Here is a 41,742-nt window from a genome sequence, read left to right as displayed (position 1 = left end):
TGTGATGGGATTTGGGTCACCCTTTGCAAAAAGGTGGGTGGGGGGGGGGGTGGGGGGGGAGATGTTGGTGCCCCCCCCCTTCCGAAAAAAAGGGCCCGGGTCCGGGGGTCCCCCCCCCCCCCCCCCGGCGCCGGTATGGAGGCGTGACCGGTCGGCGTGGTCGGCCGGTCGGCCGGTCGCCGTCAGTTCAGCGCCGCCCGCAGCTCCGCGAGCGAGGTGAACAGATGCCCGCGCATCCCCAGGGCCTCGGCCGCGCGGACATTGGCCGCCCGGTCGTCGACGAACAGGATGCGCTCGGGCGCCAGGCCGAACGCCGCACTGCACCACGTGTAGGCGCCGGGCTCCGGCTTGGCGTGTCCGATCCGGCACGAGAAGGCCAGGACCGAGAAGCGCCGCAGCCACTCCTGCCTTTCCTCGTAATGCGCCGCCAATTCCTCCGGGATGTTCGACAGCAGGCCGATGGTGGTGCCGTGGTCCGCCAGACCCGCGACGAAATCCACCATCGCGTCGTCGACCCGGCTCCAGCTCGCCACATCGGCGGCGATGAGTTCCGCGACGCGCTCCTCGTCGAAACGCGCCCCAAGCGCCTCGGCGACCTGCCGCCAATACTGCGGGCCGTTCCGGTCGCCCCGGTCGTAAGGCTGCCGCAGATTCCAGTAGTTCTCCCAGAAGGCGGCACCGGAAACACCGGCCGTCCGCTCCAGCCGGGCGCGGGCGGCGGGGGACTGCTGCCGGGCGATCACGCCGAACATGTCGAAGAGCACCGCGGTCATGCCATCACCTCACAGGAAGCCGTTTCCCGCCGGTGCGGACCGCTGCGCCCGGACGGCCGCACCAGCCCGTACTCACACAAGGTGCGTGTGAGTACACACGCGACATGGGCGTAAGTCGACCGCCAGCCCCGTGACGGGCCGGGTAGCCCAACGGGGAAAAGGGCAAGAACTCGCAGCGGATGTGTTGATGTGCTACATCAACGGCATGAATGTCTCCGAACGCCACCGGTTCATCCTGGCCCTGCTGGCCGAGCGCAACCGCGCCTCCGTGGCCGAACTCGCCCGCTCCGCCAAGACGTCGGAGATGACCATCCGCCGGGACCTGGAACTGCTGGAGTCCCGGGGCGCCCTGCGCCGGGTGCACGGCGGCGCGGTCACCGCCCTGCTCAGCGGGGTGGAGCCGCCGTACGCAGTGCGGTCCATGGTCGGCGGCGAGACCAAGGCGAAGCTGGCCGACGTGGTCGTACGGATGCTCAACGACGGCGAGACCGTCGCCCTGGACACCGGCACCACCGCCGTGGCCATCGCCCACGCCATGGCCGGCCGCAGGCTGACCGTCACTCCACTGTCCCTCCACGCGACCATGCCGCTCGCCGAACACGAGGGCATCCGCCTGCTGCTGCCCGGCGGGCAGGTGCGGCCGGGGGAGCTGTCCTTCTACGGAGAGACGGCGCTGCGCACCTTCGAGGACCTGCGCTACGACACCTTCATCCTGGGCTGCTGCGGGGTGGACGCGGCCAACGGCGCCACCGCGTACAGCCTGGACGACGTGCACGTGAAGCGGGTCGCCGTGCGGGCGGCGCGGCGCATCATCCTGGTGGCCACCGCGGAGAAGCTGGGGCGGGTGGCGCTCGGCAGGATCTGCTCGGTCGAACAGCTCGACGTGGTGGTGACCGACGCGGTCCAGGGCACCCCGGTCGTCGAGGAGATGCGCGCCGCGGGCGTGAACATCGTGCACGTATGAGGCACCGCCCGACGAGCCATCCGCCCGACCGCCCGGCTCGCGAACTAAAGCACTCAATGCCCTTACGCACACACCCGGTGTGCGTTATGTTCATCCCTGATGAGTGAATCGACTGCCTCCACCATCGGGTCGCCGCCGTCGCGGCGCTTGCGTACGGCGCGTGCCGGTACCTTCGTGGCCTTCGCGCTCAACGGTTTCGTCATGGGGATGTGGATCGTGCACATCCCCGCCATCGAGCACCAAGTCGGCATCACGCATGCCGTACTGGGCTGGCTGCTGCTCTTCCTGGGCGGCGGCGCGTTCGCGGGCATGCAGGTCTGCGGAGCACTGGCCGACCGCTTCGGCAGCCGCGCCATCGTGCTGGCCGGCGGCGCCCTGTGCAGCGCCACGGTCGTGCTGCCCGGCCTGGCGGACTCGCCGTGGACCCTGGCGGCAGCCCTCCTGGCTCTCGGCTTCGGCAACGGCTGCCTGGACGTCAGTATGAACACACAGGCTGTTCAGGTCGAGCGTGGTTATGGCCGTCCGGTGATGTCGGCCTTCCACGCGGTGTTCTCGGTCGGCGGTGTCCTCGCCGCACTGATCGGTGCCCGCACCCTCAGCTGGGACTGGCGGCCCTCCGTCACCCTCGCGGGCGTGGCGGCGGCCGGCGTCCTGGTCACCCTCGCGCTGGTGCCGGCACTGCTGCCCCCGGAAAGCCCCTCACCGGCCACGACCGGCCCGAAGACAACGGACTCCGGCACGCCGGCGGCGCCGGGCCCGGCCGAGGCATCGGTCCTCAAGCGCCGTACCCCCTCCCAGGTCTGGGCGCTGGGCGTGCTCGCCTTCATGCTCATGCTGTGCGAGGGCGTCGCGAACGACTGGAGTGTGCTGCACCTCAAGGACGTCCTCGACGCTCCCGCCGCGACCGCGGCCCTGGCGTACGGCGGTTTCTCCACCGCCATGACCGTGGGCCGGTTCGTCACCGACCGGGTGGTGGCCCGCTTCGGCCGGGTCTTCGTCGTACGGTACGGAGCAGCCCTCGCGGCCTTCGGCCTGGCCCTCGCCGCGCTCTCCCCCTGGGTACCCCTGGCCCTCCTCGGCTGGACCCTTTTCGGCATCGGCCTGTCCGGGTGCATTCCGCAGTTCTTCACCGCGGCGGGAAATGTGGATCCGGCGGCGTCCGGAGCGAACGTGTCGCGCGTCGCCGGCATGGGCTATGTGGGAATGCTGGCGGGCCCCGCCGTCATCGGGCCGCTCACCCACCTCGTCCCGCTGAACGTGGCCTTCTTCCTGCCCGTAGCCTTCTGCGTGGCGGCGGTCTGTGCCGCCGGAATTCTCCGCCCGGCCCGCAGCAGGTCCACCACTCCCGAACCGGCGCGGGCCGACGTATGAACCACTCCCGCACGGTAGCGGCCGACGAGACCCAAAGCCTCGCCCATTACCTGGACAAGCGGCGAATACATCCTCGCCCGCAGGCCACCACCACGGAAGAACTTCTGCAATCCCTGGCCGACGGCCTGCACACCGCAGGTGCCCTCAGCGACATCCGGTCCTTCGTCCGCGCGGTACGCCTGCGCATGGCCCGGGGCCCCAACGGCTTCCACGGCATCGCCCTGCTGACCGCCCGGAGCCGGACGGTCAGCGCCCCGGCGGCCGCCTTCGCACGGGTCCCGGCAGAACTCGGCTGGCGCGGCGCCGACGGCCACCCGGTCCGCGACGTCTTCCTCCTCGCGGCACCGCACCACCTCAGGAACACCGACTGCCTACAGGCCTACGCGGTCCTCGCCCGCCACACCGCCCACCCCGGCTTCCGCCGCCTGCTGGCGGCGGCCCGCACCAGCGACGACCTGTACGACCTCTTCCGGCTCATCCGCTGAACAGCCCCAGCGCGCAAAACCGTTGGCCCGGCCCTGACAGCAGCCGCCGAGGCAGCGGCCGGTCAACAGACGCCATCGCCCCCTCCCGGGCCCGCATATCAACGAGCCGGGAGCGGCGATGGCAAGCGCCGTGCGGATATCCGCAGTCAGACCATCGCAGTCAGACATCCACGGTCAGACGTACGTGGCTCAGATATCCCGAAAGATCTCGATCTGCGCCCCAATAGAGTTCAGCCGCTCCGCCAGGTCCTCGTACCCCCGGTTGATGACATAGACGTTGCGCAGTACCGACGTGCCTTCGGCCGCCATCATCGCGAGCAGGATGACCACCGCGGGGCGCAGGGCCGGGGGGCACATCATCTCTGCCGCGCGCCAGCGGGTCGGGCCGTCGATCAGTACGCGGTGCGGGTCGAGGAGTTTGACCTGGGCGCCGAGGCGGTTGAGGTCGGTCAGGTAGATGGCGCGGTTGTCGTAGACCCAGTCGTGGATCAGGGTCTGGCCCTGGGCGCTGGCCGCGATGGCGGCGAAGAACGGGACGTTGTCGATGTTCAGGCCGGGGAACGGCATGGGGTGGATCTTGTCCAGGGGGGCCTGGAGCTTGGACGGGCGGACCGTCAGGTCGATGAGGCGGGTGCGGCCGTTGTCGGCGGGGTACTCCGCGCTGCGCTCGTGGTTGAGGCCCATCTCTTCCAGGACGGCGAGTTCGATTTCCAGGAACTCGACCGGGACGCGGCGGATGGTCAGCTCCGACTCGGTGACCACGGCGGCGGCGAGCAGGCTCATCGCCTCGACCGGGTCCTCGGAGGGCGCGTAGTCCACGTCGCGGTCGATGTGCGCGACGCCGTGCACGGTCAGCGTGGTGGTGCCGACGCCTTCGACCCGTACGCCCAGTTCCTCCAGGAAGAAGCAGAGGTCCTGGACCATGTAGTTGGAGGACGCGTTGCGGATGACCGTGACGCCGTCGTGCCGGGCGGCGGCCAGCAGGGCGTTCTCCGTGACGGTGTCGCCGCGTTCGGTCAGGACGATGGCGCGCTTGGGGGAGATGTCGCGGTCCACGTCGGCGTGGTACGTGCCCTCCGTGGCGGTGATCTCCAGGCCGAAGTGGCGCAGTGCCGTCATGTGCGGCGTGATCGTCCGTGTGCCGAGGTCGCAGCCGCCCGCGTACGGGATCTTGAAGTGGTCCATGCGGTGCAGCAGCGGACCGAGGAACATGATGACGCTGCGGGTGCGGCGGGCCGCCTCCGTGTCCATGGCGTCCAGGTCCAGTTCGGCCGGCGGCACGATCTCCAGGTCGTTGCCGTCGTTGATCCAGCGGGTGCGGACGCCGATGCTGCCCAGCACCTCCAGGATCCGGTAGACCTCCTCGATACGGGCCACCCGGCGCAGCGTGGTGCGGCCCGCGTTGAGGAGCGTGGCGCACAGCAGCGCCACGCACGCGTTCTTGCTCGTCTTGACGTCGATGCTTCCGGACAGCCGCCGGCCGCCGACGACGCGAAGGTGCATGGGTCCCGCGTACCCGAGCGAGACGATTTCACTGTCCAGGGCCTCGCCGATCCTCGCGATCATCTCAAGGCTGATGTTCTGGTTACCGCGTTCGATGCGGTTGACCGCGCTTTGGCTGGTACCGAGAGCCTCCGCGAGCTGCGTCTGGGTCCAGCCCCGATGCTGCCGCGCGTCGCGGATGAGCCTGCCGATACGTACGAGGTAGTCGTCTGCCATGAGGAAGACGGTATCTCACATATGAGATCTGTGCTTAATCGAGATTGTTCGCATAGAATGCGAACAAGTAGCGAGGGGGTGCTCATGAACGCCATGCAGACCGGGGCCGCCGCCGGGCGGGCCGCGTTCCGTCCCTGGCGGGCGCTGGTCGCCGTACTGCCGTTCCTGCTCGTCGTCGTGACGACGGCGCTGATTTTCTGGGCGTTGCGGGACCGGATCCCCGATCCGATGGCCGTGCACTTCGTCGCCGACGGCGGCAGCGACGACTTCGCCACCCCGGCCGGCTTCCTCACGCTGTGCCTGGGACTGCCGGTCATCCTGGGTGCCGTCATCGGTGTACTGGTGCTGCGCGACGACCTGGCGGGCGCGCTGCGCTGGGTGATCGGCTTCGGATACGGCCTGTCGGTCGTGTCCGGCTATCTGAGTGTGGCGACCCTGCTGATCAACGCGGACGCCGGGGACGCGGCGGCGGTCCGGTTCCCGCCGTGGAACATGGCCGTGATGCTCGGCGCGGCGGTCCTCGCCGGGGCGGTGGGCTGGCTGTGCGCGGGCCGCGACCGGGTGCGGGCGGACGCGGTGGACGGACCGCCGTCGGCGGCGCCGCTGCCCCTTGCGGCGGGCGAGGCCGCCGGCTGGTCGCGCACCGTGGGCTCACCCGCGCTGCTCGTCCTCGGGCCCGGTCTGTTCGCCGCCGCCGTGCTCTTCGGCGCCGCGGCGATCTGGGCCGGCGCCGCGGGCATGGCCTTCGCCGGCCTGACCTGCGTCGTGTTCGCGGGTGTACGGGTCACTGTCGACCGCCACGGCCTGACCGTCGCCTCGCCCCTCGTCCCGCGCCCCCGTATGCGCATCCCGCTCACCCGCATGGCGGAGGCGGGGACCCAGCAGATCAGCCCGATGGCCGACTTCGGCGGCTGGGGGTACCGCGTCCGGTCCGGCCGCAGCGGCATCGTGCTGCGCAGCGGCGAGGCGCTGGCGCTGCGGCTGACGAACGGCCGGGTGTTCGTGGTGACCGTTGACGACGCGGCCACCGCTGCCGCGCTGCTCAGTACGCTCATCGAACGGTCCCGCGCCGCGGCGGGCCCGGCGGCCGACGCCGCCTTTGACCCCGGCCAAGGAGCGTGACGTGCTCTTCCGTGTCGACCATGCTTCCCCGGTCCCGCTCGGCGACCAGATCGCGGCCTCGGTCCGCGGAGCCCTCGCCGAAGGCACCGTACGCGCCGGTGAGCGGCTGCCCGCGGCCCGGGCGGTCGCCGAGTCGCTGGGGGTCAACGTCCATACGGTGCTGCGCGGTTACCAGCGTCTGAAGGAGGAGGGCCTCATCGAACTCCGCCGGGGGCGCGGCGCCGTGGTGTCCGGCGACGCGTCCGCGGGCCGGGTCCGCCTCACCGAACGCGTCGGCCAGCTGGTGGCGGAGGCCCGCACCCTGGGTCTGACCGATGACGAGGTCGTGGCCATGGTCCGCACCGGGCTGACGACGGGCTGAGGTCCCGGTCCCGCCTCGAACCCCGGTCCCGGCCCGAACCCGACCCCCGGTTCCGGCTCGGACGCCGGCCGCACCTCACCCCCGTAGGAATTCCGACACCGCCTCGGTCTGCCCCAGGATCGCGTGCCCGACCCCGGGCAGCAGCCGTACGGTCGCGTCCGGGACGTTCGCCCGTACGCGCCGGGCGGTGTCCGCCGAGTCGAAGAAGGCGTCGTCGGTGCCCGCGATCACCAGTACGGGCACGTCCAGGCGGCGCAGCGCGTCGTCCGAGAGCAGCGGCAGGCGTTCCGTGCGCGGCTTGAACTGGGTGAATGTCAGGACGATCTGGTCGAGTACCGGTGCCGCCTCCGGTGCGGTCAGGCCCGTGGCGCTCCGCGCCGACCGGCGGATTCCCCGGCGGCCGAACAGGCGCAGGAGCAGGGTCCTGAAGAGCAGCCCCACGCGCTGCTTGCCCAGGCCGCCGGGGCACAGCAGCGCCAGGCGGGTGACCCGGTCCGGGCGGCGGGAGGCGTAGTCGAGGGCTGTCCAGCCGCCGAGGGAGGTGCCGACGAGCGGGGCGGACGCGATGCCCAGCGCGTCCAGTACGTCGTCGAGCCATCGCGCGTACGCGTCCGAGGCCAGGGGCGGGCGTGACGGCGCGCTGCGGCCCGGTTCGCCGATGATGTCCACCGCGTACGTACGGAAGTGCTGTGACCAGGCGGCGATGTCGCCCTGCCACATGGCCGCGTTCGTGCCCGAGCCGTGCAGCAGGATCACGGGCGGAGCGTCCTCGGGCCCGGAAGCGATGACGAAGGTCTCGCCTTCGCGGGGCGGCAGCCGTAAATGCTCGGCGGGAACCGGCCAGTTGGCCAGTGCTTCCTGGTAGCGCCGCTGGAGCTCCCGCTCGCCGGCCGCGGACTTGTAGATCGTACTCATGAGGCGAGTACCCCCTCGATGTAGTCGAACAGACGGGCGGTGTCGCCGAGGCCGCCGAGAATGACGACCTTCATCCGGGCCCGCTCCGGGTCGTACGCCGTCTCGATCCGCAGCGGCCGGTCGCCGGGGCCGCGGTGGGCGGCCGAGCTGGTCAGCAGTGTGGAAAGGCGGTCGGCGGTCCGGGCGTCGACCGCGTCGATCTCCACGATGCTCGACACCTCGCTGTGCCGCTGCCCGCCGGCCGGGCCCTCGGAGCCGGCGGGGGCCGGGCGGCCGGTGAAGGCTTCCAGGTCGTCGTGGGCGATCCGGTACTGCTTTCCGATGCGGACGGCGGCGAGCCGTCCGTCCCGTACGTAGTTGCGGACGGTGCGGACGTGCAGGCCCAGGCGCTCGGCGACTTGTTCCACGGAGTAGAGGCGATCGTTCACGAACGCACCCTAAACTTCCCTATGTGAGGGTGCAATAGGGAAGTTTAGGGAGTTATGCGTGGTGGTGGGCGGAGGAAGGTCTTTGTGGAGGGCCCCGGCCCCCTACCGCGCCCCGCCCCGGCTCCGGATCAGCAGCCACAGGAAGTACGGCGTCCCGATGACCGCCGTGAGCAGCCCTGCTCCGAGCTGGGCCGGGGCGATCACCGTCCGGCCCACCACGTCCGCCGTACCCACCAGCGCCGCACCCAGCAGCGCGGCCACCGGCACCACCCGTACATGCCGACGGCCCACCAGGGCGCGGGCCGCGTGCGGGGCGACCAGGCCGACGAAGGCGATTCAACCCACGACTCGTAGCCCACCAGGGAGTGCGACGTCGCCGCCCAGTACTCGCCCGTGAAGTTCTTCTGCCCCTTGAACGCAGTGAACTTCCGAGCTGGCGAGGCATGTTCAAAAGGTTCGTCCCAATGCCGGGCCAGTGGACCGAACCGCTCGGAGCCGTCGGACCCGACGAAACCGACCTGGATATCCGAGAGCCACTCCCAGGCCGGTACGGCTTCCGCCGGCTCACCCACGAGCACCTCCCCGCCTCCATCACCCCGGCAGTGCGAGAGTGGAGCATCCTGCGGATCATCGTGGCCCAGAACCGGATCGCGTCACGCGAACGGGTGACATCCCGTCTCAAACAATCTGGTCGATGCAGCCCCGCACGGGTGGGTCAGCGGCACAGCGTCTGCTGGGCCAGGGCCAGCGTGACCTTGATGTCGTCGCTCCACGAGCAGACCTCCAGCCACGACAGATACCCCGCCTCGGCAAAGACCAGGACTTCGCCGGGGCAATCGCCGTTCCCCGTGTAGATCTGTGCCTCGGCCGCTACCACTGTGCTCGCCCCGGAGGGCGCCGGCCGGACCGCCGCTGTGTCGAGCTCGAAATAGGCGGTGCCACATCCACAGGTACAGCGCTCTCGAACCCGGAGGTGGGGTACCTGATTGCGGAGCGCCAGGTGAACGGGATCGTCGCTGCTGAGAAGGACGTCGAGAACGTCAGCCACGTCGGGGGGAAGGGCCTCTGCCATACCAGCACCGTATCCGACCCAGCCCGCCCTGCCGGACCAGATCAATTGAGACGCCAAGCGAATCGAACCAGGTCATTTGAGACCGGGACCAGGCCCACCAAGACGGGACAGTTCGGGCTGGATGCCCATCGGCTGCCGACGGCGTTGACCTGTCGCAGTGAAGGTTGAGCGATTCTCGGCGAAGGTTGAGTGAGCGTATTCAGCGTTGCCGCTCCAGGGTGAGGACGGCTTTGCTGATGACGGTCATCTGGTTGGGGCTGATGCGGGATCTGCGGAAGATCTGCGTCGAACGAAGGACCCGCCCCCACCGGGCAGGCGGTGGGGGCGGGCCCTTCGTTCGACGCGACCGTGAGGTCAGGCGCGCACCATCCACCAGGCGCCGATGCCGTTGCAGCCGCCCGCCATGAAGTTGATGCTGCGGTAGCCGGGTGGGATCGGGGAGCCGGAGCAGGTCCAGATGCCGTTGCGGACGAGCTGGTGGTACCAGGCGCCGACGCCGTTGCAGCCGGTGCGGTTGTAGCCCGTGATGACGTAGCCGGGCGGGATGGGCGAGCCCCCGCAGGTCCAGCGGCCGTCACGGGCGAGCTCGTGGTACCAGCCGCCGACGCCGTTGCAACCGATGCGGTTGTAGTTGGTGATCACATAGCCGGTCACGATCGGCGAGCCGCCGCAGGTCCAGATACCGTCGCGCACGGGCTCCTGGTACCAGGCGCCGGCGCCGTTGCAGCCGCCGCGGCTGTAGTTGGTGATGACGTACCCGTCCGGGACGGGCGCCCCGGAGCAGGACCAGCCGCCGGCCTTCGCCGCCCCGGTGGTCGCGGCGGTGGCCGTGCCGGTGGCGGCGCCGGTGAGGGCGGCCGCGATCAGTGCGACGGTGCCCACGACGGCGGCGAGGCGGCTCCGGACGGCAGCCAGCGTCTTACCGCTCCACAGGTGACCGAAATATCTGTCCAATTCACACCAGCCCTATCGACATGATCACTTCAGGTCTGTTGACGGTCAAGAACACCGGATGGCGCAATAAAAGTCACCCCGTACGGTCGCGATTGTGAGAAGCGCATCACTGTGCGTAAATGCCAAACCTGGGCTGGCCGGGCTGGTATGAGGGGGCGTCAGGTTCCGAATGTTCCTGCGGCACTCGTACGGGTGAACGGGGTCGGTGGACCGTCCGTAGGACCGTTCGGCATGCCGGACTGTGGTGACATCGATCGAGGGGATCGCCATGAGCGCACTCACTGAGCGTTTTCAGCGTGGCTACTGATCGGGGGAGGCCGATGAGGTCGAGGTGAGGGACGCAACGCACAAGGCTCCGGTGCCGTTGAAGGAGGTTTTCGAAGTCTCAACCCACCAGCACAGGAGCCCTGTTGGTTCCCTATTCTGCCGCACTCGACCTCCCGCACGCCCTGGTCGAGTGGGTCACGATGCTCATCGTCACCCGAGAGGGTGGCCAACGGTGCAAACTCCCGCCGCACCGGCGTGCGCTCGTCGCTCTGGTGTACCTACGCCACCACGACACCCTCTCCCGGATCGCCGCCGGCTTCGGGATATCCGTCGGCACCGCCCACGCCTACGTCACCGCCGTCACCGGCCTGCTCAAGACGCTTCGCGAGCACGATCCGGAGTTCGTCCTGCTGGACGGGACTCTCGCCGAGTTCCCCCATCGTCTCCCCAGACAGCCAGCCCTAAATGATCACTCAACCTTCGGTGGGAAAACCTAGGGGTCGCCAACCTTCGATGACAACGCCCAACCTTCGCTGCGAGAGATCAGGCGGGCGCGCATGACCGCGCGGCGGGGATGTACTAGAGTTATCTCGACATCGAGATATCTGCCGGGAGGCGTACCGCTGCCGCGCTAGTAAGGCTTGCCTAACTTAGCCTTACCTTAGCTGATCGGCAAGGATCTGTGACGGCAGGATTGCGGTGGTACGCGCGAATCATGCATTGAAGGAGACTGTCGTGTCGGCGAACAGCTTCGACGCCCGCAGCACGCTGCAGGTGGGCGACGAGTCGTACGAGATCTTCAGGCTGGACAAGGTCGAGGGCTCCGCCCGCCTTCCCTACAGCCTGAAGGTGCTGCTGGAGAACCTGCTCCGCACTGAGGACGGCGCGAACATCACCGCCGACCACATCCGTGCGCTGGGCGGCTGGGACTCCCAGGCGCAGCCCAGCCAGGAGATCCAGTTCACGCCGGCCCGCGTGATCATGCAGGACTTCACCGGCGTGCCCTGCGTCGTGGACCTCGCGACGATGCGTGAGGCGGTCAAGGAGCTGGGCGGCGACCCGGCGAAGATCAACCCGCTGGCCCCGGCCGAGCTGGTCATCGACCACTCCGTCATCGCCGACAAGTTCGGCACCGCCAACGCCTTCCAGCAGAACGTGGAGCTGGAGTACGGCCGCAACAAGGAGCGCTACCAGTTCCTGCGCTGGGGCCAGACCGCCTTCGACGAATTCAAGGTCGTCCCGCCCGGCACCGGCATCGTCCACCAGGTCAACATCGAGCACCTGGCCCGTACGGTCATGATCCGCAACGGCCAGGCGTACCCCGACACCCTCGTCGGCACCGACTCGCACACCACCATGGTCAACGGCCTGGGCGTGCTGGGCTGGGGCGTCGGCGGCATCGAGGCCGAGGCCGCGATGCTGGGCCAGCCGGTCTCCATGCTCATCCCGCGCGTCGTCGGCTTCAAGCTGACCGGTGAGCTCAAGCCCGGCACCACCGCCACCGACCTGGTGCTGACCATCACCGAGATGCTGCGCAAGCACGGTGTCGTCGGCAAGTTCGTCGAGTTCTACGGCGAGGGCGTCGCCGCCACCTCGCTGGCCAACCGCGCCACCATCGGCAACATGTCGCCGGAGTTCGGCTCCACCGCCGCGATCTTCCCGATCGACGACGAGACGCTGAACTACCTGAAGCTGACCGGCCGCTCCGAGCAGCAGGTCGCCCTGGTCGAGGCGTACGCCAAGGAGCAGGGCCTGTGGCTGGACCCGGCCGCCGAGCCGGACTTCTCCGAGAAGCTGGAGCTGGACCTGTCGACGGTCGTCCCGTCGATCGCCGGCCCGAAGCGCCCGCAGGACCGCATCGTCCTGGCCGAGGCCGCCCAGCAGTTCGCCCAGGACGTACGCAACTACGTCAGCGAGGCGGACCTCGACGAGGCGGGCAAGGAGTCCTTCCCGGCCTCCGACGCCCCGGCGGTCTCCAACGGCGTGGCCAGCAAGCCGACCCAGGTCACGGCCGCCGACGGTTCGGTGTACGAGATCGACCACGGCGCCGTCACCGTCGCCGCGATCACCTCCTGCACCAACACCTCGAACCCCTACGTCATGGTCGCCGCCGCACTGGTGGCCAAGAAGGCGGTCGAGAAGGGCCTGTCCCGCAAGCCCTGGGTCAAGACCACCCTCGCCCCCGGTTCGAAGGTCGTCACGGACTACTTCGACAAGGCGAACCTGACGCCCTACCTGGACAAGATGGGCTTCAACCTCGTCGGTTACGGCTGCACCACCTGCATCGGCAACTCCGGTCCGCTGGACGAGGAGATCTCGAAGGCGATCAACGAGGCCGACCTCGCGGTCACCTCGGTGCTCTCCGGCAACCGCAACTTCGAGGGCCGGATCAACCCCGACGTCAAGATGAACTACCTGGCGTCCCCGCCGCTGGTCGTCGCGTACGCCATCGCCGGCTCCATGAAGGTGGACATCACCACCGAGGCGCTCGGCACCGACCAGGACGGCAACCCGGTCTACCTGAAGGACATCTGGCCCTCCGAGGCCGAGGTCAACGACGTCGTGGCCAACGCCATCGGCGAGGACATGTTCTCCAAGTCGTACGAGGACGTCTTCGCGGGCGACGCCCAGTGGCAGGCGCTGCCGATCCCGACCGGCAACACCTTCGAGTGGGACCCGCAGTCCACCTACGTCCGCAAGCCCCCGTACTTCGAGGGCATGACGATGGAGACCAGCCCGGTCTCCGACGTCCAGGGCGCCCGAGTGCTGGCCAAGCTGGGCGACTCGGTCACCACCGACCACATCTCCCCGGCCGGTGCGATCAAGGCCGACACCCCGGCCGGCCAGTACCTCACGGAGCACGGCGTCGAGCGCCGCGACTTCAACAGCTACGGCTCGCGCCGCGGCAACCACGAGGTCATGATCCGCGGCACGTTCGCCAACATCCGCCTGCGCAACCAGATCGCGCCGGGCACCGAGGGCGGCTTCACGCGTGACTTCACGCAGGAGGACGGCCCGGTCTCCTTCATCTACGACGCGTCGCAGAACTACCAGGCCGCCGGCATCCCACTGGTCATCCTGGCCGGCAAGGAGTACGGCTCCGGCTCGTCCCGCGACTGGGCCGCCAAGGGCACCGCGCTGCTCGGCGTCAAGGCCGTCGTCGCCGAGTCCTACGAGCGCATCCACCGCTCGAACCTCATCGGCATGGGTGTCCTCCCGCTCCAGTTCCCCGAGGGCGCCTCGGCGCAGTCGCTGGGCCTGACCGGCGAGGAGACCTTCGACATCACCGGCGTCACCGCCCTGAACGACGGCGGCATCCCGGAGACCGTCAAGGTCAAGGCCGGCGACGTGGAGTTCGACGCCAAGGTGCGCATCGACACCCCCGGCGAGGCGGACTACTACCGCAACGGCGGCATCATGCAGTACGTGCTGCGCTCGCTGATCCGCAAGTAACGGACGTGACCCGCTCCGTGTGAGCGGAACGGGCACGAGGGCCGCACCCCCAGCCGGGGGTGCGGCCCGCTTCCGTATCCGGACAGCGTCGCCCGGCCGCTCCGGCACACCGGGAAAAGCAGTGCGACGCGCCCCCATGGGGACGCGTCGCACCATCACCTCACCGGCGGGCGGGGACCGGGTCTCCCGGCTGCCGGTGGTCTCAGGCGGCTAGAACATCCAGCTGTAGATGTTGTAGCCGAAGCCGACCTGCTTGCGCGGCTCGAAGGGGGCCGCCGCGTTGCCGGTGCCCTTGTACAGCCACAGCTTGCCGTCGGTGCCGCGGGCGACCAGGTCCGCGCGGCCGTCGATGTCCACGTCGCCGGTGGAGACCAGGGCGTTGTACGCGTTCCAGCCCGCACCGATCTTCACACGCGACGAGAAGGGCGCCTTGTAGTTGCCGGTGCCCTGGTAGAGCCACAGCGCGCCGGAGGAGTCCCGGGCCACGATGTCGGCCTTGCCGTCGCCGGTCAGGTCGCCCTTGCCGGAGATCTGCGTGTAGGCGTCCCAGCCGGCGCCGATCCTGATCCGCGAATCCACCTGACCGTTGTCGTAGCCAAGGTAGAGCCACAGCACGCCCGCGTTGTCCCGGGCGAGGATGTCGTACGCGGAGGCGCCGCCGAGGCTGCCCGGCGACAGGACCTTGTTGTAGATGTTCCAGCCGCCGCCGATCGTCCGGACCTCGTCGGTGCCGGCGTCGGAGTAGTACAGGTTGCCGGTGTGATTCCAGACCCACAGGCCGTCGACCAGACCGTCGCCGTTCTGGTCGGCCTGGGTCGCGTATTTGAGCGTGTCCCAGTCCGCCGCGGCGAAGGTGCGTTCCGCGAAACCGCCGGTGCCGTTCGGGAGGTACCCGTACAGGAAGCCGGAGGTGCGCTCGACGCCGTACATGCCGAACACCGGAGCTTCGGCCTGCGCGGCGGCGCGGAGCTTCGGTGAGACCTTCGCCGCCGCGCCGACCTCGACGTTCTACACCGGAGCGGGTATCGGCGCCGGGGCGTCGGCCGCCGCGGTTCCGGCGCCGGCGCCGACCAGGGCGGCGGTGACTGCCGCGACAGCCAGACGGGACAGGACACGTCCGTGCTTACGGCCGGGAAGTCTGGCCACGTGAATCTCCATTTGCCAGGTGATGAGGCGCAATGCGTCTACATGAGGCACGACGCACCTACATGAGGTGCGTCGCGGGATTCTCAGGATCTTTGCACAAGGCCTTCACATGTCAACTGGTTTGCGGATGGTCTGATCAATTGGCCCCGGAAGCACCCCCGGTCGGACCGATCAGCTCAAGCTCCGCCAAAGTGGCCCGCGTTGACGGGACCAGCCGGTAATGCGGGTACATCCCGGGGGCTTTCACCGTGAAGACCCGGGTCTGCCGGCCCCAGCCGAAGGACTCGCCCGTGCGCCGGTCGAGGGTCCGCCACTTCCCGTGCCGGTCCCGTCCCTCCAGCACCCAGGAGGCCGGAGCGTCCCCCTTCGCCGCCGAGGTGAGGGTGTACGAGGACACCCGCGCCGCCGACTTGAGGGTGACCGGGACCGACTCGAAGGACACCGCGGTGTCCGACGTGTCGTCCAGGAGAGGGCTGTCGCCCGGTGTCGACAGGTCGCCGTCCGGTGCGGGCACCCGGTCGTCGTGCGTGATGGACGACGGCGCCGCGTTCTTTCCCGTGCCCCAGGAGGAAGGCCGCGGCCCCATCGCGAATTCCAGGGTCCCGCCGCGGGCGAGCAGGGCGTGCGGCAGCGCGGTCGAATTCCAGGGCTTTCCGTTGACCCGCAGGCCTTGTACGTAGACATTGCGGGCGTTGTTGCGCGGCGCCTTGACGACGAGGTCGCGGCCGTTCTCCAAATGGACGGTGGCCTTGGTGAACAGCGGAGAGCCCACCGCGTATTCGGGCGATCCCATCACCAGCGGATAGAACCCGAGCGCGCTGAAGACGTACCACGCGGACATCTCGCCGTTGTCCTCGTCGCCCGGGTACCCCTGGCCGATCTCGCTGCCCAGATAGAGCCGGGAGAGGACCTCGCGGACCTTCTCCTGCGCCTTCCACGGCTGCCCGGCGGCGTCATAGGCGTACGCGATGTGGTGCGACGGCTGGTTGCTGTGGCCGTACATGCCCATCCGGGTGTCCCGGGCCTCGGTCATCTCGTGGATGACGTTGTTGTACGAGCCGGCGAATTCCCTCGCCGCGGTCTCCGGGGTGGCGAAGTACGTGTCCAGCTTCTTGGCCAGGCCCGCCCGGCCGCCGTACAGGTTGGCCAGGCCGCGGGTGTCCTGAGGTGCGGTGAAGGCGAACGACCAGGCGTTGGTCTCGGTGTAGTCATGGCCCCAGACACGCGGGTCGAACCGGTCGGGAGGCAGCCGCCAGTTGCCGGCCGAGTCCTTGCCCTGGAAGAAACCGACCGTGCTGTCGAAGTGCTTGACGTAATTGCGGGCGCGGTTGAGGAAGTACGCGGACTCCTCCTTGTAGCGCGGCTTCTTCGTCTTCTCGTACAGCGCCTGTCCCATGCGGGCGATGCCGTAATCGTTGAGGTAACCCTCCAACGCCCAGGACATGCCCTCCTTGGTGTCCGTGCTGGTGTAACCGCGGAAGGGCGAGGTGGTCATGCCCTTACGGCCGACACCGGGGCTGGGCGGGGCGACGGTGGCGTTCTTGACCGCCGCGTCATAGGCAGCGGCGGCGTCGAACTTCACGCCTTTCGCATACGCGTCGGCGAATGCCACGTCCGAACTGGTGCCGGTCATCAGGTCGGCGTAGCCGGGGGAGGACCAGCGGGAGATCCAGCCGCCGTCCTTGTACTGCTGGACGAATCCGTCGACCATTTTTCCCGCCTGCTTGGGTGTGAGCAGAGAATAGGCGGGCCAGGTGGTGCGGTAGGTGTCCCAGAATCCGTTGTTGACGTACACCTCGCCGTCGACGATCTTCGCTCCGGTGCGCGTCGGGGTGTCCGGACCGGTCCGGGGGGAGAAGGGGCTCGCGTACCGGGCGCGCGCGCCCACCTGCTCGTATCCGGAGTTGGGGTAGAGGTAGAGCCGGTAGAGGTTGGAGTAGAGAGTGACGAGGCGGTCCCGGCTCGCGCCCTCCACCTCGATACGGCCGAGGATGCCGTCCCACTGGGCGCGGGCGCGGTCCCTGACCCGCTCGAAGGAATCGCCTGCCGGAATTTCCCGCTCCAGGTTCGCGCGCGCCTGGTCGACGCCGATCAGGGAGGTGGCGATGCGCAGTGTGACCGTACGGTCCGCGCCGGGCCGCAGCTTCAGGTAACCCGTGACCTCTGGGCCACCGCCGCCGCTCAGCCTGCCGCCCGCGGTGACGGGCGCGTCGAGCACTCCGTACACGAAGAGCCGGGTGGCGCCGACGGAGAGGTTGCTCCGGACGTCCGAGAAGCCGGTGACGACGCCCCGCGCGGCGTCCAGGGTGAGGCCGCCGTTGTTGTTGACGTTGTCGAAGATCAGGTTCGCGTCGTCGCCGGGGAAGGTGAAGCGCATCAGCGCCGAGTGGTCCGTCGGGGCGATGTCCGTCTTGAGGCCGTTGTCGAAGGTGACGCCATAGTGGTGCGGCGTCGCGGTTTCGTTGGCGTGGTGGAAGGGCAGGGCGCGGGCGGCGCGGCCGGCGTCCGGGGTGCCGGCCGCGGTGGACGGCATGACCTGGAAGGTCTGCCGGTCGCCCATCCAGGGGCTCGGCTCGTGGCTGGCGGCGAACGCCTGGAGGGTGGGCAGGTTGGCGGCGTTGTTCTTCCGCGCGTGCTCATACAGCCAGTCCGTGGAGCCCGCGTTGGTCACCGGCGTCCAGAAGTTGAAGCCGTGCGGCACGGCGGTGGCGGGGAAGTTGTTGCCGCGCGAGAAGCTGCCGCTGGAGTTCGTACCGCGAGTGGTCGCCACGTAGTCGGACAGGTGGGCGGGCGGCTTCTGCCGGGTCTCGGGGCCCAGCGTGATGTCGTCCACCCAGCCGCGGAAGACCGCGGTGGTCTTCGGCGCGGTCGGGGCGTCGTACGCGACCAGGATTCGGTCGACGGTCTTGCCCGTCGCGACCGCGCCGATGCGCGACTGGCGGTGGTTCCACTGGTTGACGTAGAGCGTCTTGGCGGCGGCCTGGCCGCGCGGGGTCAGCGCGGCGCCGTTCTGGTCGGTGGCGCGCAGTTCGCTGAGATAGGTGCCGTCGGTGAAGGCCAGGTCGAGCGCGACGTGGGTCGCGGGGTAGCCCAGGTCGGTGGCGGCCATCTCGGGGAAGAGCTTGTACGACAGCGAGGTGGCGCGCGTGACGGGTACGTCGACGTCGAAGACCTTGTTGTACGAGTAGCCGCGGCCGGCTGCGGTGTGCGTCCCCGCGTACCGCAGGGCCCGCAGCCCGCTGAAGCCGGCGTTCGTCCTGGCGGTGGGGGAGGCGGTGGGGCCGGAGTCGGGGTGGCTGCTCATGCCGGTGCCCGGGCCGCTCTCGGGGCCCACCCCGGAGGCCTTCCCGGTGCCGTCCGGGCCGGTCTCGACGGTGTCCCGCCAGTCCGGCAGCGGATCACCGGCTTCGAATGAGGAGCTGAACCGCCGGTCGTTCGGGGGCTTTTGGGGCGGGGCCGCGACGGCGGGGGAGTAGGCCGTCAGGACGAGCAGGGCCGCGGCCGCGAGTGCGACGGGGCGAGCCGTGCCGGGCAGGGGTCTGTGCCGGTGTCTGAGCCGCACGCGTACCTCTCAACGAAGGCGACATTTCAACGAGCTGACATCGTTGTCAATGGCGTAATGCAGAGATAAGTAAGGTGCGTGGGGTCTTTGTTGTCAAGGGTGACCCTGCGGACGACGGCCAGAAGTCCGCGGCCGAAGCGACGCATACCGGCGAGGTCTCAACTCGGGAAAGATGGCGGCCCGAACTTGCTTACGATCTTGCCGAGTTGACGTGAAGTGGACTATACCTGTCGGCGTCCGATCGACTGTGCGAACGACGTCGCGGACCCGGGGGGACCTGCGGAGCAGCACAAGAAATCGGCCCCGCACATCCCTAGCGCACCCGGTGCACATCCCGTACAACTCAGCTTCATCTGACCCGCGGTGCCGGGGTGGCTCCGGTACACCGCCTGAGTCCTGAAGAAGGCGAGGACTTGCGCATGGGATCCACCTCGAATTTCAGCCGTCGCGACCTGATCAAGCGGTCCGCGGCGCTGGGCATCGTCACCATACCGGCCATGAGCGCACTGTCGGCGTGCGCCGGCAGCGGCGGTGACGGCAGCAAGAAGGTCGACAAGGGCGAGAAATCCGCCAAGAATCCCCTGGCGGTCAATGACAGCGCGGCCCTCGACGTCGTCATCTTCGACGGCGGATTCGGCGACAAATACGCCAAGGACGCCCAGGCCGAATACGTCGCCGCCTTCCCCAAGACCAAGGGCAAGGTCAAGCTCGCCTCCACCCAGAAGATCCAGTCCACGCTCCAGCCACGGTTCAACGGCGGCAACCCGCCGGACCTCGTGGACAACTCCGGCGCCGAACAGATGGACTTCGGCACCCTGGTCTCCAAGAACCAGCTCGCCGACCTCACCCCGCTGCTCGACGCCCCGTCGATCGACGACCCGGACAAGAAGGTCCGCGACACGCTGCGTCCGGGCGTGGTCGAGATGGGTCAGTTCGGCGGCAAGGAAACCTGGATCATGTACTACGCGTACACGGTCTACGGCGTGTGGTATTCCAAGACCAACCTCCAGAAGGTCGCCGACGCGGAATACCCGCAGACCTGGGACGAGATGCTCGCCGTGTGCGAGAAGGCGAAGAAGAAGGGCGTCGCCGGCTGGACCTACCCCGGCAAGTACCCGTACTACCTCCCCTTCAGCCTCTACCCCTTCATCGCCAAGATCGGCGGCGAAGAGGTACTGCGCAAGATCGACAACCTGGAGCCGAACGCCTGGAAGGACCCGGCCGTCAAGGCCGCCTTCAACGCGTACTACGAGCTGTACAAGAAGGGCTACGTCCTCAAGGGCTCGCCCGGTCTGGACCACCTCCAGTCACAGAAGGCGTGGGCCGAGGGCAAGGCACTGTTCATACCCAACGGCTCATGGGTGGAGAACGAGTCGGCCAAGCAGATCGAGAAGAACCCCGAATTCCAGCTCTCGGTCGGCGCGCCGTCCAGCCTCTCCGGCTCGGACAAGATGCCGTTCGGCACGATCTGGGCCTCCGGCGGCGAGCCGTACATCGTGCCCCGGCAGGCCGCGAACGTCCCCGGTGGCATGGAGATGCTGCGCATCATGCTCAGCAAGAAGTCCTCGCAGAACTTCATCAAGCAGGTCTCCTCGCTCACCTCGCTCAACGGCGGCACGGAGGGCCTGACCCTGCCCCCGGGCCTGGACTCGGCGCAGCAGGCGCTGCAGAAGGCCGGTCAGAACATCGTCAACCCGCGGATCCAGGACTGGTACGTGGCGCTGCAGAAGGAGAAGATCGGCGTCGGCGCGCTGGGCGAGATGATGGCGGGCCGGATGACTCCCGACGAAGCGATCAACAAGATCCAGAAGTACGCGGACGAGACGCGCGACGACAGCAGCGTCAAGAAGTACAAGCGCTGACCGGTGCATCTCACGCGTCACCAGCGGTGGCCTTTACGGCAGTCGCGGGGAAAGAACGGGATCGGTAGTCATGCAGCACGGTAAGTACCGCTTCATAGCGGGTTTCTTGGTCCTTCCGCTGGCGATATACGCGATCTTCGTGATATCGCCGTTCGTGCAGGCGATCTACTACTCCTTCACGGACTGGACCGGCCTGAGCTCGGACATGAAAATGGTCGGGTTCGACAACTACACGCGCCTCTTCAAGGACAGCGTCTTCTGGGCCTCGGTGGGAAACAGTGTGACGCTGTTGCTGCTGCTGCCGGTGGTGACGCTCTCGCTCGGGCTCTTCTTCGCCTTCATGCTCAACGTCGGTGGCCGCCGCAGGAAGAAGGCGGTCATCGGCGGTGTGCGCGGCTCGGGCACGTACAAGATTCTCTACTTCTTCCCGCAGGTGTTGTCGATCCCGATCGTCGCCCTGCTCTTCCAGTTCGCGTACAACCCGGAGAGCGGCGCGCTGAACGCGTTCTTCCAGGCGATCGGACTGGACAACGTGCAGCCTGACTGGCTGGGAGATCCGCAGCTCGCGCTCTGGTGCATCATGGGCGCGATGATCTGGGCCAATGTCGGCTTCTATGTCGTGCTCTTCTCGGCCGGCATGAGTTCCATACCGAAGGACTTCTACGAGGCCGCGCTGCTGGACGGCGCCAACCGGTTCAACACGTTCTTCAGGATCACCCTGCCGCTGCTCTGGGACACCGTGCAGACCGGCTGGATCTATATGGGCATCCTGGCCCTGGACGTGTCGGCCTTCGCCTTCGTACAGATCATGAGCGTCGGGCCCGGCGGCCCCGACTATTCCACCGAGGTGCTGCCGCTGTACGTCTATCAGAAGACCTTCCGCGACGGTCAGGCCGGATACGCCACCTCGATCGGCGTCTCCCTGCTGATAGTGACCCTGATCTTCTCGGCCATCGTCATGCGGCTGGGCCGGCGCGAGCGACTGGAGTTCTGATGAGCGTGCAGACCAAGACCCCGGCCGGGACGGGCCGGGGCGGCGCGGGCGGCAAGGGCGGTGAAAGCGGCGAGGGCCGGGTCCTGAATGTCTTCTCGCACGGCGTCCTGGTCATCTGGGGCCTGCTGGTCACCATGCCGCTGCTGTGGGCGGTGATCAGCTCCTTCAAGGACGACGGGGAGATCTTCGGCTCGCCCTGGGGCCTGCCGTCGGCGCTGCACTTCGACAACTGGGCGCGCGCCTGGGACAAGGCCAACATGGGCCAGTACTTCTTCAATTCGCTGATCGTGGTGGGCGGGTCGCTGATCGGCACCATGCTGCTGGGCTCGATGGCGGCGTACGTACTGGCCCGGTTCGACTTCCCGGGCAACCGTTTCATCTACTTCCTGTTCGTGGGCGGGATGGGCTTCCCGATCATCCTGGCGCTGGTCCCGCTGTTCTTCGTCATGAAGAACATGGCCCTGCTGGACACCTACCACGGCCTGATCCTGGTCTACATCGCGTACTCCCTGCCGTTCACCGTCTTCTTCCTCAGCGGGTTCTTCAGAACGCTGCCCACGTCGGTGGCGGAGGCCGCGCTCATCGACGGCGCGTCCCACACGCGTACGTTCTTCCAGGTCATGCTGCCGATGGCCAAGCCGGGCCTGATCAGCGTCGGCATCTTCAACTTCCTGGGGCAGTGGAACCAGTACCTGCTGCCGACGGTGCTGAACGTCGGCGACCCGGACAAGAAGGTGCTGACCCAGGGCCTGGTCGCGCTGGCGGTCAGCCAGGGGTACAAGGGCGACTGGTCCGGGCTGTTCGCGGGCCTGACCATCGCCATGCTGCCGGTCCTGGCCGCGTACATCATCTTCCAGCGGCAGGTGGTGGCGGGCCTGACGGCGGGCGCCCTGAAGTAGCCCCGCGCGCCGGAGCGCGAGCCTTGCGCCGGCACGACGTGGCCCGTACGGCACCGTGGCCCCCGCCGTCCCGCGGGGGCCACTGCGGTGTCTGCCGGAGGACCGTGTTTTGGCCACAGGTCCGGTGCACCCGGTCGAGGACTTGACGGAACCGGACCCGGGCACGTCAGCTTAGATTCACATGTTGGAGACAAGCCGGGTCCCGTCGGTGTGGCCCGGCCGGCGGCCGGTCGTCGTGCCGGGCGCTACAGGCGGGAGTGGATGAGTCGATGGAGACTCCGGGTTCGCAGTCCTCGCTGCACCGGGCCAATCTGGAGCGGGTCGTACGCGCGGTGCGCATGGCGGGTTCGCTGACCCAGGCGGAGATCGCCCGGAGCACGGGCCTGTCGGCGGCCACGGTCTCCAACATCGTGCGGGAACTGAAGGACGCCGGGACCGTCGAGGTCACGCCGACCTCGGCCGGCGGCCGCCGGGCCCGCAGCGTCTCGCTCTCCGGCGATGCCGGGATCGTCGTGGGCGTCGACTTCGGCCACTCGCACCTGCGGGTCGCCGTCGGCAACCTCGCCCACCAGGTGCTGGCCGAGGAAACCGAGCCGATCGACGTGGACGCCTCCGCCGCGGAGGGCTTCGACCGGGCCGAGCACCTGGTCAACCGGCTGATCGAGGCGACCGGCGTCGGCCCGGGCAAGGTCATCGGCGTCGGCCTGGGCGTCCCGGGGCCCATTGACGTGGAGTCCGGCACGCTCGGGTCCACCGCCATCCTGCCGGGCTGGAGCGGCACGAACCCGAGCGAGGAACTGTCCGGCCGGCTCGGCGTCGGCGTGTACGTCGACAACGACGCCAACCTCGGCGCGCTCGGCGAACTGGTCTGGGGCAGCGGGCGCGGCGCCGCCGACCTGGCGTACATCAAGGTCGCCAGCGGCGTCGGCGCGGGCCTGGTCATCAGCGGCCAGATCTACCGGGGCCCCGGCGGCACGGCCGGCGAGATCGGGCACATCACGCTGGACGAGTCCGGGCCGGTCTGCCGCTGCGGCAACCGGGGCTGCCTGGAGACCTTCACCGCCGCCCGGTACGTGCTCCCGCTGCTCCAGCCCAGCCACGGCCCCGACCTGACCATGGCGGAGGTGGTCCGGCTGGCCCGGGAGGGCGACCCGGGGTGCCGCCGGGTGATCGGGGATGTGGGGCGGCACATCGGCAGCGGGGTGGCCAACCTGTGCAACCTGCTCAACCCGAGCCGGGTGGTGCTCGGCGGCGACCTCGCGGAGGCGGGGGAGCTGGTGCTCGGGCCGATAAGGGAATCGGTGTCGCGGTACGCGATCCCCAGTGCCGCGCGGCAGTTGGGGATCGTACCGGGGACGCTCGGGGGCCGTGCCGAGGTGCTCGGCGCGCTGGCGCTGGTGCTCAGCGAGATGGGCGACTCGACGCTGCTGGACGGCACGCTGCCCGTCGACAGCACCGGCACCCCGGCCATTGCCTGACGTATACGACGCACGCTGAGTTCACACAGCTAACGTATGGCACCGTTGTCATCTCGTTAAGTATTTACTCCTTGACGGTCTGCGAGCGGCCGAGTTGACTTCCAGCCACCTCGGCCGCAACGACGCGGCCTCGTCAGGGAGGTTCCATTCGTGAACACGCATCTGCGTCGTGCTGCCGTGGCCGCGGCCGCCGTCTCGATGGCCGCCGGCCTCGCCGCCTGCGGTTCCGCCAAGGAAGCCGGCGGCGACTCGGACGCCGGGAAGGACAAGAAGGGGCCGCTGACCATCGGCCTCCTGCTGCCCGAGAACCAGACCGCGCGCTACGAGCGGTTCGACAAGCCGCTGATCGAGAAGAAGATCCGCGAGCTGGCGGGCAAGGACACCGAGATCCTCTACGACAACGCCAAGCAGGACCCCTCCGTCCAGCAGCAGCAGGTCGACACGATGATCACGAAAAAGGTCGACGCGCTGATCCTGGACGCGGTGGACGCCAAGTCCATCGCCTCCTCGGTCAAGAAGGCGAACGACAAGGGCATACCCGTCGTCGCCTACGACCGGCTGGCCGAGGGCCCGATCAAGGCGTACACCTCCGTGGACAACGAGCGGGTCGGCCGGATCCAGGGCGAGTCGCTCCTGAAGGAACTGGGCGACAAGGCGGGCCAGGGCGAGATCGTCATGATGAACGGGTCGGTCACCGACCCGAACGCCAAGATGTACAAGGACGGCGCGCACTCCGTACTCGACGGCAAGGTCAAGATCGGCAAGGAGTACGACACCAAGGAGTGGAAGCCGGAGAACGCCAACGAGAACATGAAGGGCGCCATCTCCTCGCTCGGCAAAGACAAGATCATCGGCGTCTACTCGGCCAACGACGGCATGGCCGGCGGCATCATCACCGCCCTCAAGAGCGCCGGCTTCACCAAGCTCCCGCCGGTCACCGGCCAGGACGCCGAACTCTCCGCCGTCCAGCGCATCCTCACCGACGAACAGTTCATGAGCGTCTACAAGCCCTACAAGCCGGAGGCCGACGCCGCCGCGTCGATGGCCGTCGCACTGGCCCAGGGCAAGAAGCTCGACTCGATCGCCAAGTCCACCGTCGACAGCGCCACCGAGAAGAAGGTGCCGTCCGTCATCGTGACGCCCTTCGCGCTGACCAAGGCCGATATTTCGAAGTATGTCGGCCAAGAAGGCTTCTTCACCAAGGCCGAGATCTGCACCGCCAAGTTCCAGTCCGCCTGCACCCAGGCCGGCCTGAAGTAAGCCCGCCGTCCGCCCGGCCCCGCCGCCCGCCGACCGGGCGCCGAGGGCCGGACGGCGCGTCCCCGCCGGTCAGGCGGCGAAGGAGATGATTCACGTGTCCGCTACGCCCGTGCTGGCGTTGCGCGGAATCTCCAAGCGGTTCGGTGCCGTACAGGCGCTCACCGATGTCGAACTGGAGATCCACCCCGGCGAGGTCGTCGCCCTGGTCGGCGACAACGGCGCCGGCAAGTCCACCCTCGTCAAGGCGATCGCCGGCGTCGGTCCCGCCGACGACGGCACCGTCGAATGGGAGGGCCGGCCCGTCACCGTCGACCGGCCGCACACCGCCCAGGAACTGGGCATCGCGACCGTCTACCAGGACCTCGCGCTGTGTGACAACCTCGACGTCGTCGGCAACCTCTTCCTCGGCCGCGAACTCGTCCGGGCCGGTGTGCTGGACGAGGTCGAGATGGAACGCCGCGCCCGCGAACTGCTCGCCACCCTCGCCATCCGCATCCCGAGCGTCCGCATCCCCATCGCCTCGCTCTCCGGCGGCCAGCGGCAGACCGTCGCCATCGCCCGCTCGCTGCTCGGCGAACCCAAGGTCGTCATCCTCGACGAGCCCACCGCGGCGCTCGGCGTCGAACAGACCGCCCAGGTCCTCGACCTGGTGGAACGGCTGCGCGAGCGCGGCCTCGGCGTCATCCTCATCAGCCACAACATGGCGGACGTCAAGGCCGTCGCCGACCGGGTGGCGGTGCTGCGCCTGGGCCGCAACAACGGCACGTTCGAGGTTCGCAGCACCTCCCAGGAAGAGATCATCTCCGCCATCACCGGCGCCACGGACAATGCCGTGACCCGGCGCAAGGCGCGTACCGATACCGCGGAGGGCCGGAAGTGACCACCAACCTGTCCAAGTCCGGCGACGAGCCGGCCGGCGGCACCCAGGGTGCCGCCGAGGGCGCTGCCGAGGGTGCCGTCATCGCCGTGGACCCGCGGCTGCTCGTGCGGCAGCAGGGCTTCAAGGGCTACCTCGACGAATTCCGCCGCAAGACGCGCAGCGGCGAACTGGGCTCCCTGCCGGTCATCGTCGGGCTCATCGTCATCGGCATCGTCTTCCAGCTCCAGGACTCCGCGTTCCTCGGTGCCGAAAACCTCTCGAACCTGTTCGTGACGGCCGCCGGCACCGGGCTGATCGCCGTCGGCATCGTCTTCGTCCTGATCCTCGGCGAGATCGACCTGTCCGTCGGCTCGGTCAGCGGCCTGGCCGCCGCGGTATTCGCCGTCCTCAACATCAACAACGGCATGCCGGAATGGCTCGCCCTGATCCTGGCCATCCTCACCGGCACCGTGGCCGGCGCCCTGCACGGCTTCTTCTTCGCCCGCATCGGCGTACCCGCCTTCGTCGTCACCCTCGCCGGGCTGCTCGGCTGGAACGGCCTGATGCTCCAGGTGCTCGGCTCGAACGGCACCATCAACCTTGACGACAGCGGCCTCGTCGCCAAGCTCACCAACCACTACTTCACCGACGTGGCCGCCGCGTACGGGCTGGCGACCATCGCCGTCCTCGCCTTCCTCGGCCTGTCGGTGCTCGACGCGCGCCGACGGGAGGCCGCGGGCGTACCGAGCAGGCCGCTCAGCGAGATCATCCTGCGTACGGTGGTCCTCGCCGTCCCCGCCTACCTGGTGGCCTGGCTCCTCAACCAGTACAAGGGCCTGCCGCTCGCGGTGGTCATCTTCCTGGGCGTCGTGGTGGCCCTCGACTTCGTACTGCGGCGCACCACGTACGGACGCCAGGTCTTCGCCCTCGGCGGCAGCGTCGAGGCGGCCCGCCGCGCGGGCATCAACGTCGCCTTCATCCGCATCTCCGTCTTCTCCCTCGCCGGCACGATGGCCGCCGTCGGCGGCATGTTCCTGGCCTCCCAGATCAACGCCGCCAACCAGTCCTCCGGCGCCGGCAGCCTGCTCATGAACGCGATCGCCGCCGCCGTCATCGGCGGTACGAGCCTGTTCGGCGGCCGCGGCAAGACATGGTCCGCGCTGCTCGGCGTCCTGGTCATCCAGTCCATCGCCTCCGGCATGGCCCTGCTGGGCATCGCCTCGGCCGTCCAGTTCATGATCACGGGGGCGGTGCTGCTGGCGGCGGTCGTCATCGACTCCGTGTCGCGCAGGACGCAGAAGACGGCGGGCCGGGTGTAGGCGAGGCGAGCTGCGCTCGCGGTTCACCGGTAAATGCCTGGGGGCCCTGGTCTGTGACCTTGGGCCTCCTCGGGGTGGGGCCTGCCCTCTGCGCTTCGCGCGAGGGGGTGGCGCTTCGCGCCGGGTTCGCATGGGTTGTGTGGTGGGTGCGGGTGCGCGCAGGGGGCCAACTCTCCCCCAGCCTCCGGCCGGGGGTGCCCCCACGGCACCGTGCACGTCATCGTCTAGGGCTGTTGTGAACCCAGACATCCGGCTGTCTGCGGGGATGGCCCCCTACACGCCCCCTCCCGTGGTTGTGCGACCCCCTGCCGGTGGGGGGAGGGGAAAGAAGGTGACTCTGGTTGGGCGCCCACCAGGCCAGGAGGCTCGCGGGGCGGAGGGCGCGGGAGGCCATTCACATCACCCGGCCGAGGACGCGCACCTCACGGGTCCCGCACCCAGCCTGCCGCGCTCCGCACGGCAGGCACCCTTCCCCGTGCTCCGCACGGGGGACGCCTTCCCCTGCGCTGCGCGCAGGGGCGCCCGGCACGGCCTTGCCACGGCGGCGGGAGAGCCGCTATCAGGCCGGGGCTCGGGTCCACGCAGGGGTCTCCCCGCAGGCAGCCGGATCTCTGGGTTCACAACAGCCCTCGACGACGCCGTGCACGGTGCCGTGGGGGTCCCCCCGGCCGGAGGCTGGGGGAGAGTGACCCCTGCGTGGGCCCGAGCCCCCCCACCCACCGGCCAGACCGCGCACAACGCGCACTCCCACAACCCGGCACACCGCGCGCAAAGCGCGCCCCGCACAACCCCAGTCCGTCCGGCGCTTGAGGACACCTGAACCGCAACCACAACGGCGGGAATGCCGAACACCCGTCCACCCCCAAGGGCCATTCGCGTGACATACATCGCACGGCCCGTTCTCCGTCGTCGCAAGCGGAACATTAGACTCGGCAGATCGGCAAGCTCGACCAGCCAGAGCCAGCTACAACCAGGCGAATCTGCACGAAGCAGCACGAATCGCTCGAACCAGCTCGACAGCAAGGAGGCACGGGTGGCGCTGCTGACCCGTATCAAGGGACCGCGCGATCTGGACCGACTCGGACCGGAGCAGCTGGAGCAGCTGGCGGGGGAGATCCGTACCTTCCTCGTCGACGCCGTCTCCAAGACCGGCGGGCACCTCGGCCCCAACCTCGGCGTGGTCGAGCTGACCATCGCCCTGCACCGGGTCTTCGAGTCGCCGAAGGACAAGGTGCTGTGGGACACGGGACACCAGTCCTACGTCCACAAGCTGCTCACCGGCCGCCAGGACTTCGCGAAGCTGAAGATGAAGGGCGGCCTGTCCGGCTACCCGTCGCAGGCCGAGTCCGAGCACGACGTCATCGAGAACAGCCACGCCTCCACCGTCCTGGGCTGGGCCGACGGTCTGGCCAAGGCCAACGAGGTGCTGCGCAAAAACGATCATGTCGTCGCGGTCATCGGGGACGGCGCGCTGACCGGCGGCATGGCCTGGGAGGCGCTGAACAACATCGCGGCCGCCAAGGACCGCCCCCTGGTCATCGTCGTCAACGACAACGAGCGCTCGTACGCGCCGACCATCGGCGGCCTCGCCAACCACCTCGCCACCCTGCGCACCACCGACGGTTACGAGCGCTTCCTCGCCCGCGGCAAGGACCTGCTGGAGCGCACCCCGGTCGTCGGCAGGCCGCTGTACGAGACACTGCACGGCGCCAAGAAGGGCCTGAAGGACTTCATCGCCCCGCAGGGCATGTTCGAGGACCTGGGGCTGAAGTACGTCGGGCCGATCGACGGGCACGACATAGTGGCTCTGGAGTCCGCGCTGCAGCGCGCCAAGCGCTTCGGCGGCCCGGTCATCGTGCACTGTCTGACCGAGAAGGGGCGCGGCTACCAGCCCGCCCTGCAGGACGAGGCGGACCGCTTCCACGCCGTCGGCAAGATCCACCCGGACACGGGCCTGCCGATCGCCTCCTCCGGCGCCGACTGGACCTCGGTCTTCGGCGAGGAGATGGTCAAGCTCGGCCGCGAGCGCGAGGACATCGTCGCGATCACGGCCGCCATGCTGCAGCCGGTGGGTCTGGACAAGTTCGCCAAGTCCTTCCCCGACCGGGTGTACGACGTCGGTATCGCCGAGCAGCACGCCGCCGTCTCCGCGGCGGGGCTGGCCACCGGTGGTCTGCACCCCGTCTTCGCCGTGTACGCCACGTTCCTCAACCGTGCCTTCGACCAGGTCCTGATGGACGTCGCGCTGCACAAGTGCGGCGTCACCTTCGTCCTGGACCGGGCGGGTGTCACCGGCACCGACGGCGCGTCGCACAACGGCATGTGGGACATGTCGATCCTCCAGGTCGTGCCCGGCCTGCGGATCGCCGCCCCGCGCGACGCCGACCAGGTCCGTGCCCAGCTGCGCGAGGCCGTCGAGGTCGACGACGCCCCGACCGTCGTGCGCTACTCGAAGGGCGCGGTCGGCCCGGCCGTGGAGGCCGTGGGCCGGATCGGCGGTATGGACGTGCTGCGCGAGCCCGGAGCGGGCGTGGAGCGGCCCGACGTGCTGCTGGTGTCGGTGGGCGCGCTGGCGCCGATGTGCCTGGAGATCGCCGGCCTGCTCGACAAGCAGGGCATCTCGACGACGGTCGTGGACCCGCGCTGGGTCAAGCCGGTCGACGCGGCGCTGCCGGGGCTGGCCGACGGGCACCGCGTCGTGGTGACCGTCGAGGACAACAGCCGCTCGGGCGGTGTCGGCTCCGCGGTCGCGCAGGCGCTGCGGGACGCGGGCGTGGACGTGCCGCTGCGTGACTTCGGTATTCCGGAGCGCTTCCTCGACCACGCCTCCCGCAAGGAGATCCTGGCCGAGATCGGGCTCACCGCGCCGGACATCGCCCGGCAGGTGACGGGTCTGGTGTCCAAGATCGACGGCCGGTACGAGGGTACGGACCGGTCCGTGGACGCCGCGGAGTCCGTGGGCGCCGCGGACGACGCCGAGCGGGCCGAGGCCGCCCGCGACTGACGGCGGCGGCAGGGGGAACCGGCGCGGCCGGTTCTCCCTGTGGGGGATGTGCGGCCGGCAGATGGACGCGTACACACGAATAGGTGACCGGTTGCATCGGCCGTTCACCGGACGCACACGCGCCGCTCAAGTTGGCACAAACCCGACGCGCAACCCTGCACAAACACCGCCGAACGGTCATACGATGGGCTGGTGGGCCACCCGAACGGGTGCAACCACCGGCCCGTCGGCATATCCGCCCGTCCGTACCATCGGGTGAATCCCCGCCGCGCGCAGGCCCGCCGCACCGTACTCGTCCCGACCATTGCGCAGACTCGGTCAGTTCACGAGTCGCGACGGTCGTCCAGGCGGAGGTTGGCCCATGAGCAGCACACAGCGGGGCACGGGGAACGGACCGGACCGCGGCAGCGGCGGGGACGGCAGAGGCGGCGGGGGCGGTGTCCGGGGGCGTCGTGACGGGCTGTTCCGGACCAAGACGGTCGAGGAGTCGATCCGGGACACCGAGGAGCCGGAGCACGCGCTCAAGAAGTCCCTCTCCGCCCTCGACCTGACGGTCTTCGGCGTCGGCGTCGTCATCGGGACCGGCATCTTCGTCCTCACCGGCAAGATCGCCAAGGAGACGGCGGGCCCGGCCGTCGCCCTCTCCTTCGTCGCCGCCGGCCTGGTCTGCGCGCTGGCCGCGCTCTGCTACGCGGAGTTCGCCTCGACCGTGCCGGTGGCCGGCTCCGCGTACACCTTCTCGTACGCCTCGCTCGGCGAGCTGCCCGCCTGGATCATCGGCTGGGACCTCGTGCTGGAGCTGGCGCTGGGCTGCGCGGTGGTCGCCGTCGGCTGGTCGGGTTACGTCCGCTCGCTGCTGGACACCGCCGGGGTCCAGCTGCCGCAGGGGCTGTCCGGTACGCACGAGGGGACCTTCGGGTTCGATCTGCTGGCGTGTTTCCTGGTGCTGGTCCTGACCGCGATCCTCGTCGTCGGCATGAAGCTGTCCTCCCGGGTGACCTCGGTGATCGTCGGTATCAAGGTCACCGTCGTCCTGCTCGTCATCATCGCGGGCGCCTTCTTCATCACCGGCGCCAACTACGAGCCGTTCATCCCGCCGAGCCGGGCCACCGAGGGCGGCGACGGCCTCGCGGCGCCGCTGTCGCAGCTCGTCTTCGGCTTCACCCCGGCCGACTTCGGCGTGATGGGCGTCTTCGCGGCCGCCGCGGTCGTTTTCTTCGCCTTCATCGGCTTCGACATCGTCGCCACCGCCGCCGAGGAGACCCGCCTCCCGCAGCGCGACGTACCGCGCGGCATCCTCGGCTCGCTGGCCATCTGCACGGTGCTGTACGTCGCCGTGTCGATCGTCGTCACCGGGATGCAGAAGTACAGCGAACTGTCCACGGACGCCCCGCTCGCCGATGCGTTCAAGTCCGTCGGGCACCCGTTCTGGGCGGGGCTGATCAGCTTCGGCGCGGCCGTCGGCCTGACCTCGGTCTGCATGATCCTGCTGCTCGGCCAGAGCCGGGTCTTCTTCGCGATGAGCCGCGACGGCCTGTTGCCGAAGCTGTTCTCGCAGGTCCACCCGCGCTTCGGCACCCCGTACCGGTCGACCGTCGCCCTCGGCGTCGTGGTCGCCGTCGTGGCCGGGTTCACCTCGATCGACGAGCTCGCGGAACTGGTCAACATCGGCACGCTGTTCGCTTTCGTCGTGGTCGCGCTCGGCGTCGTCATCCTGCGCCGCTCCCGCCCGGACCTGCCCCGCTCCTTCCGTACGCCGCTGGTGCCGTTCGTCCCGGCCCTGTCGGTGCTGGCCTCGCTCTGGCTGATGCTCAACCTGCCCGCGGAGACATGGCTGCGGTTCGGTGTCTGGATGCTGATCGGCTTCGTCGTGTACTTCGCGTACGGGCGCGGCCACAGCCGGATGAACGGCCGGACGAACGGACGCACGGGTCGCGGGTGAGGCCGGGCGGCGGGCCGGGCGGCGGTGTCAGCCGCCGCCCCCGCGCCGGACGGTGTTGGCCGCGTCCACGACCACCAGAGTGCTCATGGTTCCAGCGTGGCACGGGGAAAAATCCTGTCGGACACCGTGGGCGCGGCCGTACGCTGCCGGGATGCCCACGACCGAGAACCGATCCCACCCGGTACGCCGTTCCGCCCGCGTCCTGCTCCTCGGCACGGACGACAGCCTGCTGCTCTTCCGCGGCTACCTCGACCCTGCCCGCCCCGACGCCGGGCACTGTTGGTTCACTCCCGGCGGCAGCGTGCAGGAAGGGGAGCCGCTGCGCGCGGCGGCGGCGCGGGAGCTGGCGGAGGAGACCGGGCTGCGGGTGGCGCCCGACGCGCTGGGGCCGCTGGTCGCCCGTACCTCCGGGTATGCGGAACTGCCGTGGGCGAGCGGCCGGTTCGAGGACGTGTTCTTCCTGCACCGCGTCGCCCCGTACCGAGTCGACACCAGCGGCTTCGCGGAGCACGAGACCGCCTCCATCACGGGCCACCGCTGGTGGCCGGTGGACGAACTGACCACGACGGATGAAACGGTCTTCCCGTACGGGCTGCCGCCGCTGCTCGCGGATGTGTGCGGCGGCCGGGTGCCGGCCGAGCCCGTATGGCTGCCGTGGCACCACTGAGAGCGGCCCTCGTGCCGTCGCTGGAAACACGGCTGCCCCGGCACCGCTGAGCAGCGGTACCAGGGCAGCCGGTGAAACGGTGCCGCAGCCTTACGCGGGCACGCTCGCCACGCCCTGGGCGAGGAACTTCTTGCCGTTGACGCGCTCGGAGACGCCCTCGCGGTCGAGGTACGGCGTGATGCCGCCCAGGTGGAAGGGCCAGCCGGCGCCGGTGATCAGGCACAGGTCGATGTCCTGCGCCTCGGCGACCACGCCCTCGTCCAGCATCAGGCCGATCTCCTGCGCGACGGCGTCCAGGACGCGGTCGCGGACCTGCTCCTCGGTCAGGACGGAGTCGCCCTGCTTGAGGAGGGCGGCGACCTCCGGGTCCAGCTCCGGCTTGCCGGAGTCGTAGACGTAGAAGCCGCGCTTGCCGGCCTTGACCACGGCGGCCAGGTTCGGCGAGACGGTGAAGCGCTCCGGGAAGGCGCCGTGCAGCGTCTCGGAGACGTGCAGGCCGATCGCCGGGCCGACCAGCTCCAGCAGCACCAGCGGTGACATCGGCAGCCCGAGGGGCTCGATGGCCTTCTCGGCGGTCTCGACCGGGGTGCCCTCGTCGATGACGTTCTGGATCTCGCCCATGAAGCGGGTCAGGATGCGGTTGACCACGAACGCCGGGGCGTCCTTGACCAGCACGGCCGTCTTCTTCAGCGACTTGGCGACGGAGAACGCGGTGGCCAGCGACGCGTCGTCGGTCTGCTCGGCGCGCACGATCTCCAGCAGCGGCAGGATCGCGACCGGGTTGAAGAAGTGGAAGCCCACGACCCGCTCGGGGTGCTTGAGCTTGGACGCCATCTCGGTGACCGAGAGGGACGAGGTGTTGGTGGCGAGGATGGCGTGCTCCGGCACGACCGCCTCGACCTCGGCGAACACCTGCTGCTTGACGCCCATCTCCTCGAAGACGGCCTCGATGACGAAGTCCGCGTCGCCGAAGGCGGTGGCCTTGTCGAGGTGGCCGCTGACCAGGCCCTTGAGGCGGTTGGCCTTGTCCTGGTTGACGCGGCCCTTCAGGAGCAGCTTGTCGATCTCGCCGTGGACGTACTCGACGCCCTTGTCGATCCGGGCCTGGTCGATGTCGGTCAGCACGACCGGCACCTCCAGACGGCGCGCGAACAGCAGCGCCAGCTGCGAGGCCATCAGGCCCGCGCCGACGACGCCCACCTTGGTGACCGGGCGCGCCAGCGACTTGTCCGGGGCGCCGGCGGGGCGCTTCGCGCGCTTCTGCACCAGGTTGAACGAGTAGATGCCGCTGCGCAGCTCGCCGCCCATGATCAGGTCCGCGAGGGCCTGGTCCTCGGCGTCGAAGCCCTGGCGCAGGTCGCCGTTCTTGGCGGCGGCGATGATGTCCAGCGCGCGGTACGCGGCCGGGGCGGCGCCGTGCACCTTGCTGTCCGCGATGCCCTTGCCGCGCTGGACGGCCTGGTCCCAGGCCTCGCCGCGGTCGACGTCGGCCCGTACGACCTCGGTGTCGCCCTTGAGGACCGAGGCGGTCCACAGCAGCGACTGCTCCAGGAAGTCGGCGCCCTCGAAGATCGCGTCGGCGATGCCCAGGTCGTAGACCTGCTGGCCCTTGAGCTGCTTGTTCTGGTTGAGCGAGTTCTCGATGATCACCGAGACCGCGCGGTCGGCGCCGATCAGGTTCGGCAGCAGTACACAGCCGCCCCAGCCGGGCACCAGGCCGAGGAAGACCTCGGGCAGCGAGAACGCGGGCAGCGCCTTGGAGACGGTGCGGTACGTGCAGTGCAGACCGACCTCGACGCCGCCGCCCATCGCGGCACCGTTGTAGTACGCGAAGGTCGGTACGGCCAGGCCGGACAGCCGCTTGAAGACGTCGTGGCCGCCCTTGCCGATGGCCAGCGCGTCCTCGTGCCGCTTGAGCAGCTCGACACCCTTGAGGTCGGCGCCGACGGCGAAGATGAACGGCTTGCCGGTGACACCGACGCCGACGATCTTGCCGTCCTTGGCCTCCGCCTCGACCTGGTCGACCGCGGCGTCCAGGTTCGCCAGCGACTGCGGGCCGAAGGTGGTCGGCTTGGTGTGGTCCAGGCCGTTGTCCAGCGTGATCAGCGCGAAGGTGCCGGCGCCCGGCAGCTCCAGGTGCCGGACGTGCGCCTGGGTGACGACCTCGTCGGGGAACAGCTCGGCCGCGCCCTTGAGCAGTTCTGTCGTAGTGCTCACTTGCCTGCTCCCTCGAAGTGCGGGTTCTCCCAGATGACCGTGCCGCCCATGCCGAAGCCGACGCACATGGAGGTGATGCCGTAGCGGACGTGCGGCTGCTCCTCGAACTGCCGCGCCAGCTGCGTCATCAGACGCACGCCGGAGGAGGCGAGGGGGTGGCCGAAGGCGATCGCGCCGCCGTACTGGTTGACGCGCGGGTCGTCGTCCGCGATGCCGTAGTGGTCCAGCAGTGACAGCACCTGGACGGCGAACGCCTCGTTGACCTCGAAGAGGCCGATGTCGTCGATGGTCAGCCCCGCCTTGGCGAGGGCCTTCTCGGTCGCCGGGACCGGGCCGATGCCCATGACCTCCGGCTCCACGCCCGCGAAGGCGTAGTCCACCAGGCGCATCTTGACCGGCAGGCCCAGCTCGCGGGCCACGTCCTCGGCGGCGATCAGCGAGGCGGTGGCACCGTCGTTCAGGCCCGCCGCGTTGCCGGCGGTGACGCGGCCGTGCGGACGGAAGGGCGTCTTGAGACCCGCGAGGTTCTCAAGGGTGGTGCCCGGCCGCATCGGCTCGTCGGCGGTCGCCAGGCCCCAGCCGGTCTCGCCGGCCTCCGCGTTGGTGCGGCGCACCGAGACCGGCACCAGGTCGGCCTGGATCTTGCCGTCGGCGTACGCCTTGGCGGCCTTCTCCTGGCTGCGTACCGCGTACGCGTCGGCGCGCTGCTTGGTGAGGTGGGGGAGGCGGTCGTGGAGGTTCTCCGCCGTCATGCCCATGAAGAGGGCCGACTGGTCGACCAGCTTCTCGCTGACGAAGCGCGGGTTGGGGTCGACGCCCTCGCCCATGGGGTGGCGGCCCATGTGCTCGACGCCGCCGGCCACGGCGATGTCGTACGCACCGAAGGAGACGCCGCCCGCGATGCTCGTCACGGCGGTCATGGCACCGGCGCACATCCGGTCGATGGAGAAGCCGGGGACGGACTGCGGCAGGCCGGCCAGGATGCCGGCGGTACGGCCCAGGGTCAGGCCCTGGTCGCCGATCTGGGTCGTGGCGGCGAGGGCGACCTCGTCGATACGGGCCGGGTCGAGGTCCGGGTTGCGGCGCAGCAGCTCCCGGATGCACTTGACGACCAGGTCGTCGGCGCGGGTCTCGTGGTAGATGCCCTTCGGGCCCGCCTTGCCGAACGGGGTGCGGACGCCGTCGACGAAGACGACGTCCCTAGCGGTACGAGGCACGTTGGCTCTCCTCCAGGTGCGGGGTGGCACTGCTGCGGGCGCGCCCTCGGGCGCGTCACGGTCCTCATGCTACTTGCGAGTAACTGGGCTGCACAGTCCTGTCGGGGTAAGCGGCGAAGGTCACAATGTCGACTTCGTCGACGGGGTTGCGGGTCGTGCGGTCGCCTGGTCGGGGTGCGGGTCGTGCGTGGTCGGTCCGGTGGGTGGATCCGAGTCCCGGTCGCCTTGCGGCTTTCCCGATGTGGTGGCTGGGGATCGGTGTGTGGAGGTGTGCGGCTCGGGCACCCGAGGGACTTCGGCCGGATGCGCGGCCTGGGGGGATTGTGGCGTATTGCGGCTTTATGGTGCGGATATGGATACGGATGGGAGCGTAGGCATGACCAAGCGTGTTCGGGCTGTCGGGGCTGTGTGCGCTGTCGCCTTGGCCGGTGGGCTGCTGGCCGGGTGCGGGGACGATGACGGGGGAGGGGGCGGCTCGTCGGCCTCGCCTTCGGCTGCGGCCTCCGGGGCGTCACCGTCGAAGGGGGGTGCGGGGTCGCCGGGTGCGATGACCGAGGACCAGCGCTCGCGCAAGACCCTCGTCCCGGAGGCCAAGATCTCGTACGACCAGGCGCTGAAGGCGGCCACGGCGGCCGTGGCGGGTTCGAAGCCGGTTGCGGTGGAGCTGAAGCGTGGGGCCGGGGGGAAGCCCGAGTGGCACGCGAAGGTGGCGGCCGCGGACGGCACGGAGAGCGCGGTGCGCGTCGACGCGGTGTCCGGGAAGGCGGACAAGCCGCGGGGCGAGGGGGAGGACGGCGACGACAAGAAGAAACTGGCCGGCCGGCTGAAGCGGGCCACCGTCACGCCGCAGCAGGCGGCGGCCACCGCGACCGGCAAGAAGAGCGGCACGGTCACCGCGGTGGAGCTGGACGACAACGACCAGAAGAAGGAGATCTGGTCGGTGGACGTCGTGACCACGAACGACTGGAACAAGACCACGTTCGACGTGGACGCGACGGACCGGAAGATCCTGCGCGAGCACATCGACCGGGACTGAGCCGGCGGGGGCGGGCCGGGATTTCCGGTCCGCCCCCGGAGGATCAGGCTCCGGTGGTGTGCAGGGCCTCGGTGAGGATCGGGGCGACCTGCTCGATCTGCCAGGGGCGGGCGCCGTGGCCGGCCAGTACGGCGGCGACCGTCTCCTCGGTGGGTTCGGCGGGCGGCTCCCAGCACAGGCGCCGCACCGTGTCCGGGGTGATCAGGTTCTCCTGGGGGAGGTTGAGGTCCTCGGCCAGCGCGGTCACCGCGGCACGGGCGGCGGACAGCCGGGCCGCGGCGGCCGGGTCCTTGTCGGCCCAGGAGCGGGGCGGCGGCGGGCCGTTCAGCGGCTGGCCGGGCTGCGGCAGTTCGCTGTCCGGCAGGGCGCGGGCGCGGTCCACGGCGGCCTGCCACTGTTCCAGCTGGCGGCGGCCCATGCGGTGGCCGAAGCCGTTGAGGGTGGCGAGGGCGTGGGTGTTGGGCGGCAGGTTCAGGGCCGCCTCGACGATCGCGGCGTCGCCGAGCACCTTGCCCGGTGAGACGTCGCGCCGCTGGGCGACCTGGTCCCGCGCGGTCCACAGTTCCCGTACGACGGCCATCTGCCGGCGGCGGCGCACCTTGTGCATTCCGGAGGTGCGGCGCCAGGGGTCCTTGCGGGGCGGCGCCGGGGGAGCGGCGGCGATGGCCGCGAACTCCTGGTGGGCCCATTCGAGCTTGCCCTGGCGTCCCAGTTCCTCTTCCAGGGCGTCGCGCAGGTCCACCAGCAGCTCGACGTCGAGTGCGGCGTAGCGCAGCCAGGGCTCGGGCAGCGGGCGGGTGGACCAGTCCACGGCGGAGTGGCCCTTCTCCAGGGCGTAGCCGAGGACGTTCTCCACCATCGCGCCGAGGCCGACCCGGGCGAAGCCGGCGAGGCGGCCGGCCAGCTCGGTGTCGAAGAGGCGGGACGGGATCATGCCTATGTCGCGCAGGCAGGGCAGGTCCTGGGTGGCGGCGTGCAGGACCCACTCGGTGCCGGCGATCGCCTCGCCCAGCGCGGAGAGGTCGGGGCAGCCGACCGGGTCGATCAGGACGCTGCCGGCGCCTTCGCGGCGCAGTTGTACGAGGTAGGCGCGCTGGCCGTAGCGGTAGCCGGAGGCCCGCTCGGCGTCCACCGCCACCGGACCCGTTCCGGCCGCGAAGGCCGACACGACTTCGGCAAGTTCCTCGGCCGCCGCGGTCACGGCGGGGGTGCCCTCGTGCGGTTCCAGTAGGGGGACCGGCGCCGGGCGGGTGTCCGGAGGGGCGTCTCCGGTTGTTCGCAGTGTCGAGTCTTCTGCGGTCTTTTGGGCGTCGGTCACCAGTCAAGGGTATCTGTGTATGCACGGCGCCCGCCGAGGGAACGTTCCCTCGACGGGCGTGACGGCGGATTCGGGGCCGGGAGTCAGTGGATGATGCCGGTGCGCAGGGCGACGGCGACCATGCCGGCCCGGTCACCGGTGCCCAGCTTGCGGGCGATGCGGGCGAGGTGGCTCTTGACGGTCAGTGCCGACAGGCCCATCGAGACGCCGATGGCCTTGTTGGACTGGCCCTCCGCAACCAGCCGCAGCACCTCGACCTCGCGTCCGGACAGTTCGCGGTAGCCGCCCGGGTGGCCGGGGGCGCCCGGGGGGCGGCGGTGCATCCGGGCGGCGTTGGCGCCGATGGGTGCGGCGCCGGGGCGGCCCGGGAGGCCGAGGTTCGTGCGGGTGCCGGTGACGACGTATCCCTTGACGCCGCCGGCGAGGGCGTTGCGAACGGCGCCGATGTCGTCGGCGGCGGAGAGGGCGAGGCCGTTGGGCCACCCCGCGGCCCGGGTCTCGGACAGCAGGGTCAGGCCGGAGCCGTCGGGCAGGTGGACGTCGGCAACGCAGATGTCGCGTGGGCTGCCGACGCGGGGACGGGCCTCCGCGATGGACGACGCCTCGATCACGTCACGTACTCCGAGGGCCCACAGATGGCGGGTGACGGTGGAGCGGACGCGAGGGTCGGCCACGACGACCATGGCCGTCGGCTTGTTCGGGCGGTAGGCGACCAGGCTCGAAGGTTGCTCGAGGAGAACTGACACCGGGCCTCCTGGGGGAGTGGCGGGACGGGCGCCGACATTTGGGGGCGAGTCGGAATACTCCGTCTTTGAAGGGTCACTGACCTCTTCGGCATCAAACCGGCCCGACTTTAGAGTTTGATCTCAACTTAGTTAGGTTCATTTCGGGCAAATCGGTCGCTTGATCGACTTTGGAGTGATCCTGCGGCGGAAGGTTGCCGTGAAACCGTTCGAGCGTCGCGGGGCAGGCCGGTACCTGCCGTCCCGTCAGGTGGCGCGACAGGGGGCGCGGTCACGCGCCGGTGGATGCGCGGCCGCGCCGGGAAGTGCGTCCGTACATCGCTCGTCACCGCCGTACGCGGGCCGGTGCACCAGCACGCCGGCGGGCAGGCGGACGCGCGCGCTCCCCGGTACTTCCGTACGCCGGGCGCATCAGCGCGCCTGCGGCCCCCTGCGCTGCGGCAGCGGTACGACCCCGCCGCGCGGTGACGGCTCGTGAGTGACCGGCGGCAGTCCCGCCACCTGGCACAGCAGATCGCACCACGCGCTGAGGTGGGCCGCGAGATCCGGTACGCCGCCCTGCCCCTCCTCCGGGGTCCACGAGGCGCGCATCTCGATCTGGGTCGCCGGGGCCCGGTCCGCGAGCCCGCCGAAGTAGTGCGAACTGGCGCGGGTGACCGTGCCGCTCGGTTCCCCGTACCGCACGCCGCGCGCGTCCAGCGCCCCCGTGAGCCAGGACCAGGAGACCTCGGGGAGCAGCGGGTCGGAGCCCATTTCCGGCTCCAGCTCGGCGCGGGCCAGCGTCACCACCCGGAAGGTGCCCTGCCAGGCCTCGTGCCCGGCCGGGTCGTGCAGCAGCACCAGTCTCCCGTCGGCGAGATCGGTGTCCTCCCCCTCGGGACCGGTGCCCGGCTCGACGACCGCCGCCTCCAGCGCGTACGCGTGAGGCGCGAGGCGCTTGGGCGCGGGCGTCGGCTCGATCTCGATCTCGGGACGCAGCCGTGCCGTGCGGAGCGCCTCGATCGCCTGACGGAAGGGGATGGGGACGTTGTCCGCGCTGTCCGCGAGGTGTTCGTGAGCCGCAGCCATGCCCGGAAGGTTAGGCGGAAGGAGCCGCTCGGTGAGGGAGGACACCCGGTGCGCGCGTCGCCCATTCGGAGGCGCCCTCGCGCGCGTGCGAAGATTTGGTACGTGAGCGTCAACGACCGCCCGACGGGCCAGCAGCAGACCGGTACGCACGACTCGGCCTTCCTCAAGGCCTGCCGGCGGGAGCCGGTGCCGCACACGCCGGTGTGGTTCATGCGCCAGGCCGGGCGGTCGCTGCCCGAGTACCGCAAGGTCCGCGAGGGCACCGCGATGCTCGAATCCTGCATGATGCCGGAGCTGGTCACCGAGATCACCCTCCAGCCGGTCCGCCGGCACGGCGTCGACGCGGCGATCTACTTCAGCGACATCGTCGTGCCCCTGAAGGCCATCGGCGTCGACCTGGACATCAAGCCGGGCGTCGGCCCGGTCGTCGAGAAGCCGATCCGTACGCGCGCCGACCTGGAGCAGCTGCGCCCGCTGGAGCCGGACGACGTCGCGTACGTCACCGAGGCCGTGCGGATGCTCGTCGGCGAGCTGGGCGGCACGCCGCTGATCGGCTTCGCGGGTGCGCCCTTCACGCTCGCCAGCTACCTCGTCGAGGGCGGCCCGTCCCGCAACCACGAGCACACCAAGGCGATGATGTACGGCGACCCGCAGCTCTGGGCCGACCTGCTCGACCGCCTGTCCGGGATCACCTCCGCGTTCCTGAAGGTGCAGATCGAGGCGGGCGCGAGCGCCGTGCAGCTCTTCGACTCCTGGGTGGGCGCGCTGGCCCCCGCCGATTACCGCCGCTCCGTCCTTCCGGCCTCCGCCAAGGTCTTCGAGGCGGTGTCCGGGTACGGCGTCCCGCGCATCCACTTCGGTGTCGGCACCGGTGAGCTGCTGGGCCTGATGGGTGAGGCGGGCGCGGACGTCGTCGGCGTCGACTGGCGCATCCCGCTGGACGAGGCGGTCCGCCGCGTCGGTCCCGGCAAGGCGCTCCAGGGCAACATCGACCCCGCCGTGCTGTTCGCGCCGCGCGAGGCGGTCGAGACCAAGGCCCGCGAGGTGCTGGACGCGGCCGCCGGCCTGGAGGGCCACATCTTCAACCTGGGCCACGGCGTGCTGCCCAACACCGACCCGGCCGCGCTGACCCGCCTCGTGGAGTACGTCCACGAGCAGACGGCGCGCTGACCCGGCGGGGGGGGGGGGGGGGGGGGGGGGGGGGGGGGGGGGGGGGGGGGGGGGGGGGGGGGGGGGGGGGGGGGGGGGGGGGGGGGGGGGGGGGGGA

Annotated in this window: 32 protein-coding genes and 3 pseudogenes; 19 read left to right on the top strand and 16 right to left on the bottom strand. The window is 69.8% G+C overall.

Features of this window, described 5'->3' with window-relative positions:
• Positions 1–182: 182 nt before the first annotated feature.
• The gene (locus ACZ53K_RS39550; RefSeq protein ID WP_468847037.1) at positions 183–773 is read right to left on the bottom strand and encodes an HAD family hydrolase; all 591 of its coding nucleotides are present in this window, start codon (positions 771–773) and stop codon (positions 183–185) included.
• Between the two features lie 205 nt (positions 774–978).
• On the opposite strand from ACZ53K_RS39550, the gene ACZ53K_RS39545 reads away from it, so the two are divergent.
• From ACZ53K_RS39545 to ACZ53K_RS39535, 3 genes are all read left to right on the top strand, one after another.
• Positions 979–1,737, top strand: a complete 759-nt coding sequence (locus ACZ53K_RS39545) for a DeoR/GlpR family DNA-binding transcription regulator (protein ID WP_468847034.1) — start codon at positions 979–981, stop codon at positions 1,735–1,737.
• A 99-nt stretch (positions 1,738–1,836) separates the two neighbouring features.
• Positions 1,837–3,108 carry an MFS transporter gene (locus ACZ53K_RS39540; protein WP_468847032.1) on the top strand — a complete coding sequence of 424 codons (1,272 nt, stop codon included), beginning with the start codon at positions 1,837–1,839 and terminating at the stop codon, positions 3,106–3,108.
• Positions 3,105–3,593, top strand: coding sequence for a PTS sugar transporter subunit IIA (locus ACZ53K_RS39535; protein WP_468847030.1), 489 nt, complete (start codon positions 3,105–3,107; stop codon positions 3,591–3,593). Before ACZ53K_RS39540 ends, ACZ53K_RS39535 begins: the two co-directional genes overlap by 4 nt.
• Positions 3,594–3,782: 189 nt before the next feature.
• Here ACZ53K_RS39535 and ACZ53K_RS39530 read toward each other — a convergent pair whose 3' ends face one another.
• Entirely contained in the window at positions 3,783–5,312 is a 1,530-nt protein-coding gene (locus ACZ53K_RS39530) for a helix-turn-helix domain-containing protein (protein ID WP_468847027.1), read from the bottom strand.
• 84 nt (positions 5,313–5,396) lie between these two features.
• Here ACZ53K_RS39530 and ACZ53K_RS39525 point away from each other — a divergent pair, with 84 nt between their 5' ends.
• Together ACZ53K_RS39525 and ACZ53K_RS39520 are read left to right on the top strand one after the other, a co-directional pair.
• Complete coding sequence (locus tag ACZ53K_RS39525) at positions 5,397–6,434, top strand: DUF1648 domain-containing protein (RefSeq protein WP_468847024.1); 1,038 nt, start codon at positions 5,397–5,399, stop codon at positions 6,432–6,434.
• Position 6,435: 1 nt separating this feature from the next.
• Complete coding sequence (locus ACZ53K_RS39520) at positions 6,436–6,795, top strand: GntR family transcriptional regulator (protein WP_468847022.1); 360 nt, start codon at positions 6,436–6,438, stop codon at positions 6,793–6,795.
• A gap of 75 nt (positions 6,796–6,870) precedes the next feature.
• Here the strand turns inward: ACZ53K_RS39520 and ACZ53K_RS39515 are convergent, their stop codons facing one another.
• From ACZ53K_RS39515 to ACZ53K_RS39490, 6 genes and pseudogenes are all read right to left on the bottom strand, one after another.
• On the bottom strand, positions 6,871–7,710 hold the full coding sequence (locus ACZ53K_RS39515; protein WP_468847019.1) for an alpha/beta fold hydrolase: 840 nt from the start codon (positions 7,708–7,710) through the stop codon (positions 6,871–6,873).
• Complete coding sequence (locus tag ACZ53K_RS39510) at positions 7,707–8,138, bottom strand: helix-turn-helix domain-containing protein (RefSeq protein WP_468847016.1); 432 nt, start codon at positions 8,136–8,138, stop codon at positions 7,707–7,709. Before ACZ53K_RS39510 ends, ACZ53K_RS39515 begins: the two co-directional genes overlap by 4 nt.
• Before the next feature lie 102 nt (positions 8,139–8,240).
• Positions 8,241–8,474, bottom strand: a pseudogene (locus tag ACZ53K_RS39505) (iron chelate uptake ABC transporter family permease subunit); the annotation flags it as partial.
• A gap of 379 nt (positions 8,475–8,853) precedes the next feature.
• On the bottom strand, positions 8,854–9,210 hold the full coding sequence (locus ACZ53K_RS39500; protein ID WP_468847013.1) for a hypothetical protein: 357 nt from the start codon (positions 9,208–9,210) through the stop codon (positions 8,854–8,856).
• A gap of 199 nt (positions 9,211–9,409) precedes the next feature.
• Positions 9,410–9,505: pseudogene (locus ACZ53K_RS39495) on the bottom strand (IS5/IS1182 family transposase); the annotation flags it as partial.
• Between the two features lie 59 nt (positions 9,506–9,564).
• Positions 9,565–10,164, bottom strand: coding sequence for a hypothetical protein (locus ACZ53K_RS39490; protein ID WP_468847011.1), 600 nt, complete (start codon positions 10,162–10,164; stop codon positions 9,565–9,567).
• Positions 10,165–10,574: 410 nt separating this feature from the next.
• On the opposite strand from ACZ53K_RS39490, the pseudogene ACZ53K_RS39485 reads away from it, so the two are divergent.
• Positions 10,575–10,862, top strand: a pseudogene (locus ACZ53K_RS39485) (helix-turn-helix domain-containing protein); the annotation flags it as partial.
• A gap of 304 nt (positions 10,863–11,166) precedes the next feature.
• Positions 11,167–13,884, top strand: coding sequence for an aconitate hydratase AcnA (gene acnA, locus ACZ53K_RS39480; protein WP_468847009.1), 2,718 nt, complete (start codon positions 11,167–11,169; stop codon positions 13,882–13,884).
• A 210-nt stretch (positions 13,885–14,094) separates the two neighbouring features.
• Here acnA and ACZ53K_RS39475 read toward each other — a convergent pair whose 3' ends face one another.
• The 3 genes from ACZ53K_RS39475 to ACZ53K_RS39465 all read right to left on the bottom strand — a co-directional run bounded on the left by ACZ53K_RS39475 (position 14,095) and on the right by ACZ53K_RS39465 (position 18,592).
• Positions 14,095–14,814, bottom strand: coding sequence for an FG-GAP repeat domain-containing protein (locus tag ACZ53K_RS39475; RefSeq protein WP_468847007.1), 720 nt, complete (start codon positions 14,812–14,814; stop codon positions 14,095–14,097).
• Between the two features lie 78 nt (positions 14,815–14,892).
• Positions 14,893–15,030: a hypothetical protein gene (locus tag ACZ53K_RS39470; RefSeq protein ID WP_468847005.1), complete on the bottom strand. Its 138-nt coding sequence runs from the start codon at positions 15,028–15,030 to the stop codon at positions 14,893–14,895.
• Between the two features lie 136 nt (positions 15,031–15,166).
• The gene (locus ACZ53K_RS39465) at positions 15,167–18,592 is read right to left on the bottom strand and encodes a GH92 family glycosyl hydrolase (protein ID WP_468847003.1); all 3,426 of its coding nucleotides are present in this window, start codon (positions 18,590–18,592) and stop codon (positions 15,167–15,169) included.
• A 419-nt stretch (positions 18,593–19,011) separates the two neighbouring features.
• Between ACZ53K_RS39465 and ngcE the strand changes: the two genes are divergently transcribed.
• The 10 genes from ngcE to ACZ53K_RS39415 all read left to right on the top strand — a co-directional run bounded on the left by ngcE (position 19,012) and on the right by ACZ53K_RS39415 (position 32,876).
• On the top strand, positions 19,012–20,454 hold the full coding sequence (gene ngcE / locus ACZ53K_RS39460; RefSeq protein WP_468847000.1) for an N-acetylglucosamine/diacetylchitobiose ABC transporter substrate-binding protein: 1,443 nt from the start codon (positions 19,012–19,014) through the stop codon (positions 20,452–20,454).
• A 70-nt stretch (positions 20,455–20,524) separates the two neighbouring features.
• The gene (locus ACZ53K_RS39455) at positions 20,525–21,448 is read left to right on the top strand and encodes a carbohydrate ABC transporter permease (protein WP_468846998.1); all 924 of its coding nucleotides are present in this window, start codon (positions 20,525–20,527) and stop codon (positions 21,446–21,448) included.
• Positions 21,448–22,347 carry a carbohydrate ABC transporter permease gene (locus ACZ53K_RS39450; protein WP_468846995.1) on the top strand — a complete coding sequence of 300 codons (900 nt, stop codon included), beginning with the start codon at positions 21,448–21,450 and terminating at the stop codon, positions 22,345–22,347. Before ACZ53K_RS39455 ends, ACZ53K_RS39450 begins: the two co-directional genes overlap by 1 nt.
• Positions 22,348–22,616: 269 nt before the next feature.
• Positions 22,617–23,825 carry an ROK family transcriptional regulator gene (locus tag ACZ53K_RS39445; protein WP_468846992.1) on the top strand — a complete coding sequence of 403 codons (1,209 nt, stop codon included), beginning with the start codon at positions 22,617–22,619 and terminating at the stop codon, positions 23,823–23,825.
• Between the two features lie 150 nt (positions 23,826–23,975).
• Positions 23,976–25,085 carry a substrate-binding domain-containing protein gene (locus tag ACZ53K_RS39440; RefSeq protein WP_468846989.1) on the top strand — a complete coding sequence of 370 codons (1,110 nt, stop codon included), beginning with the start codon at positions 23,976–23,978 and terminating at the stop codon, positions 25,083–25,085.
• Between the two features lie 85 nt (positions 25,086–25,170).
• Positions 25,171–25,965: an ATP-binding cassette domain-containing protein gene (locus ACZ53K_RS39435; protein WP_468846987.1), complete on the top strand. Its 795-nt coding sequence runs from the start codon at positions 25,171–25,173 to the stop codon at positions 25,963–25,965.
• The gene (locus ACZ53K_RS39430; protein ID WP_468846983.1) at positions 25,962–27,263 is read left to right on the top strand and encodes a sugar ABC transporter permease; all 1,302 of its coding nucleotides are present in this window, start codon (positions 25,962–25,964) and stop codon (positions 27,261–27,263) included. Before ACZ53K_RS39435 ends, ACZ53K_RS39430 begins: the two co-directional genes overlap by 4 nt.
• A gap of 1,033 nt (positions 27,264–28,296) precedes the next feature.
• Entirely contained in the window at positions 28,297–30,267 is a 1,971-nt protein-coding gene (gene dxs, locus ACZ53K_RS39425) for a 1-deoxy-D-xylulose-5-phosphate synthase (RefSeq protein WP_468846980.1), read from the top strand.
• Positions 30,268–30,628: 361 nt separating this feature from the next.
• Positions 30,629–32,209: an amino acid permease gene (locus ACZ53K_RS39420; RefSeq protein ID WP_468846978.1), complete on the top strand. Its 1,581-nt coding sequence runs from the start codon at positions 30,629–30,631 to the stop codon at positions 32,207–32,209.
• 151 nt (positions 32,210–32,360) lie between these two features.
• On the top strand, positions 32,361–32,876 hold the full coding sequence (locus tag ACZ53K_RS39415; protein WP_468846975.1) for an NUDIX hydrolase: 516 nt from the start codon (positions 32,361–32,363) through the stop codon (positions 32,874–32,876).
• 90 nt (positions 32,877–32,966) lie between these two features.
• Here the strand turns inward: ACZ53K_RS39415 and ACZ53K_RS39410 are convergent, their stop codons facing one another.
• Together ACZ53K_RS39410 and ACZ53K_RS39405 are read right to left on the bottom strand one after the other, a co-directional pair.
• Complete coding sequence (locus ACZ53K_RS39410; protein WP_468846972.1) at positions 32,967–35,093, bottom strand: 3-hydroxyacyl-CoA dehydrogenase NAD-binding domain-containing protein; 2,127 nt, start codon at positions 35,091–35,093, stop codon at positions 32,967–32,969.
• Positions 35,090–36,310, bottom strand: coding sequence for a thiolase family protein (locus ACZ53K_RS39405; protein ID WP_468846969.1), 1,221 nt, complete (start codon positions 36,308–36,310; stop codon positions 35,090–35,092). Before ACZ53K_RS39405 ends, ACZ53K_RS39410 begins: the two co-directional genes overlap by 4 nt.
• Positions 36,311–36,857: 547 nt before the next feature.
• Here ACZ53K_RS39405 and ACZ53K_RS39400 point away from each other — a divergent pair.
• Positions 36,858–37,346, top strand: coding sequence for a PepSY domain-containing protein (locus ACZ53K_RS39400; protein WP_468846966.1), 489 nt, complete (start codon positions 36,858–36,860; stop codon positions 37,344–37,346).
• Between the two features lie 43 nt (positions 37,347–37,389).
• On the opposite strand, the gene ACZ53K_RS39395 is transcribed toward ACZ53K_RS39400, so the two are convergent.
• The 3 genes from ACZ53K_RS39395 to ACZ53K_RS39385 all read right to left on the bottom strand — a co-directional run bounded on the left by ACZ53K_RS39395 (position 37,390) and on the right by ACZ53K_RS39385 (position 40,475).
• Positions 37,390–38,664 carry a ribonuclease D gene (locus tag ACZ53K_RS39395; RefSeq protein WP_468846964.1) on the bottom strand — a complete coding sequence of 425 codons (1,275 nt, stop codon included), beginning with the start codon at positions 38,662–38,664 and terminating at the stop codon, positions 37,390–37,392.
• Positions 38,665–38,747: 83 nt separating this feature from the next.
• Positions 38,748–39,410, bottom strand: a complete 663-nt coding sequence (locus ACZ53K_RS39390) for a response regulator transcription factor (RefSeq protein WP_003985651.1) — start codon at positions 39,408–39,410, stop codon at positions 38,748–38,750.
• Positions 39,411–39,818: 408 nt separating this feature from the next.
• A complete protein-coding gene (locus tag ACZ53K_RS39385) occupies positions 39,819–40,475 on the bottom strand; it encodes a DUF3000 domain-containing protein (RefSeq protein WP_468846962.1) in 657 nt (218 codons plus the stop codon).
• Between the two features lie 102 nt (positions 40,476–40,577).
• On the opposite strand from ACZ53K_RS39385, the gene hemE reads away from it, so the two are divergent.
• Positions 40,578–41,645 carry a uroporphyrinogen decarboxylase gene (hemE, locus tag ACZ53K_RS39380; protein WP_468846960.1) on the top strand — a complete coding sequence of 356 codons (1,068 nt, stop codon included), beginning with the start codon at positions 40,578–40,580 and terminating at the stop codon, positions 41,643–41,645.
• Positions 41,646–41,742: the final 97 nt, after the last annotated feature.

The sequence above is a fragment of the Streptomyces sp. NPDC033221 genome, from assembly GCF_055577005.1.
This window is presented reverse-complemented; position numbering and strand designations above follow the sequence as displayed.

Coding starts and splice junctions, on each gene's coding strand:
- ACZ53K_RS39550 (WP_468847037.1), bottom strand. CDS start 773: ATGACCGCGGTGCTCTTCGACATGTTCGGCGTGATCGCCCGGCAGCAG.
- ACZ53K_RS39545 (WP_468847034.1), top strand. CDS start 979: ATGAATGTCTCCGAACGCCACCGGTTCATCCTGGCCCTGCTGGCCGAG.
- ACZ53K_RS39540 (WP_468847032.1), top strand. CDS start 1,837: ATGAGTGAATCGACTGCCTCCACCATCGGGTCGCCGCCGTCGCGGCGC.
- ACZ53K_RS39535 (WP_468847030.1), top strand. CDS start 3,105: ATGAACCACTCCCGCACGGTAGCGGCCGACGAGACCCAAAGCCTCGCC.
- ACZ53K_RS39530 (WP_468847027.1), bottom strand. CDS start 5,312: ATGGCAGACGACTACCTCGTACGTATCGGCAGGCTCATCCGCGACGCG.
- ACZ53K_RS39525 (WP_468847024.1), top strand. CDS start 5,397: ATGAACGCCATGCAGACCGGGGCCGCCGCCGGGCGGGCCGCGTTCCGT.
- ACZ53K_RS39515 (WP_468847019.1), bottom strand. CDS start 7,710: ATGAGTACGATCTACAAGTCCGCGGCCGGCGAGCGGGAGCTCCAGCGG.
- ACZ53K_RS39500 (WP_468847013.1), bottom strand. CDS start 9,210: ATGGCAGAGGCCCTTCCCCCCGACGTGGCTGACGTTCTCGACGTCCTT.
- ACZ53K_RS39475 (WP_468847007.1), bottom strand. CDS start 14,814: ATGTACGGCGTCGAGCGCACCTCCGGCTTCCTGTACGGGTACCTCCCG.
- ngcE (WP_468847000.1), top strand. CDS start 19,012: ATGGGATCCACCTCGAATTTCAGCCGTCGCGACCTGATCAAGCGGTCC.
- ACZ53K_RS39455 (WP_468846998.1), top strand. CDS start 20,525: ATGCAGCACGGTAAGTACCGCTTCATAGCGGGTTTCTTGGTCCTTCCG.
- ACZ53K_RS39450 (WP_468846995.1), top strand. CDS start 21,448: ATGAGCGTGCAGACCAAGACCCCGGCCGGGACGGGCCGGGGCGGCGCG.
- ACZ53K_RS39445 (WP_468846992.1), top strand. CDS start 22,617: ATGGAGACTCCGGGTTCGCAGTCCTCGCTGCACCGGGCCAATCTGGAG.
- ACZ53K_RS39435 (WP_468846987.1), top strand. CDS start 25,171: ATGATTCACGTGTCCGCTACGCCCGTGCTGGCGTTGCGCGGAATCTCC.
- ACZ53K_RS39420 (WP_468846978.1), top strand. CDS start 30,629: ATGAGCAGCACACAGCGGGGCACGGGGAACGGACCGGACCGCGGCAGC.
- ACZ53K_RS39415 (WP_468846975.1), top strand. CDS start 32,361: ATGCCCACGACCGAGAACCGATCCCACCCGGTACGCCGTTCCGCCCGC.
- ACZ53K_RS39400 (WP_468846966.1), top strand. CDS start 36,858: ATGACCGAGGACCAGCGCTCGCGCAAGACCCTCGTCCCGGAGGCCAAG.
- ACZ53K_RS39385 (WP_468846962.1), bottom strand. CDS start 40,475: ATGGCTGCGGCTCACGAACACCTCGCGGACAGCGCGGACAACGTCCCC.